Origin of the sequence: Sphingomonas sp. HITSZ_GF, assembly GCF_029543155.1 — a bacterium.
GTDB lineage: Bacteria > Pseudomonadota > Alphaproteobacteria > Sphingomonadales > Sphingomonadaceae > Sphingomonas.
On the sequence record NZ_JARQXA010000007.1, the window covers coordinates 57480 to 112681 of the forward strand.

At 66.8% G+C, this 55202-nt stretch carries 55 protein-coding genes (2 of these 55 cut by a window edge); 26 read left to right on the plus strand and 29 right to left on the minus strand.

Going from position 1 to position 55202, the window contains the following annotated elements; genetic code table 11:
- Both P6144_RS18040 and P6144_RS18045 read right to left on the minus strand, forming a co-directional pair.
- Window positions 1-2876, minus strand: partial view of a multidrug efflux RND transporter permease subunit gene (locus P6144_RS18040; protein WP_277769203.1) — the 5' portion only. 370 nt of this gene lie to the left of the window's left edge; only the first 2876 of its 3246 coding nucleotides appear in the window; its start codon is at window positions 2874-2876; the stop codon falls past the left edge of the window.
- Between the two features lie 11 nt (window positions 2877-2887).
- The gene (locus tag P6144_RS18045) at window positions 2888-4072 is read right to left on the minus strand and encodes an efflux RND transporter periplasmic adaptor subunit (protein WP_277769204.1); all 1185 of its coding nucleotides are present in this window, start codon (window positions 4070-4072) and stop codon (window positions 2888-2890) included.
- A gap of 172 nt (window positions 4073-4244) precedes the next feature.
- On the opposite strand from P6144_RS18045, the gene P6144_RS18050 reads away from it, so the two are divergent.
- Together P6144_RS18050 and dinB are read left to right on the plus strand one after the other, a co-directional pair.
- Entirely contained in the window at window positions 4245-4841 is a 597-nt protein-coding gene (locus tag P6144_RS18050) for a TetR/AcrR family transcriptional regulator (RefSeq protein ID WP_277769205.1), read from the plus strand.
- A gap of 1 nt (window position 4842) precedes the next feature.
- Complete coding sequence (gene dinB / locus P6144_RS18055; RefSeq protein WP_277769206.1) at window positions 4843-5910, plus strand: DNA polymerase IV; 1068 nt, start codon at window positions 4843-4845, stop codon at window positions 5908-5910.
- Window positions 5911-5933: 23 nt separating this feature from the next.
- Here dinB and P6144_RS18060 read toward each other — a convergent pair whose 3' ends face one another.
- The 15 genes from P6144_RS18060 to P6144_RS18130 form a co-directional block, all read right to left on the minus strand.
- Window positions 5934-6176, minus strand: coding sequence for a hypothetical protein (locus P6144_RS18060; protein WP_277769207.1), 243 nt, complete (start codon window positions 6174-6176; stop codon window positions 5934-5936).
- Entirely contained in the window at window positions 6173-6517 is a 345-nt protein-coding gene (locus tag P6144_RS18065) for a hypothetical protein (protein ID WP_277769208.1), read from the minus strand. Before P6144_RS18065 ends, P6144_RS18060 begins: the two co-directional genes overlap by 4 nt.
- A 78-nt stretch (window positions 6518-6595) precedes the next feature.
- A complete protein-coding gene (locus tag P6144_RS18070) occupies window positions 6596-8776 on the minus strand; it encodes a penicillin acylase family protein (protein WP_277769209.1) in 2181 nt (726 codons plus the stop codon).
- Between the two features lie 24 nt (window positions 8777-8800).
- Complete coding sequence (locus P6144_RS18075; RefSeq protein ID WP_277769210.1) at window positions 8801-9268, minus strand: GreA/GreB family elongation factor; 468 nt, start codon at window positions 9266-9268, stop codon at window positions 8801-8803.
- Window positions 9265-10326 (minus strand): L-glyceraldehyde 3-phosphate reductase, encoded by a 1062-nt coding sequence (gene mgrA / locus P6144_RS18080; protein ID WP_277769211.1) that lies wholly within the window; start codon window positions 10324-10326, stop codon window positions 9265-9267. The genes P6144_RS18075 and mgrA overlap by 4 nt, the downstream gene beginning before the upstream one ends.
- Window positions 10327-10460: 134 nt before the next feature.
- Window positions 10461-10817, minus strand: coding sequence for an iron-sulfur cluster assembly accessory protein (locus tag P6144_RS18085; protein WP_277769212.1), 357 nt, complete (start codon window positions 10815-10817; stop codon window positions 10461-10463).
- 125 nt (window positions 10818-10942) lie between these two features.
- Window positions 10943-11419 carry an SUF system Fe-S cluster assembly protein gene (locus P6144_RS18090; RefSeq protein WP_277769213.1) on the minus strand — a complete coding sequence of 159 codons (477 nt, stop codon included), beginning with the start codon at window positions 11417-11419 and terminating at the stop codon, window positions 10943-10945.
- Window positions 11416-12627 (minus strand): cysteine desulfurase, encoded by a 1212-nt coding sequence (locus tag P6144_RS18095; RefSeq protein WP_277769214.1) that lies wholly within the window; start codon window positions 12625-12627, stop codon window positions 11416-11418. The genes P6144_RS18090 and P6144_RS18095 overlap by 4 nt, the downstream gene beginning before the upstream one ends.
- 109 nt (window positions 12628-12736) lie before the next feature.
- Window positions 12737-13822 (minus strand): SufD family Fe-S cluster assembly protein, encoded by a 1086-nt coding sequence (locus P6144_RS18100; protein WP_347275826.1) that lies wholly within the window; start codon window positions 13820-13822, stop codon window positions 12737-12739.
- Entirely contained in the window at window positions 13819-14562 is a 744-nt protein-coding gene (gene sufC / locus P6144_RS18105; RefSeq protein ID WP_277769215.1) for a Fe-S cluster assembly ATPase SufC, read from the minus strand. Before sufC ends, P6144_RS18100 begins: the two co-directional genes overlap by 4 nt.
- A 25-nt stretch (window positions 14563-14587) precedes the next feature.
- Window positions 14588-15151, minus strand: a complete 564-nt coding sequence (locus P6144_RS18110) for a hypothetical protein (protein WP_277769216.1) — start codon at window positions 15149-15151, stop codon at window positions 14588-14590.
- Window positions 15148-15540, minus strand: a complete 393-nt coding sequence (locus tag P6144_RS18115) for a hypothetical protein (RefSeq protein ID WP_277769217.1) — start codon at window positions 15538-15540, stop codon at window positions 15148-15150. The genes P6144_RS18110 and P6144_RS18115 overlap by 4 nt, the downstream gene beginning before the upstream one ends.
- Window positions 15537-17000 (minus strand): Fe-S cluster assembly protein SufB, encoded by a 1464-nt coding sequence (gene sufB, locus P6144_RS18120; protein WP_277769218.1) that lies wholly within the window; start codon window positions 16998-17000, stop codon window positions 15537-15539. Before sufB ends, P6144_RS18115 begins: the two co-directional genes overlap by 4 nt.
- A gap of 2 nt (window positions 17001-17002) precedes the next feature.
- Window positions 17003-17479: an SUF system Fe-S cluster assembly regulator gene (locus P6144_RS18125; protein ID WP_277769219.1), complete on the minus strand. Its 477-nt coding sequence runs from the start codon at window positions 17477-17479 to the stop codon at window positions 17003-17005.
- 42 nt (window positions 17480-17521) lie between these two features.
- Window positions 17522-18433 carry a DUF6597 domain-containing transcriptional factor gene (locus P6144_RS18130; RefSeq protein ID WP_277769220.1) on the minus strand — a complete coding sequence of 304 codons (912 nt, stop codon included), beginning with the start codon at window positions 18431-18433 and terminating at the stop codon, window positions 17522-17524.
- A 271-nt stretch (window positions 18434-18704) separates the two neighbouring features.
- Here P6144_RS18130 and P6144_RS18135 point away from each other — a divergent pair, with 271 nt between their 5' ends.
- The 3 genes from P6144_RS18135 (at window position 18705) to P6144_RS18145 (ending at window position 23502) form a co-directional block, all read left to right on the plus strand.
- Window positions 18705-19679: a quinone-dependent dihydroorotate dehydrogenase gene (locus tag P6144_RS18135; RefSeq protein ID WP_277769221.1), complete on the plus strand. Its 975-nt coding sequence runs from the start codon at window positions 18705-18707 to the stop codon at window positions 19677-19679.
- 247 nt (window positions 19680-19926) lie between these two features.
- The gene (ggt, locus tag P6144_RS18140; protein ID WP_277769222.1) at window positions 19927-21645 is read left to right on the plus strand and encodes a gamma-glutamyltransferase; all 1719 of its coding nucleotides are present in this window, start codon (window positions 19927-19929) and stop codon (window positions 21643-21645) included.
- A 39-nt stretch (window positions 21646-21684) separates the two neighbouring features.
- Window positions 21685-23502, plus strand: coding sequence for an AMP-dependent synthetase/ligase (locus P6144_RS18145; RefSeq protein WP_277769223.1), 1818 nt, complete (start codon window positions 21685-21687; stop codon window positions 23500-23502).
- Between the two features lie 95 nt (window positions 23503-23597).
- Here the strand turns inward: P6144_RS18145 and P6144_RS18150 are convergent, their stop codons facing one another.
- Window positions 23598-26486, minus strand: a complete 2889-nt coding sequence (locus tag P6144_RS18150) for a M16 family metallopeptidase (protein WP_277769224.1) — start codon at window positions 26484-26486, stop codon at window positions 23598-23600.
- Window positions 26487-26759: 273 nt separating this feature from the next.
- Between P6144_RS18150 and P6144_RS18155 the strand changes: the two genes are divergently transcribed.
- The 10 genes from P6144_RS18155 (at window position 26760) to miaB (ending at window position 33833) form a co-directional block, all read left to right on the plus strand.
- Window positions 26760-27542, plus strand: coding sequence for an aspartyl/asparaginyl beta-hydroxylase domain-containing protein (locus P6144_RS18155; protein ID WP_277769225.1), 783 nt, complete (start codon window positions 26760-26762; stop codon window positions 27540-27542).
- Window positions 27543-27592: 50 nt separating this feature from the next.
- Window positions 27593-27859, plus strand: coding sequence for a hypothetical protein (locus P6144_RS18160; RefSeq protein ID WP_277769226.1), 267 nt, complete (start codon window positions 27593-27595; stop codon window positions 27857-27859).
- Window positions 27860-28105: 246 nt separating this feature from the next.
- Complete coding sequence (locus P6144_RS18165) at window positions 28106-28678, plus strand: NifU family protein (protein ID WP_277769227.1); 573 nt, start codon at window positions 28106-28108, stop codon at window positions 28676-28678.
- A gap of 30 nt (window positions 28679-28708) precedes the next feature.
- A complete protein-coding gene (locus tag P6144_RS18170) occupies window positions 28709-29302 on the plus strand; it encodes a malonic semialdehyde reductase (protein ID WP_277769228.1) in 594 nt (197 codons plus the stop codon).
- Window positions 29303-29312: 10 nt separating this feature from the next.
- Window positions 29313-29942 (plus strand): tRNA (adenosine(37)-N6)-threonylcarbamoyltransferase complex dimerization subunit type 1 TsaB, encoded by a 630-nt coding sequence (tsaB, locus tag P6144_RS18175; protein ID WP_277769367.1) that lies wholly within the window; start codon window positions 29313-29315, stop codon window positions 29940-29942.
- The gene (locus P6144_RS18180) at window positions 29939-30415 is read left to right on the plus strand and encodes a GNAT family N-acetyltransferase (protein ID WP_277769229.1); all 477 of its coding nucleotides are present in this window, start codon (window positions 29939-29941) and stop codon (window positions 30413-30415) included. The genes tsaB and P6144_RS18180 overlap by 4 nt, the downstream gene beginning before the upstream one ends.
- Window positions 30416-30524: 109 nt before the next feature.
- On the plus strand, window positions 30525-30938 hold the full coding sequence (locus P6144_RS18185; RefSeq protein ID WP_277769230.1) for a MucR family transcriptional regulator: 414 nt from the start codon (window positions 30525-30527) through the stop codon (window positions 30936-30938).
- 138 nt (window positions 30939-31076) lie between these two features.
- Window positions 31077-31499, plus strand: a complete 423-nt coding sequence (locus P6144_RS18190) for a Fur family transcriptional regulator (RefSeq protein WP_277769231.1) — start codon at window positions 31077-31079, stop codon at window positions 31497-31499.
- A 1-nt stretch (window position 31500) separates the two neighbouring features.
- A complete protein-coding gene (locus P6144_RS18195) occupies window positions 31501-32382 on the plus strand; it encodes a lysophospholipid acyltransferase family protein (RefSeq protein WP_277769232.1) in 882 nt (293 codons plus the stop codon).
- Between the two features lie 104 nt (window positions 32383-32486).
- A complete protein-coding gene (gene miaB, locus P6144_RS18200; protein ID WP_277769233.1) occupies window positions 32487-33833 on the plus strand; it encodes a tRNA (N6-isopentenyl adenosine(37)-C2)-methylthiotransferase MiaB in 1347 nt (448 codons plus the stop codon).
- Between the two features lie 140 nt (window positions 33834-33973).
- Here the strand turns inward: miaB and P6144_RS18205 are convergent, their stop codons facing one another.
- Both P6144_RS18205 and P6144_RS18210 read right to left on the minus strand, forming a co-directional pair.
- Window positions 33974-34717: an SDR family NAD(P)-dependent oxidoreductase gene (locus P6144_RS18205; protein ID WP_277769234.1), complete on the minus strand. Its 744-nt coding sequence runs from the start codon at window positions 34715-34717 to the stop codon at window positions 33974-33976.
- A gap of 101 nt (window positions 34718-34818) precedes the next feature.
- Window positions 34819-35748, minus strand: a complete 930-nt coding sequence (locus P6144_RS18210) for a phosphatase PAP2 family protein (RefSeq protein WP_277769235.1) — start codon at window positions 35746-35748, stop codon at window positions 34819-34821.
- Between the two features lie 133 nt (window positions 35749-35881).
- On the opposite strand from P6144_RS18210, the gene P6144_RS18215 reads away from it, so the two are divergent.
- The 7 genes from P6144_RS18215 (at window position 35882) to P6144_RS18245 (ending at window position 44286) form a co-directional block, all read left to right on the plus strand.
- Window positions 35882-36442: a hypothetical protein gene (locus P6144_RS18215; protein ID WP_277769236.1), complete on the plus strand. Its 561-nt coding sequence runs from the start codon at window positions 35882-35884 to the stop codon at window positions 36440-36442.
- A 163-nt stretch (window positions 36443-36605) separates the two neighbouring features.
- Window positions 36606-37469, plus strand: a complete 864-nt coding sequence (locus P6144_RS18220) for a GGDEF domain-containing protein (protein WP_277769237.1) — start codon at window positions 36606-36608, stop codon at window positions 37467-37469.
- A gap of 231 nt (window positions 37470-37700) precedes the next feature.
- The gene (locus tag P6144_RS18225) at window positions 37701-38702 is read left to right on the plus strand and encodes a PhoH family protein (RefSeq protein WP_277769238.1); all 1002 of its coding nucleotides are present in this window, start codon (window positions 37701-37703) and stop codon (window positions 38700-38702) included.
- Window positions 38695-39204 (plus strand): rRNA maturation RNase YbeY, encoded by a 510-nt coding sequence (gene ybeY, locus P6144_RS18230; RefSeq protein WP_277769239.1) that lies wholly within the window; start codon window positions 38695-38697, stop codon window positions 39202-39204. Before P6144_RS18225 ends, ybeY begins: the two co-directional genes overlap by 8 nt.
- A 9-nt stretch (window positions 39205-39213) precedes the next feature.
- Window positions 39214-40128: a hemolysin family protein gene (locus P6144_RS18235; protein ID WP_277769240.1), complete on the plus strand. Its 915-nt coding sequence runs from the start codon at window positions 39214-39216 to the stop codon at window positions 40126-40128.
- Window positions 40129-40468: 340 nt separating this feature from the next.
- Window positions 40469-42667 carry a catalase/peroxidase HPI gene (katG, locus tag P6144_RS18240; protein ID WP_277769241.1) on the plus strand — a complete coding sequence of 733 codons (2199 nt, stop codon included), beginning with the start codon at window positions 40469-40471 and terminating at the stop codon, window positions 42665-42667.
- Between the two features lie 188 nt (window positions 42668-42855).
- Window positions 42856-44286, plus strand: coding sequence for a sorbosone dehydrogenase family protein (locus P6144_RS18245; RefSeq protein WP_277769242.1), 1431 nt, complete (start codon window positions 42856-42858; stop codon window positions 44284-44286).
- Between the two features lie 30 nt (window positions 44287-44316).
- On the opposite strand, the gene P6144_RS18250 is transcribed toward P6144_RS18245, so the two are convergent.
- Both P6144_RS18250 and P6144_RS18255 read right to left on the minus strand, forming a co-directional pair.
- Window positions 44317-45297: an agmatine deiminase family protein gene (locus tag P6144_RS18250; RefSeq protein WP_277769243.1), complete on the minus strand. Its 981-nt coding sequence runs from the start codon at window positions 45295-45297 to the stop codon at window positions 44317-44319.
- Window positions 45298-45316: 19 nt separating this feature from the next.
- On the minus strand, window positions 45317-46936 hold the full coding sequence (locus tag P6144_RS18255; protein ID WP_277769244.1) for a M28 family metallopeptidase: 1620 nt from the start codon (window positions 46934-46936) through the stop codon (window positions 45317-45319).
- A 100-nt stretch (window positions 46937-47036) separates the two neighbouring features.
- Between P6144_RS18255 and P6144_RS18260 the strand changes: the two genes are divergently transcribed.
- Genes P6144_RS18260 through P6144_RS18270 form a run of 3 tightly spaced genes read left to right on the plus strand, consistent with a single transcriptional unit; the run spans window position 47037 to window position 49205 of the window.
- Window positions 47037-48359, plus strand: coding sequence for a hypothetical protein (locus P6144_RS18260; protein WP_277769245.1), 1323 nt, complete (start codon window positions 47037-47039; stop codon window positions 48357-48359).
- Window positions 48360-48402: 43 nt separating this feature from the next.
- Window positions 48403-48840 (plus strand): type II toxin-antitoxin system VapB family antitoxin, encoded by a 438-nt coding sequence (locus tag P6144_RS18265; protein ID WP_277769246.1) that lies wholly within the window; start codon window positions 48403-48405, stop codon window positions 48838-48840.
- On the plus strand, window positions 48837-49205 hold the full coding sequence (locus P6144_RS18270; protein ID WP_277769247.1) for a type II toxin-antitoxin system VapC family toxin: 369 nt from the start codon (window positions 48837-48839) through the stop codon (window positions 49203-49205). The genes P6144_RS18265 and P6144_RS18270 overlap by 4 nt, the downstream gene beginning before the upstream one ends.
- A 108-nt stretch (window positions 49206-49313) precedes the next feature.
- Here P6144_RS18270 and P6144_RS18275 read toward each other — a convergent pair whose 3' ends face one another.
- Window positions 49314-50030, minus strand: a complete 717-nt coding sequence (locus P6144_RS18275) for a hypothetical protein (RefSeq protein WP_277769248.1) — start codon at window positions 50028-50030, stop codon at window positions 49314-49316.
- A gap of 594 nt (window positions 50031-50624) precedes the next feature.
- Window positions 50625-51239, minus strand: a complete 615-nt coding sequence (rpsD, locus tag P6144_RS18280) for a 30S ribosomal protein S4 (protein ID WP_277769249.1) — start codon at window positions 51237-51239, stop codon at window positions 50625-50627.
- Between the two features lie 192 nt (window positions 51240-51431).
- Between rpsD and P6144_RS18285 the strand changes: the two genes are divergently transcribed.
- Window positions 51432-51734 carry a chorismate mutase gene (locus P6144_RS18285; protein WP_277769250.1) on the plus strand — a complete coding sequence of 101 codons (303 nt, stop codon included), beginning with the start codon at window positions 51432-51434 and terminating at the stop codon, window positions 51732-51734.
- A gap of 79 nt (window positions 51735-51813) precedes the next feature.
- On the opposite strand, the gene P6144_RS18290 is transcribed toward P6144_RS18285, so the two are convergent.
- The 5 genes from P6144_RS18290 to rpiB all read right to left on the minus strand — a co-directional run.
- Window positions 51814-52077: a hypothetical protein gene (locus tag P6144_RS18290; protein ID WP_277769251.1), complete on the minus strand. Its 264-nt coding sequence runs from the start codon at window positions 52075-52077 to the stop codon at window positions 51814-51816.
- A 237-nt stretch (window positions 52078-52314) separates the two neighbouring features.
- Window positions 52315-52968, minus strand: a complete 654-nt coding sequence (locus P6144_RS18295; protein ID WP_277769368.1) for an RNA methyltransferase — start codon at window positions 52966-52968, stop codon at window positions 52315-52317.
- Between the two features lie 68 nt (window positions 52969-53036).
- The gene (gene nrdR, locus P6144_RS18300) at window positions 53037-53513 is read right to left on the minus strand and encodes a transcriptional regulator NrdR (protein ID WP_277769252.1); all 477 of its coding nucleotides are present in this window, start codon (window positions 53511-53513) and stop codon (window positions 53037-53039) included.
- A gap of 4 nt (window positions 53514-53517) precedes the next feature.
- Window positions 53518-54828, minus strand: coding sequence for a serine hydroxymethyltransferase (glyA, locus tag P6144_RS18305; protein WP_277769253.1), 1311 nt, complete (start codon window positions 54826-54828; stop codon window positions 53518-53520).
- Window positions 54825-55202, minus strand: the 3' portion of a protein-coding gene (rpiB, locus tag P6144_RS18310) for a ribose 5-phosphate isomerase B (RefSeq protein ID WP_277769254.1). The gene runs 75 nt beyond the window's last position; 378 of the gene's 453 nt are visible here — the last part of the coding sequence; the start codon falls outside the window, past its right edge; it ends in the stop codon at window positions 54825-54827. Before rpiB ends, glyA begins: the two co-directional genes overlap by 4 nt.

The following is a 55202-nucleotide window of genomic DNA, read 5'->3' on the forward strand; positions in this document are numbered from 1 at the left end:
ACGACAAGGCCGACCTGGGTGAGGATGTTGTTGTCCATCCCCCGCAGGTTCACGCCGAGCAGCGCCGCAAGGATGCACATCGGCACGATCAGGATCACCGCGAGCGGCAGGGTGAGCGCTTCGTACTGGGCCGCCAGCACGAGGAACACGAACACCACGGCGAGGACGAAGATCAGCGCCGAGGAACTGCCCGCCGCCTTTTGCTGGTAGGCGAGGCCGGTCCATTCATAGCCATAGCCCGGCGGCAGCACCTTGCCCGCCATCGCCTCCATCGCCGCGAGCGCATCGCCCGTGGACACGCCCGGCGCCGCGCCGCCCTGCAGCTCGACCGCGGGCAGCAGGTTGTAGCGCACCACGCGCGACGAGCCCGAATCGCGGTTGAACGTCGCCACTGCCGAGAGCGGCACCATCGCCCCGCTCTTCGAGCGCACCTGCAGGCGGCCGATATCGCTGATGTCGTCGCGCGAGGCCGGCTCCGCCTGCGCGGTCACGCGGAAGGTGCGGCCGAGCAGGTTGAAGTCGTTGACATAGGTCGAGCCGATATAGGTGCTGATCGCGTCGAACACCTGGCTGGGCTCCACGCCCATGATCTGCGCCTTGTCGCGATCGACATCGGCGCGGATCTTCGGGTTGGCAGTGTTGAACAGCGAGAAGACCTGGGTGACCTTCTTCTCCTGCATCGCCGCGCCCATCATCGCGCCGGTCGCGCCTTCCAGGCCACGCCAGCCGCCATTGGCCGACTTGTCCTCGATCATCATCACGAAGCCGGAGCCGTTGCCCAGGCCCTGCACCGCGGGCGGCGCGATCATGAAGATGTTGGCGCCGCTGATCTGCCCGGCGATCGCGCCGGTGAGCTGGCCGGCCAGCGCCTCGGCACTCTGCTTCTTGCCGCGCTCGGACCAGTCCTTGAGCTTGATGAAGAACACGCCCGCGTTCGACGCCTGGCTGAAGCTCGCGCCGTCGAGGCCGGCAAACGCCGCGCCGTCGGTCACGCCATCGGTCTTGGCGGCGATCGCATAGGCCTTGTCGACGACTTCGCTGGTGCGCTCGAGCGACGAGCCCGGCGGCAGCTGGACGACGCCGATCAGGAAGCCCTGGTCCTGCTCGGGGATGAAGCCCGTCGGCGTGGCGGTGAGGCGCCAGCCGGTCAGTGCGAGCAGGCCCGCATAGACGATCATCATGATCAGGCCCATGCGGATCAGCCGGCCCGTGACACGGCCATAGCGATCCGACAGCCAGTCAAAGCCCTGGTTGAACTTCTCGGCACCGACCTTGATCGGGCGCATCCAGCGCGGGCCGCTATCGGCATCGATATCCTGGTGCGGCTTGAGCAGCAGCGCGGCGAGCGCCGGCGACAGCGTGAGCGAGACGAGCAGCGAAATCGCCGAGGCGGCCGCGATCGTCACCGCGAACTGGCGGTAGAAGATGCCGGGGATGCCGCCGACCATCGCGGTCGGGATGAACACCGAGATCAGCACCAGGCCGATCGCGACCAGTGCGCCCGACACTTCCTTCATCGTGAGATGCGCAGCCTCGCGCGGCGAGAGCCCGGCGCGGATATGCTTCTCCACCGCCTCGACCACGACGATCGCGTCGTCGACCACGATGCCCACGGCGAGCACGAGTGCGAACAGCGAGAGCGAGTTGATCGAGAAGCCGAGCGCGAGCTGCACCGCGAAGGTGCCGACCAGCGCGATCGGGATGGCGACGATCGGGATCACCGCCGCGCGCCAGGTCTGGAGGAAGATGATCACGACCACGACGACGAGGACGACCGCTTCGAGCAGCGTGTGCTGCACGGCTTCGACCGAGGCCGAGACATATTCGGTCGGGTTGTAGGGGATGCTGTACTGAAGGCCCTGCGGGAAGTCCTTCTTGAGCGTGTCCATCTCCTTCAGCACCAGATCGGCCGCGGAGAGCGAGTTGGCGCCCGGCTGCTGGACGATCGCGAGCGCGATGCCGCGCTTGCCGCCGAACGAGCCGCGGATCGAATAGTCCTGGCTGCCCAGCTCGATGCGCGCGACATCGCTCAGCTTGGTGAGCGCCGCGCCCGAGGGATCGGACTTGATCGTGATGTTGCCGAACTGCTCGACGCTCTGCAGGCGGCCCTGCACGTCGACCGGCACTTCGAACGAGGGATTATCCTTGCCCGTCGGCGCCGAGCCGAGCGCGCCGCCCGCGGTCTGGACGTTCTGCGCCTGGAGCGCGGCGATGATCTCGGCCGAGGTCAGGTTGCGCGCCGCCGCCTTGTCCGGATCGATCCAGACGCGCATCGCATAATTGCCGCCGCCGAAGATCTGCACCGTGCCGACGCCTTCGAGGCGCAGCAGCCGGTCGCGGATCACCGTGTTGGCGTAATTGCCCATATAGTCGACGTCGAGGCTGTCGTCCGGAGACGTCAGCGCCACGATCATCAGGAAGCCCGATTCCTGCTTGTTCACCGTCACGCCGATCTGGCGGACCTGTGCGGGCAGGCGCGGCAGCGCGAGGTTGACGCGGTTCTGCACCAGCACCTGCGCGGCATCGAGATCGGTGCCAGGCTTGAAGGTGACGGTGACCTGGCCCGCACCCTGGGTCGACGAGGAGCTCATGTAGAGCATGCCCTCGACGCCGTTGATCTCCTGCTCGAGCGGCGCCGACACCGTCTCGGCGATGATCTCGGGCGAGGCGCCGGCATAGGCGGCCTGGACCGAGATCGTCGGCGGGGCGATCTCCGGATATTGCGACAGCGCGAGCAGCGGATAGCAGAAGGCGCCGATCAGGGTGATGAACACCGAGATCACCGCCGCGAAGATCGGCCGCTCGATGAAGAAGCTGGAGAAGCCGCGGCGCTCCGGCTTTTCCGGGGCCGGCAGGGCCTGGTGGGTATCGCTCATTGCGCCGTTCCTCAGCGGTTGCCGGCGGGCTGGGCAGTGGAAGCGGGCGCGTCGGCCGGCGGCGCGGAGGCGGCGGGCGTCTCGGTGATCTTGCCCGGCATCGGCGTGACCTTCACGCCCGGGCGGGCGCGCTGGGTGCCGTCGATGATCACCCGGTCTTCCTTGGTCAGGCCCGAGCGGATCACGCGCAGATTGCCGCGCAGCGGCCCGGTCTGCACCGGGCGCGCGGTCACCGTGTTGCTCTTGTCGACGACGAACACCACCTGGCGCGCGGCATCGGCCATCACCGCGGTGTCCGGCACCAGCAGCGCCGGATAGGGCTTCGATGCCTCGAGGCGGGCCGAGCCGAACATGCCGGGCTTCAGGAAGCCACCCGGATTGGCGATCACCGCGCGGGCGCGGATCGTGCCGGCGCCGGCATCGAGTGCATTGTCGACGAAGTCGAGCGAGCCGTTATGCGTATAGTCGCTCTCGTCCGAGAGCTTGACCTTCACCGGGGTTCCGGCCTGAGTGCCCGTGCCCTGGCGCTGATATTTGAGCAGCAGCGCTTCCGATCCCTGGAAGACGAAGTGGAGCGGATCGACCGAGACGATCGTGGTCAGCACGGTCTGGTCGGCGGCGACCGAATTGCCGATATCGACCTTGCGCTCCGAGATGCGGCCGCTCAGCGGCGCGGTGACGCGGGTGAAGCCGAGATCGAGCTGGCGTGCGCGCAGGTTCGCCTCCGCCGCCGCGACCTGGGCACTGGCCGAACGCAGCGCGGCGCGGCGCTGCTCGAGCTCTTCCTGGCTGGCCGCGCGCTGGGCGACCAGCGCTTCGGAGCGGGCATATTCGGTCTGGGCGTTGGCAAGCGTCGCCTTGGCCTGGGCGACCTGCGCGGCGGCCTGGGCGACGGCGGCTTGGGCCGGGCGCGAATCGATCGTGAAGAGCAGCTGGCCCTTGCGGACGAACTGGCCGTCCTTGAACCACACGCCCTGCAGATAGCCCGAGGCGCGCGGACGCACCTCGACATTCTGGATCGCCTCGAAGCGGCCGACGAACTCGTCCCAGTCGACCACGTCCTGCACCAGCGGCGCGGACACGGTGACGGGCGGCGCGCCCTGCTGGGGCGGCTGCGCCCCACCACCGCCGCAACCGGCGAGAGCGAGCGCGGCTGCGAGCGCCGGAATGAGCAGCTTGCGGTTCTTCGAATGCATGTTCGATCCCTAAATCCGTGCCCCTGGACGGACATCCTCCGCGGCGTCGTTTCTTCAAACGAACGACTTCCGATTTCGCCCCCGCTAGGCCCGAACCCAAAGCTTGTCAACGACCGTGGACATATGTCCACAACGGTTGACTATCCTCACCGCCATGTTAGGGAAATCGGCCATGATCCCACCGGTTCCGTCGCGGCATCGCAATGCCATCGCGACGCGCCAGGCAATCCTCGCCTCGGCCCGGCGGCACTTCGCGCGCGAGAATTACGAGAATGTCGGCCTGCGCGAGATCGCGGGCCATGCCGGCGTCGACCCCGCGCTGGTCAGCCGCTATTTCGGCAGCAAGGAAGCGCTGTTCCTCGAAGCCGTGCGCGGCGAGGACAAGGACATCATGGACGGCGCCACTCCCGGCGCGGTGGCCGAGCATTTCGCCCAGCTCTTCCTCGACAAGGGCGACAAGCCGGCGGAGGAACGCGAGACGCATCTCCAGCGCTTCCTGATCCTGCTCCATTCGGCCGCCTCGCCCAAGGCCGGCCAGATCATCCGCGAGACGATCGACACCGACATCCTGCGGCCGGTGGCGCAGGAGCTGGGCGGGGAGGATTCGGACATGCGGGCGGCGATGGCCTTTGCCGTGCTGATGGGCATGGGCATCATGCAGAACATGCTCGCCGTTGACCCGCTCGAATGCAGCGAAGCCGACAATGCCCGCTTCGAGAAGCGCCTGGTCCACATCTTCCAGGCCGCGCTGGAGCCGCTGGACGACTGACATGGCCGCGCCGCCGGTCCGCAAGATCATCCATGTCGACATGGACGCCTTTTACGCATCGGTGGAGCAGCGCGACGATCCGGCGCTCAGGGGCAGGCCGGTCGCCGTGGGCTATGCCGCCGCGCGCGGCGTGGTGGCGGCGGCAAGCTACGAGGCGCGCAAGTTCGGTGTGCGCAGCGCCCTGCCCTCGGTCACCGCGCTGCGGCGCTGCCCCGAGCTGGTGTTCGTCAAGCCGCGCTTCGAGGTCTATCGCGCGGTCTCGAAGCAGATCCATGCGATCTTCGCCGACTATACCCCGATCATCCAGCCGCTCTCGCTCGACGAAGCCTATCTCGACGTCACCGCCAACCTGCGCGGGATCGAGACCGCCTGGGCCACCGCCAAGGAGATCCGCGCGCGCATCCTGGAGGAAACCGGGCTCACCGCCTCGGCGGGCATCTCGTACAACAAGTTCCTCGCCAAGCTCGCCTCGGACCAGCGCAAGCCCAATGGCCAGTTCGCGGTGACGCCCGAGATGGGCGCGGCCTGGGTGGAGACGCTTCCGGTCAAGCGCTTCCACGGCGTCGGGCCGGTGACCGCCAGGAAGATGCAGGGCCTGGGGATCGAGACCGGCGCGGACCTGCGCGGCAAGTCGATCGAGTTCCTGCGCGCGCATTTCGGCAGCTCGGCGGACTGGTATTACGCGATCGCCCGCGGCGAGGACGACCGCCCGGTCGACGCCGAGCGCATCCGCAAGTCCTCGGGCTCGGAAACCACCTTCGACCGCGACCTTGTCGAGCCGGCGGAGATCGAGGCGGGCGTGCTGGAGATGGCCGAGGACGTCTGGGCCTGGTGCGAGAAGGCGCAGGAATTCGGCCGCACGGTGACGGTGAAGGTGAAGTACGCCGACTTCCAGATCATCACCCGCAGCCGCAGCCTCTCCGCCGGGCTGGTCGACCGCCGCGAGGCGCTGCGCGAGATGAGCCTGTCGCTGATCCGCTCGGTGCTGCCGACGCCCAAGGGGATCAGGCTGGTGGGGGTGACGGTTTCGAACTTCGAGGAACGGCTGGGGGAGGAGTTGCCGTTCTGAGCGCCCGCGATCACCAGAAACTTTTATTCGCTCTCCGCGATATCGAAGTCATCAAAGGGGCTCGGAACCCTTTCTTCATCTCGCATCTCTTTCTCGGCCGAGATGAATTCCGGTGAGGACGTATTGATTATTGTCTCGTCCCAAGGAGTCTTCAACTTCAGCAAGGGAGGCTCCCAAGCCTCAACCGTGAAGGAGCTGTAACCACGCTGCTCACCTAAGCCGGTGGTAACACGGTAACGCCTGCCAATCTCGAACATGTCGCTCATGATCCAACCTCCCAAGCCTCCCTACCGAGGTGAGGATAGCTTTCTCTCGCCTCAATCGGGAGCGTCCAGTCGTGCATCTCTTCAGCAAGAAGGAAACGAATTTCCTCAAAACTCATCGCATTAACATCGCGCGGCAACCAACCATGCTTATTTATGAGATAAAAGCGAACAGCTTCAAGCCCATCGTGCGCTTTGTATCCTTCTCGCTTGGCAATATGGTCACCAAACATCTCTAAACTGAAATGCAGCGCCCCAGATGTGAAATGCAATTGCGCCCTAATATCGGCCATTCGCCTCTCACCACTTCCCCCGCGAGCATTGATAGTTTTACCCTCAGGCATACCCACACTCCTCGTCGAACCATCAAATCACTAGTTGAACCACGACGATCATCCAAGCGCCACCATTCTAATCAATACCTAGCGCCCCGGCCGGTACACCCGCTCGACATGCCCCTTGAGGTCGTCGGGGTAGAAATAGACCGGGCGCAGGTCGCCTGCTGCATAGCGTCCGGCCTGGTCGGCGAAGTGCTTCGAGGCCGGGTCGCCGCTTTCGCCGCCGGCGCTCACTGCCCAGGCCTTCACCTTCGGCCCGAACTCCACCGTCGCGACGAAGCTGTTGCCACGGGTGCCGTAATAGCGCTTCGTCCCCGGGTAGCGGGCGGCGCCGAACGAGGCGAGCGAGCCCCATTGCGCCGAGGCGAAGGGCACCGGGATGCTCGGCCTGGCATCGTCGAACTTCTGGACGACCGCGCCGTCGTTGCGCTGGAAGCGGTTGATCTCGCCCCAGGGCACCTGCCAGTTGCCGAAATCCTGCGCCAGCCGGTCGACCGCGGCGGCAAGCGCGTCGATCCGCTGCGCGTCGCTGGCGCGCTCGGCCATCCAGTCCCACACCGATAGCCCGGCCGCCTTAGCCGGCGCCGCGCCGGGTGCCCAGAGCGCCTCGCCCCAGAACACCGCGAGCGACGTCGCGGTCGAGGTGGCGGACCAGCGGCGGTCCCAACCCTTGAGCAGCGCCACCGGCTCGGCAAGCTTCGCCTTGCGCGCATCGCCGTCGGGCAGCTTCTCCCAGGCCGCAACCAGCCCGGGCAACAGGCGATCGAAGGCGGGCAGGAAGCTGTCATAGGCCGCCTGGCGCAGCGTTTCGGGCGTGAAGTCGCGGCGCGCGTTCAGCACCTGGAGCGCATGCGCGCCGCGCGGGTTCTCGCCGGCCTGGTCGAAATAGCGCGGATAGTCCGCCGCCCTGGGACTGTCGGCGCCCGCCGCGGTCCAGGGCCAGTTGTTGACGTTATAGGCCCAGCCATTCTTGGGGTTCACCACCTGCGGCAGGCTGGCGAGGCTGTGCAGCCCCTTCCAGTCGGTCGCCGGATCGCTGCCGTCCACGGGCTTGCGATAATCGAAGCGATCGTCGCGCACCGGCATGAACTGCGGCATCAGGAACGCGATCTCGCCCTTCGAATCCGCGAACAGCGTGTTGTTCGAGCTGTTCGCCTTGAGCTCGGCGACCTTGAGGAAGCTCGCATAGTCGCTGGTCTTGGTGCGCAGGAAGCTCTGCTGCAGCGCTTCGACCGGCTTGTTCATCAGCGCGAAGGCGATCCATTTGCCGTCCGCCTCGCGGACGATCGGGCCGTGATGCGTGGCCCAGGTCGTGAAGCTGCGCTGCGCCTGGCTGCCGTCCGCCGCGCGGTACGACAGGGTGATCCGCTTGACCGCAAGCGGACGCGTCTCACTGCCATAGCGATAGAAGCGATCGCCGGGCACGTTGCTGACGATCGTCTCGGCGAACTCATCGACATTGTCGACGCCGCTCGAGGTGTGCATCCAGCCGGCCTTGGCGTTGAAGCCCTGGTAGATGAAGAACTGCCCCCAGGTGGCGGCGCCATAAGCGTTCAGCCCCTCGCCGCTCGTCACCTGCTGCTCGGCACGGAAGAAGAAGCTGGTGTGCGGGTTGATCAGCAGCAGCGCATGGCCGTCGCGCGTATGGCCGGGCGCGATCGCGGCGCCGTTCGAGCCCTGGGGTTCCTTGAACACCAGCCCCTTCTCGGCATCGGTCATCGCGACGCGCTGCTTGCCGTAGAACGCCTCGAGCTGGCTGAGCGGCACGCGCTCGATGTCGCCGCCGATGCTGCCTTCGGAGAAGCTCAGCGCCATCCAGGGCTCGAAATGCGTGAGCACCCGCGGCTTCACCTGCGGATGGGTGGCGAGATAATAGTTCAGCCCGTCGGCCCAGGCCTGCATCAGCGTGCGCAGCCAGGCGGGGCTCTTCGCGTAATCGGCCTTGAGCACCTCTGGATCGACGAACAGCCGCTGGCGCAGATCCTGCCAGATCGCGCCCTCGCCCTCCGCCTCGGCAAGCCGGCCGAGGCTGACCAGATAATTGGTCTCGATCCGGTTGAAGTCGTCCTCGGCCTGGGCATAGATCATCCCGAACACCGCATCGGCATCGGTCTTGCCGTTGATGTGCGCCACGCCCCAATCGTCGCGCGTGATCGTCACCCGCGCCGCCTGCGCCTGCCAGCGCGCGGCATCGGCCTGGGCATGGGCGCCGGCAACGGGCGCGGTGGAAGCGAGGAGGGCGGCGACGAGGAGCAGGCGAGTCATGCCTGCACCCTAGACACAGTTTGCTCAGTCCGGAATCACTTCGATCCCGACGATCTCGATTGCCCCGGGCCTGCCGGCGAAATCGAGCTTCTCGCCTTCCTCTGCGCCGATCAGCGCCTTGGCGAGCGGGGCCTGGAAGGAAAGCCGGTCGGCCGCGGGATCGGCCTCGTCATGGCCGACCAGATCGATCACACGCTCCTTGCCCGCCATGCGGATGCGCACGCGCGAGCCGATGCCGACGACGCCGATCTCGGGCACCGGGGCGATCTGCGCGGTGGTGCGGCGGGTGTTCCAATAGCGCAGCTCGCGCTTCAGCGCCTCGCGCGGCTCCTCCGCGCCTTCGGCCGCCACCGCGGCTTCCAGCTCGGCGACCTTCGCCTCGATCAGCGCGAGCCCGCGCGCGGTGACCAGGTTCGGCCCCGGCGGCAGCGGCAGCTCGAACTTGGGTTCCTTATGTTCCTCGTCGCTCTCGCGACGGAAGGCGACGCTCATGCCTGGGGGAGTTCCTCGATGCTCGACGACACCTTCCAAAGGTTGAGATTGCCATCGGTTGCATGGGCATCGATCGCGGCGAGCTCGTCCGCGTCGAAGGCGAGATTGTTGACCGCGTCGAGCGAGTTGTCGAGCTGCTCGACGGTGCGCGCGCCGATCAGCGCCGAGGTGACGCGCGGATCGCGCAGCACCCAGGCGATCGCCATCTGCGCCAGCGTCTGCCCGCGCTTCTGCGCAATGGCGTCGAGCGCGCGGATGCTGGCGATGTTCTCGTCCGACAGCAGCCGCTGGTTCAGCGAGCCGCCCTTCGACGCACGCGCGCCTTCGGGCACGCCGCCCAGATACTTGCTGCTCAGCATGCCCTGCGCCAGCGGCGAGAAGGCAATGCAGCCGGTACCGAGATCCTCGAGCGTGCCGAGCAGCTCGTCCTCGATCCAGCGGTTGAGCATCGAATAGCTGGGCTGGTGGATCAGCAGCGGCACCTTGTACTCGGCCAGGATCGCCGCGGCCTTTCGCGTCAGCTCGGGCGAATAGCTCGAGATGCCGACATAGAGCGCCTTGCCCTGGCGGTGGATCTGGGCGAGCGCGCCCATCGTCTCCTCGAGCGGCGTCTTCGGGTCGACACGGTGCGAATAGAAGATGTCGACATAATCGAGCCCCATTCGCTTGAGGCTCTGGTCGCACGAAGCGATGAGGTATTTCTTCGAGCCGCCGACATCGCCATAGGGTCCGGGCCACATGTCCCAGCCCGCCTTGGTCGAGACGATCAGCTCGTCGCGGTGGCCGGCGAAGTCGCTCGCCAGGACGCGGCCGAAATTCTCCTCGGCCGAGCCATAGGGCGGGCCGTAATTGTTCGCGAGATCGAAATGGGTGACGCCGCGATCGAACGCGCGGCGCAGCATCGCGCGGCCGGTCTCGAACACATCGGTGCCGCCGAAATTCTGCCAGAGCCCCAGCGAGATCGCCGGCAGATCGAGCCCCGAGCGGCCGCAGCGGCGATAGGGCATCCGCCCGTCATAGCGCGCCGGATCGGCGACATAGGGCTGGGGATAGGGCATCGGGTCTCTCCTGCTGGCAAGCGAACCAACCCGTTCGCCCTGAGCTTGTCGAAGGGCCGCTCTTCTACTGCGCCGGACAGAGAAGAAAAGGACGGTGCTTCGACAAGCTCAGCACGAACGGTGGAGGATGTGCCTCAGACCGTAAAGCTCTCGCCGCAGCCGCAGCTGCCCTTGGCATTGGGGTTCTGGAAGACGAAGCCGGCAGTGAAGTCGTCTTCCTGCCAGTCCATCGTCGAGCCGATCAGATAGAGGATCGAGCTGCCGTCGACATAGAAGGTCCCGCCGGGAGTCTCGATCTTCTCGTCGAACGGCTTGGCTTCGGTGACATAGTCGACCGAATAGGCCAGCCCCGAGCAGCCGCGCCGCGGGGTCGACAGCTTGACGCCCACCGCGCCTTCGGGCGCCTTGGCCATCAGGTCGGCGATGCGCTGCTCCGCCGAGGGAGTCAGGATCAGCGCGGCGGGGCGCTGGCGGGTCGTGGCTTCGGTCATCTTCTTCTTCCTTAAGCCCCTCCCCCTCGGGGAGGGGGTTGGGGGTGGGGCCTATCCGCGGGCGAGAGTCTCGATGAGACTTCCCCCACCCCAACCCCTCCCCTGAAGGGGAGGGGCTTGTGTGCTTACAGCATCCCCAGTTCGAGCTTGGCTTCGTCGCTCATCTTCTGCGGATCCCAAGGTGGATCCCAGACGAGATTGACTTCGGCATGGCCGATCCCCGCGACCGAGCCGACGCGCAGCTCGACTTCGCCGGGCATCGATTCCGCCACCGGGCAATGCGGCGTGGTCAGCGTCATCGTCACTGCGGCATGGCCGTCCTGGGTGATGTCGACGCCGTAGATCAGGCCGAGATCATAGATGTTCACCGGGATCTCGGGATCGTAGATCTCCTTGAGCGCATCGATCACCGCTTCGTACAGCGCGCCGCCCGGCTCGGTGCCCGTCAGCGCCTGCGGCTTTTGCGAGAGGAAGCCCGAGAGATAGTCGCGCTTGCGCTCGAACGTCTCCGTGGCAGTTTCGACCGCGTCGTCGACGCGCGCCTTGGGCGGCGAGGCGACCGCCTCCACTTCCTCGACTTCGATTTTACGCTCTTCGTTCATCCGAAGATCCTTGTGACCCGTTCAATTCCAGCGACCAGCGCGGCGATGTCGTCCGCGCCGTTATAGACCCCGAAGCTCGCGCGCGCCGTGGCCGGCACGCCCAGGCTGTCCATCAGCGGCTGGGCGCAGTGATGCCCGGCGCGGATCGCGACATTGGTTTCGTCCAATATGGTGGCGACGTCGTGCGGGTGCACCCCCTCGACCGCGAAGCTGACGATGCCGGCGCTGTCTTCGGGGCCGAACAGCTTGACCGAATTGAGCTGCGACAGTGCCTCGCGCGCCTGGCGGACCAGCGCGGTCTCATGCGCGTGGATGCGCTCCAGCCCGATGCCGTCGACATAATCGATCGCCGCATGCAGCCCGACCACGCCGACGATGTGCGGCGTCCCCGCCTCGAACCGGCCCGGCGGCGGGGCATAGGTGGTCTTCGCGAAGGTCACCCGGTCGATCATCGAGCCGCCGCCCTGATAGGGCGGCATCGCGTCGAGCAGTTCGTAACGGCCCCAGAGCGCGCCGATGCCGGTGGGGCCGTAAAGCTTGTGGCCCGACATCACATAGAAGTCGCAGCCGATCTCGGCGACGTCGACGGGCATGCGCGGCACAGCCTGGCAGCCGTCGAGCAGGATCTTCGCGCCGACCCTGTGCGCCAGCTCGGTCGCGCGCTTCGCATCGAGCACCGAGCCGAGCACGTTCGACACATGTGCGAGCGCGACCAGCTTGTGGCGATCGGTCAGCATCGCGGCCATCGCGTCGAGGTCGATGCGCTGGTCGGCGGTGAGCGGCACCACGTCGATCTCGGCGCCGACGCGCTCGGCGACCATCTGCCAGGGCACGATGTTCGAATGATGCTCGAGCGTGGAGAGCAGGATGCGGTCGCCCGCCTTGAGCTGGGTGCCGGCCCAGCACTGGGCGACGAGATTGATCCCCTCGGTCGCGCCGCGGACGAAGACGACTTCCTCTTCGCGCCCGCCGAGGAACTTCGCCACCCGCTTGCGCGCCGCTTCATAGGCGAGCGTCATGTCCGCCGAGCGCTGGTACACGCCGCGATGCACGGTGGCATAGGTCTCGCCGTACGCGCGATTGATCGCGTCGAGCACCGGCTGCGGCTTTTGCGAGGTCGCGGCGGTGTCGAGATAGTGCCAGCCCGCCGGGATCGCCGGGAAATCGGCGAGGACGTCCAGGGGGCGGGTGTCGATTGCCATGCTCATTTCCAGTCACCCTGAACTTGTTTCAGGGTCCAACCCTCCGCGGGCGATACCATCGCCAGTTGCACGTTGGATGCTGAAACAAGTTCAGCATGACGAAGATAAACTACCGTCATAGCGCCGTATCCAGCCAGCGCTCCGCGTCCGCCGCGAACGCTTCGCGCACCGCATCCTCGCCGATCCGGGCGAGCGCATCCGCTACAAAGGCGCGGGTGAGCAGCGCCTTGGCGCGGCCCTCGTCGATGCCGCGGCTCTGAAGGTAGAACAGCGCCATCTTGTCGAGCTCGCCGACGGTGGCGCCGTGCGCGCACTTCACGTCGTCGGCGAATATCTCGAGCTCGGGCTTGAGGTTCACCGTCGCGCTGCGCTGGAGCAGCAGGCCGCGCAGCGACTGCTCGCCATCGGTCTGCTGCGCCCCGCGCGCCACTTCGACGCGGGCGGCAAGGCTGGCGGTCGACTTGTCCGCCGCAACCGCGCGCCACAGCTGGCGCGACGTGCCTTCGAGCGCGTCATGGCGCACCGCGACCGCGGCTTCCTGGCGCTGCGACCCCGAGGTCAGCAACGCGCCGCCCATCTCGGCGAACCCGCCCTTGCCGTTGACCAACAGCGACCCGTCGATCCGGCTGCCCATGCCGCCGGCGCCGAGGAACACCGAGACGAGGCTCGCCGCTTCGCCGACTTCGGCTTCCTCGCGGAGCGAAACGAAGCCCTCGGACTGAAGCAACCGCACCGAGCGCATCAGCCGCGCCCCGCGCTCAAGGCACAAGGTGGTCAGCCGGTTGGCCCAGCCGCTGCCGGCATAGGTCTCGACCACGCTCGCCACTGCATCCTCGGCCAGCATCAGCCGCGCGGGCACATGGCTCTCGCCACCAGTGCCGATATGGACGATCTGGATCGCGATCGCGGCATGTTCCTTGCCAAGGTGCAGCGACCAGCCCTCGCCATCGGTGAGGCTGCCGAGCGGGTGATCAGTGGTGGCGAGCTGCTGCGTCACCTGCACCGGGCCGGGCCTTGAATGCGCGGGCTCGAAGCGGCCGTCGACGAACAGCAGGCGCGGGCCTTCGATATCGAGGAACAGGCCGGCCGGATCGATCGTGGCGGTCGCGCGCGGGCTATCCGCCGCCGCCTTGAGCGCACCCATGTCGGCCCAGCGCCATTCCTCCTGGCGCGGCGTGGGAAGTTCGAGCAGCGTGTTCACGCCGCCACCGCGCCATAGCCTTCGCGCTCGAGCTCGAGCGCCAGCTCGGGCCCGCCCGAGCGGACGATGCGGCCGTCGGCGAGGACATGGACGAAGTCCGGCTGCACATAGTCGAGCAGCCGCTGATAGTGGGTGATCAGCAGCACGGCCTTGTCGGGCGCGCGCATGATCCGGTTGATCCCCTCGCCCACGGCCTTGAGCGCATCGATGTCGAGGCCCGAATCGGTCTCGTCGAGGATCGCCAGCTTGGGGCCGATGATGCCCATCTGCACCATCTCGTTCCGCTTCTTCTCGCCGCCCGAGAAGCCGACATTGACCGGCCGCTTGAGCATCTCGACGTCCATGCCCAGCGCCTCAGCCTGGGCACGCGCCAGCTTGAGGAACTCGCCACCCGAGAGCGGCGCCTCGCCGCGCGCGCGGCGCTGGCTGTTGAGCGCCTCGCGGACGAACTGCAGGTTGGAGATGCCCGGGATCTCGACCGGATATTGGAAACCCAGGAACAGGCCGGCGGCGGCGCGCTCGTGCGGCGCCAGCTCGAGCAGTTCCTGACCGTCGAATTCGACGCTGCCGCCGGTCGGCTCATAGCCGGGGCGCCCGCCCAGCGTGTAGCCGAGCGTCGACTTGCCCGCGCCGTTCGGCCCCATGATCGCATGGACTTCGCCCGCGTTCACGGTGAGGCTGAGCCCCTTGAGGATTTCCTTGCCGTCGATTTCGGCGCGGAGGTCGGTGATCTTCAACATCTGGTCGTGCATTCCTCGGGGCGGCTCATGGCCGCTTTTCTGACTTGTCGGTATCGTCGTGCTGCTGCTGCGTGTTTCCGGTGGTGAAGCGCACCACCGGGCCGTCCGAAGCCGGGTTGGCCGGCGGCGTGATCTTGGTCACCCGCTGCTGCTGCTCGGCTTCGCGGCGCTCCTCGCTCCGGTCGACCGGCCCCATGGCGCTGGCGGAGAACACCGGCTTGGGCTGCACCAGCTTGGGCAGCTCGAAGAGGTTTGGCTTGGCCACTCCCGGGGCAGCCGGCGAAGGCCCGCCGATAGTCGCGGCCTGATCGAACACGGTCATCTCCGTGCAGTCGGTCACTTCGTCGGCGGTCTTGGCGTAGCAGATCGGCGTCGCCTGGCAGGCAGTCGTGTCGCGCCGCTGGCTGCCGCTCGAAATCATCACCCGGCAATTGTGCAGCTTGCCGTCCGCGCCCTTGTCGAACAGCATCGTGGTCCGCCCGAAAGTCGCGCGCACGACGATCTGCGCTTCGTCCTCCACGGGCGCGCCGACCGCCTGGGTGGCGGGCACATCCTGGGCGAAGAGAAGGAGGGCGGCGGTGAGGATCACGACCTTGCCGCCCCTTCCCCCGGAACGCTCCAGCACGCAGGAAGATCAGGAAAATGCCCCCACGAAACCCACTCTTCGCCAGCGCCGGCGCGAGACGCGAGCCCCCAGCGCGGCGGATCGGGAAAGCCGAACCAGACATTGTCCCAGAGGATCAACTCCTCGCCGTCCTGGACGGCGTAGAAGTCCACCTCACGCGACCGGAACCAGTCGCGATCGTGGCCGAGCACCCCTTCAGCCGGGAAATCGAGCACCGGCACGCGCGTCCACTCGATTTCCTTGGTCGCGCGCGCATGGAAGCCGCGCTCCTGCGCGTCGGCTGCCTTTCCGCGCATATCCCAAGGTATCGGCTCCCATTCGGGTAACACATGGTCGCGGCGATAGATGCTCACCCGACCGAGCCCTCCAGCGAGATCCCCAGCAGCTTCTGCGCTTCCACTGCGAACTCCATCGGCAGCTGCTGCAGCACTTCCTTGGCGAAGCCGTTGACGATCAGCGCCACCGCGGCCTCCTGATCGAGCCCGCGCTGCATCGCGTAGAACATCTGGTCCTCGCTGATCTTCGAGGTGGTCGCCTCATGCTCGATCTGCGCGGTCGGGTTCTTCACTTCGATATACGGCACGGTGTGCGCGCCGCACTGGTCGCCGAGCAGCAGACTGTCGCACTGGGTGAAGTTGCGGACATTCTCGGCACCGGCATTGACCAGCACCTTGCCGCGATAGGTGTTGTCCGAGCGGCCGGCGCTGATGCCCTTCGACACGATCGTCGAGCGGGTGTTCTTGCCGATGTGCAGCATCTTGGTGCCGGTATCGGCCTGCTGGCGGCCATTGGTGACCGCGACCGAATAGAATTCGCCGACCGAGCCGTCGCCCTTCAATACGCAGCTCGGATATTTCCAGGTGATCGCGCTGCCGGTCTCGACCTGGGTCCAGCTCACCTTCGAGTTCTTGCCCTCGCACAGCGCGCGCTTGGTGACGAAGTTGAAGATGCCGCCGACGCCATTCTCGTCGCCCGGATACCAGTTCTGCACGGTGCTGTACTTGATCTCGGCATCGTCGAGCGCGACCAGCTCGACCACGGCGGCATGGAGCTGGTTCTCGTCGCGCATCGGGGCGGTGCAGCCCTCGAGATAGGAGACGTACGCGCCCTTGTCGGCGACGATCAGCGTGCGCTCGAACTGGCCGGTATTCTCGGCATTGATGCGGAAATAGGTGCTCAGCTCCATCGGGCAGCGCACGCCCTCGGGCACATAGACGAAGGTGCCGTCGGAGAAGACCGCAGCGTTCAGCGCCGAGAAGAAATTGTCGCGGACGGGCACGACCTTGCCGAGCCACTTCTTCACCAGCTCGGGATATTCGCGGATCGCCTCGCTGATCGAGCGGAAGATGACGCCGGCTTCCTCCAGCTCTTTGCGGAAGGTGGTGGCGACCGAGACGCTGTCGAACACCGCGTCGACCGCGATCTTGCGCGCGCCCTCGACCCCGGCGAGCACCTTCTGCTCCTCGATCGGGATGCCGAGCTTCTCATAGGTGCGCCGGATCTCGGGATCGAGATCGTCGAGGCTCTCGATCGTCTTCTTCTGCTTTGGCTCGGCGTAGTAGTACGCGTCCTGATAGTCGATCTCGGGGATCGACAGCTTCGCCCATTCGGGAAGCGTCATTTCCTGCCAGATGCGGAACGCCTTCAGCCGCCAGTCGAGCATCCATTCGGGCTCGTTCTTCTTGGCCGAGATATAGCGGACGGTGTCCTCGCTCAGCCCCTTGGGCGCGAACTCCTGTTCGACGTCCGAGGCGAAGCCCCACTCGTACTTCTTGTTGGCGGCCGCCAGTGCTTCCGCGTTCTTCGTAGCCATGCTTACACCTGCTCCCCGGCCAGCGCCGGGGTCCGGATCGAGTCTGCCGGAGAGTGCGCCACGGCCTCGGCCGGAGCGCTGGAAAGTTGGGCGAGGGAAATGCCCGCGAGCGCGCCCTTTACAGCACCGTTCACGACATTCCAGTGCGGCTTGACCTTGCAGCTGTCCTGCACGCAGCAATCCTGCTTGCCGGCATCGACGCAGGAGGTCAGCGCGATCGGGCCTTCGACTGCCTCGACGATGTCGGCCAGCGTGATCGCCGCGGGCGGCCGCGCCAGGCGGAAGCCGCCGCCGGTGCCGCGCGCGCTCTCGATCAGCCCGGCGCCCGAGAGTTTGCTGACCAGCTTCTGCACGGTGGGCAGCGGCAGCCCGGTCTCCTCGGCGAGCAGAGTCGCGTTGAGCCGGCACGTCGCGCCGCAATGGCGCGCCGCGGCGGACATCATCACGACCGCATAATCGGCGAGGCTCGAAAGACGCATCTATTCCAATCGGACAAAAGTGTTCCGATTGGCCAAATGGGCTCAGCGGCGGCGAAGGTCAACCGATTCGGGGATCACGTCCGGCAGGAAATGAAAGGTCTCGTTGTCGAGCGTCACCGCCAGCACCGGATCGATGCCGGCGCGCAGCGACGTCGGCGTGTGGCCGGTGAAGTGGCGCACCTCGTTGATCATGTGCGACTGATCGGAGAAGGGCTCGACCACTTCGTCCACCGACGCGCCCTGATAGATGCGCATCGCCGCGCCGATCGCACGGAACTTGCGCTTCAGATGCGCGGGGCTGCCGGCAAAATAGTCCTTGCACAGCCGCTGCACCTGGCGCTCGCCGATGTTCGAGCTCTGGCGGATGCGCGCATAGAGATCGTCGATCGTCGGATCGTTGGTCGCCGCCCATTCGCGCACGGCCCGCAGGAAGACCAGATGCCCCGGCGGCACCGGCTTCACTTCATACTGGCGCAGCTTGAGCAGGGGCTCGATCGCCTCGATCATCTCGTCGAGCGTCTCCATCTTGTGGAGGCGCTGCCACAGCATCGGCGCCTGCTCGCAGAACAGCTTCTCGCCGTCGATGATGTGATCGGTGACCTTGTAGGCGGGGATGCCGATCAGCGCCTTCCAGCCGATCGCGCGCAGCGACACGCCGAAGCAGTGGAACGGCCCGCGGATACGATACTGGGCCGCGGCGGTGCCGGGGCCGTTGATCATCACCTTCTTGGTCGCTTCGGTGCGGCCGTCGGGGAAGGTCACTTCGCCCTCGCCCCGGATCACGAAGCGGAGCTGGCCGAGGTCGACTCGCTCCACCCCTTCGATATCGTCCGCGTCGTGCCGGTAGAGATAATAGGACTCGACGTGCGGCATCAGCGCGCCTTCCGCCTTGCGGAATTCGATCTGCGGCCGTGGATAGTGGTCGTTGCCTGCGGCCGGTTGGGCCGTCGTCATGTTGAGTGCGCCCCGCATATTTGCCCTGTTTGATCCGAGTTTTTCCCCTCCTCGGATTCTCTTTTCTCGGCACAAATATACCGCGCAGTCGCCAAATAGAAAAGTGGCCCGGCCAGCCGAAGCTGGACCGGGCCTAAAGGAAAGGGTTCCCCCATTGAGCGGAAACCCCTCGGGTCGCAGCTCCTGACTAGCCGGGGGCCCTGCAAGCGTATTGGAAGGAATCGACATACGCAGCTTTACGGAGGCAAAAAGCGATGCGAAGGCCATGCACATGGATTATACCCTGCGCTCCGCCCTCTTCGCCCTCGACGCCGAAAAGGCGCACCGTGCCGCGATCCGCGCGCTGGCGCTCTGGGGATCGCTCGGCAGCGTTTTTAGCTCCGAAATGGTGGAATCGCCCATCCAATTGGGAGGATTGACCTTTCCCAACCGAATCGGGCTGGCGGCCGGGCTCGACAAGGATGCCGAGGCGATCCCCGGCCTGTTCGCCCTGGGTTTCGGGGCGGTCGAGGTCGGCACGCTGACGCCGCGCCCGCAGCCGGGCAATCCCAAGCCGCGACTGTTCCGCCTGGTCGAGGACGAGGCGGTGATCAACCGTATGGGCTTCAACAATGGCGGGATCGACGCCGCGCTCGCCCGCATCGCCAGGCTGGGGCGGCGCAAGGGCATGCTCGGCATCAATGTCGGCGCCAACAAGGACAGCACCGATCGGGTGGCGGACTATGCGCTGGGCGTCGGCAAGGCCGCGCCGCATGCGGACTACATCACGATCAACGTCAGCTCGCCCAATACGCCGGGCCTTCGTGACCTCCAGTCCCGCCCCGCACTCGACGAGCTGCTCGCCGCCAGCCATGCCGCGCGCGGCAAGACGCCGATCTTCCTGAAGGTCGCCCCCGATCTCGACCGCGCCGGGCTGGAAGGCGCGATCCGCGCCGCGCTCGACAACCATATCGACGCGCTGATCGTCTCGAACACCACCATCTCGCGCCCGCCGCTCGCCTCCGCGCATGCCGGCGAGGCCGGCGGCCTGTCGGGCAAGCCGCTCACCCAGTTGGCGCGGAACAAACTGATCGAAGCGGCAGAGATCGCCGGCGGCGCGCTGCCGCTGATCTCGGCGGGCGGGATCGACGGGCCGGACGAGGCGAAGCGCCGTATCGACGCGGGCGCCACGCTCGTCCAGGTCTATTCGGCACTGGTGTACAAGGGGCCGGGGCTACCGCGCGCGATCGCGAAGGCGCTGGCTTAGGATTCTTCTCCCCCGGCCTTCTTGTCACCCCGGCCTTGTGCCGGGGTCCACCGGGCGGCAAGTCTTGGACAAGAGGCTCGAAGCTCAGACGGCGCGGCACAGTGGACCCCGGCACAAGGCCGGGGTGACGATGTGACTTGGAGAGGCGGTCTCTTCTCCGGAAGACGCTATCCATGCCCCCGCCGAATGGCCCGGGCAAAACCGCCGCGCTTGTTGACCGGCGCAGCTGCCGCTACGGCTTGTGGCCATGAAGAAGCTGTTCCTGCTGTTCGCGTTCCTGGTCACGCCGATCGCGGCATTCGCACAGGGAGTGGTGAGCGCCGCGGACCCGCGCGCCGCCGCCGCGGGCACCGAGATGCTGCGCGAAGGGGGCAGCGCCACCGACGCCGCGATCGCGACGATGCTCGCGCTCAACGTGGTCGAGCCGCAGAGCGCCGGGATCGGCGGCGGCGCCTTCATCCTCCAATATGACGTGAAGACCGGCAAGATCCGCACCGTCGACGGGCGCGAGGCGGCGCCGATGGCCGCGACCGATCACTGGTTCTACGGCCCCGACGGCCAGCCGCTCAGCCACCGCGACGCGGTGCCCGGCGGACGCAGCGTCGGCGTGCCGGGCACGCTGCGCGCGATGGCGCTGGCGCATCAGCGCGGCGGCAAGCTGCCCTGGGCCAGGCTGTTCCAGCCGGCGATCCGCCTGGCACGCGAAGGCTTCGACGTCTCGCCGCGGCTCAACAATTCGCTGCGCAGCTATGCCCCGCATGTCGATGCCGGCGTCCGTGCGATCTATTACGGCGCCGACGGCAAGCCGGCCGCGGTGGGCACGCACGTCACCAACCCCGAACAGGCCGCGCTGCTCGAGCGCGTGGCGACGCTCGGCCCCGACAGCTTCTATGTCGGTCCCCAGGCCGAAAAGCTGGTCGCCACCGTCAACAATGCCGCGCGCAACCCGTCGAAGATGACGACCGGCGACCTGGCTTCCTATGAAGCCAAGGACCGGCCGGTGCTGTGCGGCAAGTATCGCGGCTACAAGATCTGCTCGATGGGCCCGTCCTCTTCGGGCGGCGTCACCGTGCTGATGATCCTGGCGCAGCTCGAGCGCTTCGACATGGCGAAGCTCGGCAAGGACAATCCGGTCGCCTGGCACCTGTTCGCCGAAAGCTCGCGCCTCGCCTATGCCGATCGCGACCTCTATGTCGGCGATCCCGATTATGTGCAGGTGCCGCTCGCCGGGCTGCTCGACCGCAAGTACCTCGCCGGCCGCTCGGCGCTGATCCATGCCGACAGCACCATGGCCACGGTCGAGGCCGGCCTGCCCGCCGGCGCACCCAAGCGGGTCAAGTCGCAGAGCCAGGAAGTGCACGGCACCACCTCGCTCTCGGTCGTCGACCAGGCGGGCAACGTCACCCAGGTGACCTTCACGATCGAGAGCCCGTTCGGTTCGGGCCTGTCGATGGACGGCACGATGCTCAACAACGAGCTGACCGATTTCGACATCGTGCCCGAGAAGGACGGCTGGCTCGCCGCCAACCGCGTCGAGGGCGGCAAGCGCCCGCGCAGCTCGATGGCGCCGACGATCGTCTATGGCCCGGACGGCAAGGTGCGCCTTGCGATCGGCGCCGCCGGCGGCTCGACGATCATCGCCCAGGTCGCCAAGGGCATCGTCGGCGTGATCGACTGGAAGCTCTCCGCACAGGATGCGATCGGCCTCGGCCTGCTCTATGCGCCCGGCCCGGTCGCCACCGCCGAGAAGGGCACGCAGCTCGACGCGATGATCCCGGCGCTCGAGGCGCTGGGCGAGAAGGTGCAGTCCGCGCCGCTCGGGCTCAAGGCGAACGCGGTCGAGCGGGTGAAGGGCCGCTGGACCGGCGGCGCCGATCCGCGCAGCGAAGGCGTGGTGATGGACCAACAGGGCAAGATGACCGTTATTCGGCGCGTGGGCGCGCAGCCGAACCGGCCATCGGAATAAGCGGGACGCTCCAAAGGAGCGCCCGGACTAGGAGTGGGAATGCGCAAGCTCGAACGTTTCGACAATCTCGTGCAGATGTTCTTTGCACGCGCCCGGGAGAAGGGGGACGCCCCCTTCCTGTGGCACAAGGCCAATGGCAAATGGCAGCCGACCAGCTGGGCCGAAGCGGCGCGCCAGGTGGCGAGCCTGTCCGCCGCGCTCACCGCGCTGGGGCTGAAGCGCGGCGACCGGGTGATGCTCGTCTCCGAGAACCGCCCCGAATTCTGCATCAGCGACCTGGCGATCATGGCGGCCGGCTGCGTGACCGTGCCGACCTACACGACCAATACCGAACGCGATCACCAGCACATCATCGAGAATTCGGGCGCCTGCGCGGTGATCGTCTCGAACACCAAGCTGGCCAAGACGCTGCTTCCCGCGGCCATCCGCGCCTCCTCGGCCCGGATGATCATCGGCATCGAGGAACTGCGCGTCGGCCAGCAGGGCAGCCTGGAATTCCATGACTGGCGGGCGCTGATCGCCAAGCACGACACCGATCCGCGCGGCGTCTCCGCCACCTGGCGGCGCGACGACCTGGCCTGCATCATCTACACCAGCGGCACCGGAGGGTCTCCGCGCGGCGTGATGCAGCATCACGGCGCGATCCTGTGCAACGTTGAAGGCTGCGTCTCGCTGATCGCCGAGGATTTCGGCTGGGACGACGAGATCTTCCTGTCGTTCCTGCCGCTCAGCCATGCCTATGAGCATACCGGCGGCCAGCATTTCCCGATCGGGCTCGGCGCGCAGGTCTATTATTCCGAAGGGCTGGAGAAGCTCGCCTCGAACATCGAGGAAGTGAAGCCGACGATCATGGTCGTCGTCCCGCGCCTGTTCGAGGTGCTGCGCACCCGCATCGTCAAGCAGGTGGAGAAGCAGGGCAAGTTCGCCAACTTCCTGCTCGATCGCGCGGTGGCGATCGGCGGGCGCAAGGCGGCCGGCGGATCGGGCATTGCCGACCTGCCGATGAACCTGTTCCTCGGCGCAACGCTGCGCCCCAAGCTGGCCAAGCGCTTCGGCGGGCGGATCAAGGCGATGGTCTCGGGCGGCGCGCCGCTCAATCCGGAAGTGGGCATCTTCTTCCAGAGCCTCGGCCTCACCTTCCTCCAAGGCTATGGCCAGACCGAGGCGGCACCGGTGATCTCGTGCAACCGCCCCAAGGCAGGGCTCAAGATGGACACGGTCGGCCCGCCGCTGGAGGGCGTCGAGGTCCGCATCGCCGAGGATGGAGAAATCCTGGTGCGCGGCGAACTCGTCATGCACGGCTATTGGCGCAACGAGGAGGAGACCAAGCGCGTCCTCAAGGACGGCTGGCTCTACACCGGCGACATCGGCCATATCGACGAGAAGGGCCGGATCAAGATCACCGATCGCAAGAAGGACATCATTGTCAACGACAAGGGCGACAATGTCGCGCCGCAGAAGGTCGAGGGCATGCTCACGCTCCAGCCCGAGATCGTCCAGGCGATGATCGCCGGCGACAGGAAGCCCTATATGTCCGCGGTGATCGTTCCCGATCCCGAATGGACCGCCGAATGGTGCGCCAAGACCGCCACCAAGTGCGACTTCAAGGAACTGGCGCACGATCCCGATTACAAGGCGGCGCTCGGCCATGCCGTTGAGCGCGTGAACAAGGACCTTTCGGTGATCGAGCGGGTGCGCAAGTTCCTGGTCGCCGACGGGCCCTTCACCATCGAGAACGAACAGCTCACCCCCAGCCTCAAGATCCGCCGGCACATATTGAAGGCAGTCTATGGCGAGCGGCTGGACGGGCTCTACCGGACCAACACGCCGCCCATGGAGGATCCGAAGAAGGATTGAACGCCCGGTGTCGTCCAGCGCCCGGGCGCGATCCCGGCCTTCGCCGGGACGACGGAAAAGAGAAAGGCCGGGGGATCACCCCGGCCTTTTCACTTTCACTTCTTCTCCGGCACCACCTGGAGCGCCCAGTCCTTGTCGGGGCGCAGATACTTCATCGCCAGACCCTGCAGGTCCTGCGGAGTCACCCGCGAATAGTCCGCCGCCAGCGTCTCGACGCTGTCGATGCGGGCCTGATCATAGGTGCCGCCTTCCACCAGCCGCATCCAGAACATGTTGCCCGACGACATGCGCAGGATCTGCTGCTTGAGCGGCGTCAGCGCGCGGTTGAGCTCGTCCGCCTCGACCGGCTTGGCGACCAGGTCGGCGGCGATACCGCGCACCAGCGTGAAGAAGAAGTCGACCTTGTCGGGCGGCACCATGCCGAGCGCGAGGATCTTGCCCCCGGCCGGCAGGCCCACCGGCCACTGGCTCGCCACCTGGGGTGAATAGCTCGCGCCCGCCTGGCTGCGCAGCTGGTCGAGCAGCCGGTCGCGGAACACCGCCGCCAGCACCTCGAGCTTGCGGCTCTCCGCGATCCCGCCATTGGCGGTGCCGCCGCCGGTCGGCCAGGCAACCACCGCCGCGGCCTGGTTGGGCTGGCCCTTGTGGGTGAGCGTCACCGGCTTGTCGACATGTGCGGGGAAGGCGACCGGCGCGAGCGGCGCCTTGCTCGCCACGCGCGGCTTGAGCGCGCCGAAGGTGGCGGCCACGGCCTTCACGGTCGCCTCGGCATCCATGTCGCCGAACACTTCGACTTCGATCGGCCCGCTCGCCAGCAGCGGCTCCCAGAACTTGCGGAAGCTGGCCGGCGTGGTCGCCTGGATCGTCGCCTGGCTCGGGATGCCCCAGCGCGGATCGCCATTGTGGAGCAGCCGCTCGAGATCGCGGTTGAGCACCGCGTCGGGCGAGGCCGAGAGCCCGGCATAGCCCGAAAGCGTCGCCACCTTGGCGCGCGTCACCGGATTGGGATCCCAGCCCGGCGCGGCGAGCTTGGTGGCGAGCAGCTTGAGCTGGTCGGCCAGATCGTCCTTGGTGGTCTGCGCCTTCAGCGTGAAGGCATCGTCGTCCACGTCGAAATCGGCGCCGATCTGGCGGCGGCCGGTGAGCGCGTCGAGCTCCTCCTGGCCATATTTGCCGACGCCGCTCGCCACCAGCGCGCCTTCGCCGGCCCAGGCCGGGGTGAGCGCCTTGTTCGACATGCCGGCCAGGCCGTTGCCGAAGCGGACATTGACATAGACCTTGCCGGTTTCCGACGGGTCCTGGCGCATCAGCAGCGTGACACCATTGGCGAACACCAGCTTCTCGATGCCGGTGCCGGGCAGGATGCCCTCGCGCGTCGCCACCTTGCCGGGCAGGCCGAGCTTGGGCAGCGCATCGAAGCTGACATTGCCGACCAGCCGGCGCTTGGCATTCGCCGCGACATTGGCTTCCAGCGCCGAGGCGACCTTGGTGGTGATCGCCGGATCGGGGGTGTGGAGATTGACCATCGCGCGGGTGGCGGTGCCTTCGAACACCTTCTTCGACGATGCCAGCACCGTCGCCGGCGTGAACATCTTGCCGTCCACCGCGCCCTTGAAGATCGCATAGGAGAATTCGGGCGTCGTAACCGTCTCGTTGATGTCGACCGCCTCGGCCAGGTCGTCGGCGAGCTTGGCGCCCGCTTCCACCGGCGCGGTGTTGATCCGCTGCTTCATCGCGGACTCGATCTCGGCGACTTCGCGGTCGATCTCGGCCTGGGTCGGCGGCGTCGCCTGCGCATCGGCGATGACGGCGCGCACGTCGCGCAGCGCGGCTTCCCAATCGTCGCCGACCGGCAGCACCTGCACCGTGGTGATGTTGGCCGAGCGCGCGATGTCGCTCAGGTCCGCGCCGGCGGCAATGAAGGTGCCGCCCGAGCGTGCGCGCGTTTCCAGCCGGCGGTTGATGATGCGGATCGCGACCAGGTCGATCATCCGCTTTTGGTTGAAGATCACCGTGTCGCCATCGACCGTCCAGGGACGGACGATCGCCATCGTCGTCAGCACCGGCAGCGCAGGCTCGACGATGCTGGCGGCGACCGGCTTGCCTTCCACCGGCTTGCCGAAATCGGGGCTCGGCACGGCGGCGCCGGTGCCCTTCCAGTCGGAGAAATGCTTGACGATCATCTGCTCGAGCAGCGCCGGATCGACATCGCCGATCGCGATGATCGTGGCGCGCTCCGGGCGATACCAGCGATCGTGGAACGCCTGCACAGTCGCCGGGGTGGCGGCAGTGAGCGTCTCGACCGTGCCGATCGGCTCGCGCTGGGCGACGAGCTGGCCGGCGAACATCAGGTCGAGCATCGCGTCCTGCAGCCGCACCTGCGGCCCCGGCTGCTCGCGCTGCTCGGCGAGCACCACCGGCCGCTCGGAATCGAGGATCTTCTGGGTGATCTCGGGGCCGGACATCATGCCGGCGAGGATCTTGAAGCTCTCGTCCAGCCCGGCGGGCGTCGCCATCGGCAGGTCGAGCTTGTAGGTGGTCGAGGTGAAGGTGGTCGCGGCGTTCGAGTCGGAGCCGAAGGTCACGCCCAGCCGCTGCCAGATCCGCTTCGATTCGCCGTCGGGCACGTGCACCGATCCGCGGAACGAGAGATGCTCGAGAAGGTGGGCGAAGCCGCGCTCGCTGTCGGTCTCCATCAGCGAGCCGACATCCATGCGGACCCGCACCGACACCTGGCCCGGCGGCACGCCGTTCTTGCGCACCGCATAGCGCACGCCATTGGAAAGCCGCCCGAACTTCCACGCATCGTCGTGGACGAGGTCGCTCTTCTCGTAGAGCCAGGGGTCCTTGGCGGTCTGCACCGGCCGCCCCACCGTCGTCGTATCGGAGACGTTCGGCGGGTTGGTGTTCTGCTGGGCCTGCGCCGTCGGCACGAGCAGGGAGAGGGCAACAAGGGCGAGCGGAGCGCGCAGGAAGAAGTGCATAGGTCGTCCATCTAGGGGCGAAGCCCTCCGCATGCCAGCGCGAACCTTTCGCCCGGATGTACGAAGTCCAGACATGAAGCGGCCCTTGTGCGCCGCAGCAGGGCCATGTTTTCGACCCATCCCCCGGCTAGAAAAAGGAGGTGCGGGCAGAGACTCGCCGTCGAACAGGTGGTGCAACAAGCAAGGTCTGGTGCAGTGAAGGTCGAGCCGAGCGCTGGGGGCAGCGCAATGTGGCGGGACTCTGGCGAAGTCGAACCCACGCAAGCCCGGGAAATGATTCCCGATTTGACGGTGATGTCGGGCGCGACCCTGCCCGATGCGCCGCTTCGTGCCGAGCGCGACCGCCCCTTCCTGATCAAGCATGGCAAGCACCTGCGCGGGCTCTTCGACCGGTTCATCGCGCGCTTCTCGCTGGTCTCGACCGATCCGGTGCTCGACGTGCGCGACTTCGCCTGGACCCAGGCGCTCCGTGCCAACTGGCAGGCGATCCGGGCCGAGGCGATCGCCGCCGCGTTCGACCAGCATCCCGCCCCTTCGCTGTCGATGGTCTCGCCCGATCACCGCGCGATCGCGCCGATGCACAAGTGGCGCAGCTTCTTCCTCTATGGCTATGGCTATTTCGTCCGCGAGAATCTTGATCGCTGCCCGGTGACCACCCGGCTGGTCGAGGCGATCCCCGGGCTCAACAGCGCCTTTTTCTCGATCCTCGCGCCGGGCACGCACATCCCGGCGCATCGCGGCGTCACCAAGGGGCTGATCACCTGCCATCTCGGCCTGATCGTGCCGCGCGACGGCGATGCCCGCATGCGGATCGACGACCGCATCGTCCGCTGGGCGGAGGGCGAGACTTTGGTGTTCGACGACACCTATGACCATGAAGTGTGGAACGACACGAGCGGCACCCGGGTGGTGCTGCTCATCCAGTTCCGCCGGCCGCTGCGCCAGCCTGGCCGCTGGTTCGTCGACAGGTTCCTCGCCTGGATCCGCGGGTCGGCCTTCGTCCAGGATGCGCGCACCAATGTGCTGCGCTGGAACAAGGCGCTCGCCACCGATTGATTTGCCGCCCGGCCGGGCCCACATGCGACTTGGCAAAAGGAGCTGCCGACATGGCTGGTGAACGCGCAAGGGCCTGGGCCGAATTCCGCCGGATGATCCTGTGGATCGCGCTGGCCGGCGTGCTGATGGTCGCGGGCTCGCTCTGGTATCTCTCGCTCTACGACGCGCTTTACCCTTCGGCGATCGCGGCAACGGTGGGCGGCGTATTCCTCTCCACCCTGCTCGGCTGCGGCCTGTTCGCCGCCGCCTTCTTCAGCGACAAGAGCGGCCATGACCGCAGCGTGAGCGATGCCACCACGCATGAGGAAGAGCGATAGACTCGAAACTATCGGAATAGTCATAACTCCGCGCCGTGCCGGGTTGCACACCTCCAGCTTCGTCATGCTGAACTTGTTTCAGCATCCAACGCGCCACCAACGCTGTCGCCCGTTGCGCGTTGGACCCTGAAACAAGTTCAGGGTGACGCTGGAAATTTGGTAACGAAGGTCGTCCTACCCGACAGGAAACCTTTCGTTTCCCCCTCGCCGCTTGATCCCGCCCGCCGAAGCGCCCAAATGGCGGCCATGCTGATCGAGACCGAAGCCACGCCGAACCCGGCAACGCTCAAGTTCCTTCCCGGGCGCACCGTGATGGACGCGGGCACCCGCGACTTCGCTTCGCCGGAGGAGGCCGAGGCCTCGCCGCTGGCGACGGCGCTGTTCACGCTCGGCGACGTCACCGGCGTGTTTTTCGGCCGCGACTTCATCTCCGTCACGATCGCGCCCGGCGCCGAATGGCGCGACGTGAAGCCCGACGTGCTCGGCATCCTGCTCGATCATTTCTCGGCGAACATGCCGCTGTTCCTCGTCGCATCGGCGGGTTTCAGCGTCCCCGCCGAGGATCAGGACTTCGGCGACAGTCCCGAAGACGCGGAGATCGTCGCGCAGATCAAGGAACTGATCGAGACGCGCGTGCGCCCCGCCGTCGCCAATGACGGCGGCGACATCGTCTATCGCGGCTTCGATGCCGGCAAGGTCTATCTCCAGATGCAGGGCGCCTGCTCGGGCTGCCCCAGCTCGACCGCGACGCTCAAGAACGGCATCGAGCAGCTGCTCAAATATTACGTTCCCGAAGTCACCGAAGTCCGGGCCGTCTGAGCCCAATCGCCTACGAAAGGACTATTTCCCATGGCCACACCGCTCGATGACGCGGCGCTGGATCGGATCTTCCGTACCGCGCGCTCCTACAATGGCTATACCGACGCGCCGGTGACCGCGGCGGACATCCGCGCCATCTACGACCTGCTCAAGATGGGGCCCACCTCGGCCAACAACCAGGCCGCCCGCTTCGTCTGGCTGACCACGCCGGAAGCCAAGGAGAAGCTCGCCCAGCTGGCCAGCAGCACCAATGCCGACAAGATCCGCAAGGCGCCCGCCACGGTGATCATCGGCATGGACCTCGCCTTCAACGAGCAGCTGCCCTGGCTCTTCCCGCACGCGCCGACCGCCAAGGACTGGTTCCCGACCGAAGAGATCCGCTACACCCACGCCTTCCGCAACTCGTCGCTCCAGGGCGCGTACCTGCTGCTCGCCGCCCGCGCGCTCGGCTTCGATACCGGCCCGATGTCGGGTTTCGACAACGCCAAGGTTGACGAAGCCTTTTTTGCGGACCAGCCCAATGTGAAGTCCAACTTCATCGCAACGCTGGGACATGGCGACCCCTCCACCATCTTCGACCGGCTCCCCCGCCCCGAATTCGAGCAGTTCAATCGCGTCCTCTGACCCCTCCGGCCTGACCCTCGTCATCGAGACCGCGACCGCCGCCTGTTCGGTCGCGCTGCTCGACGGAACGACCGTGCTGGCCGCGGCCCATGATGTGGTGGGCCGCGGCCATGCCGAGCGGCTCGTCCCGATGATCGCGTCGCTGCCCGGCGAAGGGCGCGCCGCGCGCATCCTCGTCGATGTCGGCCCGGGCAGCTTCACCGGCGTGCGCGTCGGGCTTGCCGCCGCGCTCGGCCTGTCGATCGGCTGGGGCGCCACCGTCCAAGGCTATTCCTCGCTCGCGCTGCTCGCCGCATCGGGCTTTGCCGTCGATCCGGGTAGCCCCCAGCTTGCCGTGGTGCTCGAAGGCGGGCACGGTGAGGTGTTCATGCAGGCGTTCCAATCCCAGCCCTTCGCGGAAGACGGGCCGTTCCGCTCGCTCGCACCCGCCGCCGCGCTCGATGCGCTGGCCGGCCGGCCGGCGCTGGGCAGCGGCGTGCGCCACCTCGCCGCGCTGGCCGAAGGGCTCGACCTGCGCGAGGCGTTGCCCGCCGCCGCCGATGCCCGGCTGCTGCCGGCCGGCTTCACCGCCCTGCCCGCGCGCCCGATCTATGGCCGCGCGCCCGATGCCAAGACGCTCGCCGAGCGAGGGCTGGCATGAGCAGCACGCTGAACATGGTCGAGCTGCGCGAAGGCGGTTCGCAGGACCTGACCAGCGTCAACACGATCATGCAGGAAGCCTTCGACCCGCGTTATGGCGAGGCCTGGACCAGTGCCCAGTGCCTGGGGATGCTGTCGCTGCCCGGGGTGTGGCTGGTGATGGCCAGTATCGACGGGCGCGACGCCGGCTTCGCGCTGTCGCGCATCATCGCCGGCGAGGCGGAGCTGCTGCTGCTCGCCACCCACCCCGTCGCCCGGCGGCGCGGCGTTGCCGGCGCGCTGCTCCGCGCGGTGATCGACGAAGCCCGCGGCAACAAGGCCGATCGCGTACATCTCGAGGTACGCTCAGGAAACGATGCTGTCAGGCTCTATCGTCGCGAAGGCTTCGAAAAGGTCGGCGAGCGGCGCGAATATTATCGGGGCCGAAACGGGCATTTGTTCGATGCCCATACCTATGCGCGGGATCTCGACTGAGACTTGCAGCTATTCGCAAGATTGACCTTGCGTTTGATCCGAAATGGTCCGATAGGTTCTTTGAAGAGGGCGATTTATAGTCACCAATAATCGGGTCGAAAGGAAAAAAATGGAAACGCGCACTGAAATTGATGAAACGCTTGTTACATTGACAGCGGATATTGTTGCTGCACATGTCAGCAACAATAGCGTGTCGGTTTCCGACCTTCCGACTCTCATCCAGAATGTGCACGGCGCCCTTTCGGGTCTTGGCCGCGCCGTCGCCGAACCTGAAGTCAAGCAGGAGCCGGCGGTTTCCATTCGTGCCTCGGTGAAGCCCGACTACATCGTGTGCCTGGAAGACGGCAAGAAGCTCAAGATGCTGAAGCGCCACCTGATGACGCACTATCAGATGACCCCCGAGCAGTATCGCGCCAAGTGGAACCTGCCGGCCGACTATCCGATGGTCGCCCCCAATTATGCCGAGCAGCGCCGCAGCCTGGCGAAGAAGATCGGCCTGGGCACCAAGCGCCGCAAGCGCTGAGCCACAGCCATCTAAACCGAAAGGCCGGCCCGGAGCGATCCGGGCCGGCCTTTTCGTTTCGCGCCCTTTCGTTTCGCAAACGCGCCTTTTCGCCGCCAAAGCCTTCCAACTTGGCCGCGTTGACGTTACATCCGGGGCATGGGCCGTAAGATCGATCTCGAAGCGCTTTGCCACGAAAAGGGGCTGCGCATTACCGAACAGCGCAAGGTGATTGCGCGCGTCCTTTCCGATGCGGAGGATCATCCCGACGTCGAGAAAGTCTATGAGCGCGCCTCGGCGATCGATCCGGGCATCTCGATCGCCACCGTCTATCGCACCGTCCGCCTGTTTGAAGAGGCCGGTATCCTCGATCGCCATGATTTCGGCGACGGCCGCGCCCGCTACGAACCGGCACCCGAGGCGCATCACGATCACCTGATCAACGTCGAGACCGGCGAAGTGATCGAGTTCGTCGATCCCGAGCTCGAGCTGCTGCAGAAGCAGATTGCCGAGCGGCTGGGCTTTCGTCTGGTCGATCACCGGATGGAGCTCTACGGGGTCACGCTCGACCGCAAGGGCTGAGGTGGCGCCTGCCGGAGAGAGCCGGGCCGAGCGCGCCGCGCGCCGCCGCGAAGAGGCGATCCAGGGTCTCGATACGCCGCTGAGCCTGGGCGACCAGTGCCGGCTCTGGTCGCGCGTGGCGATGCTGGTGCTGGCGCTGCTGCTGTTCGTGCCGCTCCATTATCTCTTCCGGCTGTTCCGCCTGCCCTCGCCCTGGCCGCGCTATTTCCTGGGCAGCGCCGCGTGGATCTGCGGCGCGCGGGTCAACCGCATCGGCACGCACCTGAAGCGCGACGTCTTCTACATCTCGAACCATCTCAGCTGGATCGACATCCTAGCGCTGGGCGGCGCCAGCGGCACCGCCTTCATCGCCAAGGCCGAGATCCAGAGCTCGCCGGTGGTCGGCTGGCTCGCCGGGCTCAACCGCACCGTCTATGTGAAGCGCGAGAACCGGCTGGGCGTCGCCGAGCAGATCAACGAGCTGCGCGACGCCCTGGCCGAGACCTGGGCGATCACCGTCTTCCCCGAAGGCACCACCACCGACGGCAGATCGCTGCTGCCGTTCAAGACGCCGATGCTGCGCGTGCTCGAGCCACCGCCGCCCGGGGTGATGGTCCAGCCGGTGATGCTCCATTACGGCGCCGCGGCGGACGACATCGCCTGGATCGGCCAGGAGACCGGGCTCAACAACGCGAAGCGCATCCTCAGCCGCAAGGGCAGCTTCCGCCTCGACGTCCATTTCCTCGAGCCCTTCCACCCGCGCGACTTCCCCGGCCGCAAGGTGATCGCGGCGGAGAGCCGGCGGCGCATCGAGGAGGCGCTGGTCAAGGTGCTGCACGCGCCGCTTCGCCCGTTCCGGTTCGCGGAAGAGGCGATCGGCTACAAGCCGAAGCCTGCCCCATAACCGTCATCCCGGCGAAAGCCGGGATCTCAGACGATGGCGGGAAGAGCGCCGTCCGAGACCCCGGCTTTCGCCGGGGTGACGGCTAGTGTAAGGGGCCGCCGATCATGACCACGCCCCAGAATCCCAAGGCCACTCCCAAGACCTTCCACGTCAAGTCGTTCGGCTGCCAGATGAACGTCTATGACGGCGAGCGCATGGCCGAGCTGATGGCCGCGCAGGGCATGACCGCCGCGGCCGAGGGCGAGGCCGCCGATCTCGTCGTGCTCAACACCTGCCACATCCGCGAAAAGGCCACCGAGAAGGTCTATTCGGACATCGGCCGCCTGCGGAAGGGCGCGCGCGAACTGGGCCGCGCCGAGCCGATGATCGCCGTCGCCGGCTGCGTCGCGCAGGCCGAGGGCGAGGAGATCGTCCGCCGCGCCAAGGTCGATGTCGTGGTCGGCCCGCAGGCCTATCACAACCTGCCCGATCTCGTGGCCAAGGCCGCCAGCGGCCAGTCGAGCCTCGACACCGACATGCCGGCGCTCAGCAAGTTCGGCGCGCTGCCCAAGCGCCGCAAGGTGAGCCCCACCGCCTTCCTCACCGTGCAGGAAGGCTGCGACAAGTTCTGCACCTATTGCGTGGTGCCCTATACCCGCGGCGCCGAGATCAGCCGGCCCTTCGCCGAGCTGGTCGACGAGGCCAGGGCGCTGGTCGACGCCGGCGCGCGCGAGATCACCCTGCTCGGGCAGAACGTCAACGCCTGGGACGACGAGGCGGGCACCGGGCTGCACGGGCTGATCCACGCGCTCGACCGGATCGAGGGGCTGCACCGCATCCGCTACACCACCAGTCATCCCAACGACATGCGCGAAGGCCTGATTCGCGCGCATGCCGAGGTCGAGAAGTTGATGCCCTTCCTCCACCTCCCCGTGCAGGCGGGCAGCGACCGCATCCTCAAGGCGATGAACCGCAGCCATACGCGGGACAGCTATCTCAAGATCCTCGATCGCGTCCGCGCCGCCCGGCCCGACATCGCGCTGTCGGGCGACTTCATCGTCGGCTTCCCCGGCGAGAGCGATGCCGAGTTCGAGGAGACTTTGAGCCTGGTCGACGCGGTCGGCTACGCGCAGTGCTTCAGCTTCAAGTACAGCCCGCGCCCCGGCACCCCGGCGGCGGAGATGCCCGACCAGTTCGTGCCGATGGCGGTGATGGACGAGCGCCTCCAGCGCCTCCAGGCCGCGCTCAACCGCGACCAGCTTGCCTTCAACCAGGCGACCGTCGGCAGGACCTGCACGGTGCTGATCGAGCGCCAGGGCAAGCTGCCCGGCCAGATGCTCGGCAAGTCGCCCTGGCTCCAGTCGGTCTATCTGACCACCGATGCGCAGATCGGCGACATGGTCGAGGTCGAGATCACCAGCGGCTTCGGCAATTCGCTGACCGGCGTGGAGAAGGTGCGCGCGGCAGCCTGAGGCGGCCACTCGGAACTCCCTACCCAACAGAAACCTCGTCACCCCGGGGCGGCGAGTACAGGATTTGAAGTTAGGGTTCAGCGCGTGCGGCACCGTGGACCCCGGCACAAGGCCGGGGTGACGGCTGTTAGCCCCTTCGTCTACCGCGCCAGATAGCCGCCATCGACCGGATAATAGGTCCCGGTCATGAAGCTCGCCTTGTCGGAAAGCAGGAAGCTCGTCAGCGCCGCGACTTCCTCGGGCGTGCCGAGCCGGTTCAACAGATGCTTGCTCGCCAGCCCCGCAATCGCTTCCTCGGTCATGTTCGCGGCGATCGCCGGGGTGTGGATGAAGCCGGGGCCAACCGCATTCACCCGCACGCCCTTGTCGGCATAGTCGATCGCGGCATTCTTGGTCAGGCCGATCAGTGCGTGCTTGGCGGTGACATAGGTCGCCGAGCCGCCCCAGCCGACCGCGCCGAGGATCGATGCCATGTTGACGATCGATCCGCCGCCCGCCGCGATGATCGCCGGGATCTGGTATTTCAGGCAGTAGAAGACGCTGTTGAGATCGACGTCGATCACCCGGTGCCAGTCCTCCAGCGTGATGTCGGCCACCGGCGCCGAGGGGCCGCCGATCCCGGCATTGTTGACGGCAAGGTGCAGCGCGCCGAACTCGGCCACCGCGAAATCGACCATCGCGCGCACCGCCTCGGGATCGGCGACGTCGAGCTGGAACGACCGCGCCTGCGTGCCCAGGCTCTCGGCGAAGGCCTTGGCGTGCGCGCCGTCGAAATCGGCAACGACGACCTTCGCGCCGCGCGTCGCAAGCTCCTGCGCCACCGCTGCACCGATGCCCGATGCCGCGCCGGTCACGATCGCGACCTTGCCTTCAAAATCCTGCATTATCTTCATCCTTGGTTTGCTCCCCTGCGCGTTCGAAAACGCACGAGCGACCGGCAAAGCCCAGGATCAACCGGGAAACACAGGGTTTCCGATGGGGACGTTCAATCGAAGGCCGGGCGGGGCAGCGGCGCGATTGAAAGCCTGCCCGCCCACAGGCGCGGCAGCCGTAGATGGAGCAGGCCGATGACCGTCAGCGCCAGGGCGATGCCGCCGATCACGTCGATCAGATAATGCGTGCCCTGCACCGGCGTCACCGCCAGCATCGCCAGGTTGAGCGCCAGGCACGGCCAGCGCAGCCAGCGCAGCGGCCAGGCCGCCCAGATGAACAATATCGCCGCGACGGCATGGAAACTGGGAAAGGTGATCAGGCCCGAGAGCAGGGCCAGGTCGATCACCTGCAGCGTCCCCGCGCGCAGCTGCGCGATCGCCGCGATATGGCTGATGCCGTTGGCCGGCAGATAGGGATAGCCGTTGCCGAGATGATAGGTGAGCGCCGCCCGCGCCGGCCAGAAATAGAAGATCGTGACCGAGACCGCGAGCGCGAGCCCGAAGGCGGCGATGAAGCCCCGCGCCCGATCGGCGCGTCCGCTCAGCGTCAGCCCGGCGAGCACCGCCACCGGAGTCACGAAGATGCTCAGATAGATATATTCGCTGGTCCGGGCGAGCAGCGGCCGCGCCGCGAAGAAACGATAGGCCGCCACCCAGTCGAAGCCGATCGCATGATCCATCGCCGCCAGCGCGGCATCGGTCTCGCCGGTGGTGAAACGGGCGACCCCGTAGCTGGCGAGCGCGCCCATCGTGCTGATCAGAGTGAGCAGGCCCCAGCATTCCGCAAGCTCGGCGAGCCGGGCCTCGCGCACGCTGCGCGCACGCGGCCGGGCAAGCGCCCCCGCCACGCCGAGCAGCACCAGCGCCATTGGCCGGATCGCATGCGACATGTCGATGCTGAGCCCGGCGACCGCGAGCAGCACCGCAAGCGCGATCGCCGCAGCACCCACCCCGGCCCAGATTGCCCCCCGCGAAACCCCCACGACGTCCCCTCAAACTCGCGTGGCCAGTAACTTGCACTGAAATCTTAATAAAATGCCGCCGGCGGGGCGCCGCTTCCCCCTTGCCGGGGGCAGCAAGGAAACGATATAGTCTCCTTGTATCAGGAGGGATGCCATGTCGAAGCCGGTCTGGATGTTTACCGCCACTGCGCTGCTGCTGTCGGGCTGCGGCGGCGCTCCGGCGGGCGGCGGCAATGCCGCGGCACCCGAAGCGACCCCTGCGGCAAGCACCGCTGCCGCCGCCTCGGACTTCGACGCGACCAATGCCTGCGCCATCCTCCCCGCCGACAAGGTCACCGCGGTCACCGGGCTGAAGGTCGACAGCGCGAACCTGGGCACCGTCGTCGAGCCCGGCGAAGGCACTGCCGGCTTCTCCACCTGCAACTACAGCTTCGCCGGCGGTGGCACGCTCGCTTTCTTCGCGCGCCAGTCGCCCGTCGACGACAACACGCCCGAGGCGATCGCGCGCACCAGGAAGGAGCTCACCGACAATATGGGCGCGACGATCGTCGACGTGCCCGGCCTGGGCACAGCCGCCTTCTCGGCCGAGCAGATGCACCAGCTTCACGTCTTCTTCGCGGGCAATCGCTACATCTATTTCATGTCTCCCGCCCCGCCCGCCGGCAAGCCGATCGGCGAGGCCGAGCTGGCGCTGGCCAAGGCGGTCATCGGCTGAGCATCGACGCCAAGGCGACTCCCCGGTCGCCGTTCACGGCCATCGTTCCATCCTGTTAACGATCCCCGGCAAGTCGCGGGTAAGTTTCGGAAACCTAGCCCTCTTGTTCCAGCACCCGGCCGTCCGGCCCGGGGGACAATGAGAACAAGGGGTCCGCGCCCATATGCGTTTCTATCTAGCGACACGCTTCCTATTCCCGCGCCATTTCCACCTGCGCATCTTCGCCATCTGCTTCGCCGCCGTGCACCTTCCGCTGATCAGCTTCGTCGCCAGCCAGGCGGCGATGGGCGAATGGCAATGGCAGGTGTTCGTGCCGCTGCTGCTCGCCACCCTGACCGGGACCGGCGGCGCGATCGTCGCGCTTGGCGCCTTGCTCGCGCCGATCCGCCAAGCTTCGGAAATGCTGCGCCAGGTGCAGCACGGCAAGGCAATCACGGAAATCCCGGCCGGCGGCCGCGACCTTGCCGGCGAGCTGCTCGACAGCGTTGGCCTTGCCGCGCTCGCCACCAACACCCGGATCAGCCAGCTGCGCGACGCCGCCGAGCGCGACGTGCTGACCGGCCTGCGCAACCGGCGCGGCTTTCTCGACGCCGCTGCGCATCTGCGTTCCGGCACCCGTGCCACGCTCGCGCTGGTCGACATCGATTTCTTCAAGCGGATCAATGACATCTTCGGCCATGATGAAGGCGATCTCGTGCTCCAGGAATTCAGCCACCGCCTCACCGAAACAATGCGCCGCTCGGATCTGATCGCGCGCTGGGGCGGCGAGGAGTTCGCCATCCTGATCCCCGGCATGGGCCCGCGCGAGGCGCAGGCGATGATGGAGCGGCTGCGCACTGCGCTCCACGCCGATCCGATCGGCCCCAATCCCGAGGAGCCGGTCACTTTCTCCTGCGGCCTCGCCTTCCTGCGCGGCCCCGATCAGATCGCGGTGGCGATGCAGCGCGCGGACAAGGCGCTCTATGCCGCCAAGCATGGCGGACGCGACCGGATCGCGCTCGACGCGGAGCTGGCGCAGATGGCCTGAACCGGCTGCCAGCGTTGCATGTGCGACACGGCGGGGCGTCGATGCGCCCCGCCGCCGCTTTTCCCCTGTCAATGTTGGAAATCCTCTGCCAATCTCCCCATATCGCATGCGTCAGGGAACCGCCCGCACAGCCTTCGGTTTCGCCTTTTCAGGCCGGCGGCGCAGCGTCATCAAAAGTGAAAGAATTTGGGCCAAGTGCCTTCACTTAAGCCTCTCGCGCAAAGGAGCAGCATGAGCCGCAAGCCTGTCCCCGCCCAGTCCGGTGAACGCAGCCGCGCCGAGGTGAATTTCGACAAGCCCCAGCTCCTGCCCCAGCTTTTCGGCGAGTTCGACAGCAACATATTGGCGCTGGAGGAGCGGCTGGGCGTCTATATCCATGCCCGCGGCCAGCGCGTGCAGATCGAAGGGTCGGCCGAAGCCGTCGCCCATGCGCGCGAAGTGCTGCAGGAACTCCACGCCCGCGTCATCCGCGGCGAGGAAGTCGATACCGGGCTGATCGACGCAGTGATCGCGATGTCGAGCGAGCCGATGCTCACCGGCATCGTCAAGGCGGACAACGGCAATGCCCCGCCCCAGATCATGATCCGCACGCGCAAGAAGACGATCGTGCCGCGCTCGGTCGCGCAGACCCAATATATGCGCGCGCTCGTCTCGAACGACATGATCTTCGCGCTCGGGCCGGCGGGCACCGGCAAGACCTATCTCGCGGTCGCCCAGGCAGTGGCGCAGCTGATCACCGGCAGCGTCCAGCGACTGATCCTGTCGCGCCCCGCGGTCGAGGCCGGCGAGCGGCTCGGCTTCCTGCCCGGCGACATGAAGGAGAAGGTCGATCCCTATCTCCGCCCGATCTACGACGCGCTCTACGACTGCCTGCCCGCCGAGCAGGTCGAGCGCCGTATCGCCTCGGGCGAGATCGAGATCGCGCCGATCGCCTTCATGCGCGGGCGCACGCTCGCCGATGCCTTCGTCATCCTCGACGAGGCGCAGAACACCACGCCGGCGCAGATGAAGATGTTCCTCACCCGCTTCGGGCAGAACAGCCGGATGGTGATCTGCGGCGACCCCAACCAGGTCGATCTGCCCGGCGGCCCGCCCGCCTCGGGCCTCAACGACGCGACTCGGCGGCTCGAGGGTGTCGAAGGCATCGCCTTCTCGCGCTTCTCGACCGCGGACGTGGTCCGCCACCCGATCGTCGGCCGCATCGTCGAAGCCTATGAGGGGCCGAATGCTTGACGTAGCCGCGCTCGTCGAGAGCCCCTGGCCCGAGAACGACTGGGAAGCCCTCGCCAATCGCGCCGCCGAGATTGCGCTAAAGCAGACGCCCTTCCTCGAATGGCTCGATCACGCCGCGACGATCGAAGTCGCGGTGCGCTTCACCTCCGACGACGAGGTCCATGTCCTCAACCGCCAGTACCGTGACAAGGACAAGCCGACCAACGTGCTCTCCTTCCCGATGATCCAGCCCGATCTGATGGAAGCGGTGACCGAGAACAGCGACGATGGCGAGGTGCTGCTCGGCGACATCGTGCTGGCGCACGGCGTCTGCGCGGCCGAGGCGGTCGAGCGCCAGGTCTCGGTCGAGGATCATGCCACGCACCTGATTGTCCACGGCCTGCTGCATTTGCTAGGCTATGATCATATCGACGATGCCGAAGCCGAGGCGATGGAGGAGATGGAACGCTCCGCCCTTGCCAGCCTCGGCCTGCATGACCCCTATCTGATACGCGAGGATTGAACACCGAACATGCCCGAGGGCCAAAGTAGCACCACCAGCGGCGACAACCACGAAGGTGGCGGGATATGGCGCGGCATCCGCACCCTCCTGTTCGGTGACGAACACGAAGAAACACTGCGCGACCGCATCGAGGATGCGATCGACGCGCATGAGGACGAGGGCCGCGGCAAGGCACTCGCCGGCGACCTCGCCCCGATCGAGCGGCAGATGCTGCGCAATCTCCTCCATTTCGGCGAACGCGATGCCGGCGATGTCGGCGTGCCGCGCGCAGACATCATCGCAGTGGAAGAGCAGACCAGCTTCGCCGATCTGGTGAAGCTGTTCGAGGAGGCCGGCCATAGCCGCCTGCCGGTGTATCGCGAGGAGCTCGATACGATCATCGGCATGGTCCACATCAAGGACGTGTTCAACATCCTGGCCAGCGGCGCGCCGCACCCGGAAAGCTTGTCCGGCCTGATCCGCCAGCCGCTCTACGTTCCCCAGTCGATGGGTGCGCTCGACCTGCTCGCCCAGATGCGCGGGCGTCGCACCCATCTCGCCATCGTGCTCGACGAATATTCGGGTACCGAGGGGCTGATCACGATCGAGGACCTGATCGAGGAGATCGTCGGCGAGATCGAGGACGAGCATGACGAAGCGCCCACAGCGCTGCTCGTGCCGATCGAGGGCGGCGGCTGGGATGCCGATGCGCGCGCCGATCTCGAGGACGTCGCCGAGACGGTCGATCCCCGCCTCGCCGAGGTCGATGGCGACGTCGATACGCTGGGCGGCCTTGCCTTCGTTCTTGCCGGCCATGTGCCCGAGGCTGGCGAGTGCCTTGAGCATGACAGCGGCTGGAAGCTCGAGATCGTCGAAGCCGACCCCAAGCGCGTGACCAGGCTGCGCCTCCATCCGCCCGCCGAGAAGGCACTGGCGGAGGAGTAGGGCCAAGTCCACTCCATCCACCCCAAACGTCATCCCGGCGAAAGCCGGGATTTCGTGCGAAGGCCCTACCCAACCCGCCTCCGTCATGCTGAACTTGTTTCAGCATCCAAGGCGCCGCGAGCGATATCGCCGGAGGCACGTTGGACCCTGAAACAAGTTCAGGGTGACGGGCGGTTGTTTCTGCCCGCCCCCGGGTGCCCAGCAGGCCGGTCTATCCATGCATGACAACGCCGTGTCGTAAAAATCACCCGATCGATCACTGACGGCGATCTAATCCATTTCTTCGATGGTTCCCGGAGTGGCATCCCTTGGGATGCAAATCCAGGAAGGAGCTTGGGAGATGGACGCGAAGACAGGATCGATCGACGGCGGCGGTTGCCCGATGCACGGTGCGGGTGGTGCGCGCGCGCTGCTCGGGCGCACCAACAAGGACTGGTGGCCCGAGATGCTCGCCACCGAAATCCTCAACCCCAATGGCGCGTCCAACCCGATGGGCGCCGATTTCGACTATGCCGAAGCCTTCAAGCAGCTCGACTATGCAGCGCTCAAGGCCGATCTCACCGCGCTGATGACCGACAGCCAGCCCTGGTGGCCGGCTGATTACGGGCATTACGGCCCCTTCTTCATCCGCATGGCCTGGCACGCGGCGGGCACCTATCGCACCGCCGACGGCCGCGGCGGCGCCAACAGCGGGCAACAGCGCTTCGCCCCGCTCGACTCGTGGCCCGACAACGGCAATCTCGACAAGGCGCGCCGCCTGCTTTGGCCGATCAAACAGAAATACGGCAAGCACATCAGCTGGGCCGACCTGTTCATCCTCACCGGCAACGTCGCGATCGAGAGCATGGGCGGGCCGGTGTTCGGCTTCGGCGGCGGCCGTGCCGACGTGTTCGAGCCCGAGCGCGACATCTATTGGGGCTCGGAAGACAAATGGGTGAACCAGGGCGTCCAGACCCGCATCGCCCCCGAGCATGGCATGCACGAGATCGAAGGCCCGCTCGCCGCGATCCAGATGGGCCTGATCTACGTCAATCCCGAAGGCCCGCAGGGCAATCCGCATGACGACGCCGGCATGGCGCGCGACATGAAGGAGACCTTCGCGCGCATGGCGATGAATGCCGAGGAGACGGTCGCGCTCACTGCCGGCGGCCACACCTTCGGCAAGGCGCATGGCAATGGCGACGCCTCGCTGCTCGGCGCGGCACCCGCGGGCGGCGATCTCGTCGCGCAGGGCTTCGGCTGGGTCAGCGGCCATGAGAGCGGCGGCATCGGCGAGCATACCGTCACCAGCGGCATCGAGGGCGCCTGGACCAACACGCCGCGCGAATGGACCGAGAATTATTTCCGCCTGCTGTTCGACTATGACTATGAGCTGGTGCAGTCCCCCGCGGGCGCCAACCAGTGGCAGCCGATCGACCAGAAGGAGGAGGACATGGCCCCGGCGGCCTGGGACCCCAGCATCAAGGTCCCGACCATGATGACCACCGCCGACATGGCGCTGAAGCGCGACCCCGAGTTCCGGGCCATCTCCGAGAAGTTCCGCGCCGACCATGAAGCGTTCAAGGACGCCTTCGCCCGCGCCTGGTTCAAGCTGACCCACCGCGACATGGGGCCCAAGGTCCGCTACCTCGGCCCGGAAGTCCCTGCGGAAGACCTGATCTGGCAGGATCCGATCCCCGCCGGCACCAAGCCCTCGGACACGCTGGTCTCACTGGTGAAGACGCGGATCGTAGATAGCGGCCTCACCGTCAGCCAGCTGATCAAGACCGCCTGGGCTTCGGCCAGCACCTTCCGCAAGTCGGATTTCCGCGGCGGCGCCAATGGCGCGCGCGTGGCGCTGGCGCCGCAGAAGGATTGGGAGGTCAACGAGCCCGCGATGCTCACCAAGGTGATCGCGACGCTCGATGGGCTGCGCGATACGCTGTCGCTGGCCGATGTCATCGTGCTCGGCGGCGTGGTCGGCCTCGAAAAGGCGATCAAGGATGCCGGCTTCAGCGTGGCGGTGCCCTTCACCGGCGGGCGCGGCGACGCGACGGCGGAGCAGACCGACGCCGACAGCTTCGCGGTGATGGAGCCCGAGGCGGACGCCTTCCGCAACTATGTCGGCAAGAAGAAGCTCGCGGTTAAGGTCGAGGAGATGATGCTCGACCGCGCCTCGCTGCTCGGCCTCTCGGTGCCCGAGATGACCGTGCTGATCGGCGGCCTGCGCGTGCTCGGTGCCAATCATGGCGAGCGCGGCCATGGCCATTTCACCAAGCGGTCGGGCCAGCTGACCAACGACTTCTTCGTCAATCTCTACGACATGACCAATGTCTGGGCGGTGGCCGGCGAAGGCGACGACGAATATGTCGCCACCGACCGCGCCGGCGGTCATGAGAAGTGGCGCGCGACCCGTGCGGACCTGATCTTCGGCTCGAACGCCGAGCTGCGCGCGGTCGGCGAGGTCTATGCCGAGACCGGCCATGAGGAGAAGTTCGTCAAGGACTTCGTCGCGGCCTGGACCAAGGTGATGAACGCCGATCGTTTCGACTTGAAGTAAGTCGAACTCCTCCCCGGAACGGGGAGGGGGACCATCGCGCAGCGATGGTGGAGGGGGCCCGCTCTCCCCGAACGATAAAGCGGGTGGAGGGCGGCCCCCTCCACCACGCCCTCGCGGGCGCGGCCCCCCTCCCCGTTCCGGGGAGGAATTAGTTGGCTTCCCCCTCCCCACCCCCTATTCCTGCCCCCATGCTCAAGCGCATCCTCATCGCCCTCGCGATCCTCGTCGTCGCGGCCGCCGCCTTCCTGTTCTGGGCGACCCGCCCGGACGTCGCGAAGCTTCCCGAACAGGCCGTCACCGGCGTGGTGCCGCAGCTGGGCGAGGCGCGATACCAGGACATTCCCACGGTCCGCATCGCCAAGCCGACCGGCTGGGCCAACGGCGCCAAGCCCGTTGTCGCAGCCGGGCTGCAGGTGGCGCCCTTTGCCGACAAGCTCGATCATCCGCGCTGGCTCTATCGCCTGCCCAATGGCGACGTGCTGGTCGCCGAGAGCAACTCGCCCCCGCGCGAAGGCGGCGGGATCACCGGCTGGATCATGGGCATGATGCTCAATCGCGCGGGTGCCGGCGTGCCCTCGGCCAACCGGATTACCCTGCTGCGCGACACCAATGGCGACGGCGTGGCGGACCAGCGCTCGGCGCTGATCGAGGGGCTGAACTCGCCGAGCGGCATGGCACTGATCGGCGACTGGCTCTACGTCGCCAACACCGATGCCGTGGTCCGCTTCCCCTACAAGGCGGGTGACACGCATATCACCGCCAAGCCCGAGAAGGTGATCGACCTGGCCGGCGGCGGCAATCACTGGGCGCGCAACCTGCTCGCCTCGCCCGACGGCAAGAGCCTCTATGTCGCGATCGGCTCCTCCTCGAACATCGCCGAGAACGGGCTCGACAAGGAAGGCGACATCTACACCGCCGAGACTCCGTTCGAAGTCGCCAGGAACCTCAATGCCGCCAAGCGCACCCGCGCCGCGATCCTCGAGGTCATCCCGGCGACCAAGTCGTCGCGCGTCTTTGCCTGGGGCCTGCGCAACCCCAACGGCATGGCCTTCGAGCCGCACAGCGGCGCGCTGTGGACCGTAGTCAACGAGCGCGATATGCTCGGATCGGACATGCCGCCCGACTATCTCACCCAGGTGGACCTGGGCACCTTCTATGGCTGGCCGTGGAATTACTGGGGCGGCTATGTCGACAAGCGCGTGGCCCCGGAACGGCCGGACCTGCGCGAATATACCAAGCGCCCGGACTTCGCGCTCGGCGCGCACACCGCGCCGCTGGGCCTCGCCTTCGCCGCCGATGCCAAACTGGGCGGCAAGTTCGCCAATGGCGCGTTCGTGGCGTTGCATGGCTCGTGGAACCGCGAGCCGCCCTCGGGCTACAAGCTGGTCTTCGTGCCGTTTGGCGACAACGGCTTCCCGCTCAAGGGCGCCAAGCCGGTCGATCTGCTCACCGGCTTCCTCGGCAAGGACGGCAAGACGGTGAACGGCCGCCCGGTCGGCCTGATCACCGACGCCACCGGCAGCCTGCTGGTCGCCGACGATGTCGGCAACATGATCTGGCGGGTGAGCGGGACGGGCGCTGCGGCCGTTCCCGTCCCCGCTGCTGCGGCAAAGAAGTAAGGAGCCCCGGCCGCGGCCGGGGCGTCCCGATTACGCCGACGGGATCTGCTGGCTGATGCAGTGGAAGCTGCCGCCGCCGGTGAGGATATGGTCGGCGCGCTGGCCGACGATCTCGCGGCCGGGGAAGAGCTTCGCCAGCGCGTCGATCGCCGCCTGGTCGTTTTCCTGGCCGTAGAGCGGCACCACCACGGCGGCATTGCCGATGTAGAAGTTCATGTAGCTCGCCGGGATGATCTCCTCATCCTCGTTGAGCACCCGGCCCGGCGACGGGAAGCGGACCAGCTCGACGCCGAACGCCTCGGCGCGGCGGGCGGCATCCTGATAGATCCGCCAATTGGGGTCGTTCTCGGCCCCTTCGGGGATCAGCAGCCGGTTCTCGCCGACGAAGCGCGCGAGATTGTCGACATGGCCGTCGGTATGGTCGTTGAGCAGGCCGTCGCCCAGCCACAGCACCTGGCTGTAGCCCAGATCGCGGCGGAGCAGCTCCTCGACATCGGCCTTGCCGAGCTGGGGGTTGCGGTTGCGGTTGAGCAGGCACTGCTCGGTGGTGACCACCAGCCCGGTGCCGTCGCCGTCGATCGCGCCGCCTTCGAGGATCCAGCCATGTTCCTCGGTCCGGAACTTCGCCCGCTCCGCCAGGCGCGCGCCGACATCGTCGTCGCCCGGCAGGTCGTACTTGCCGCCCCAGCCGTTGAAGCCGAAATCATGGGCGACACGGTCGCCGCCGATGATCGCGGCGGTGTCGCGCAGCCAGATGTCGCCGAAACGCTCGACGACGATCCTCGCGGCATTGCCGACCAGCAGCTTGGCGGCCGCGGCGGATTCGTCATTGGCGGCGACGAGAATGACCTTCTCGCCGCGGCCATCGGCATGGACGGCCTTGGCGAAGGCGGCGACTTCGATACGCGCGGAGGCGAGGTCTTCGAGCCAGAGTTCCGGATGGCTGGGGAAACCGATCCAGACGGCATCATGGTGCGCCCATTCGGGCTTGGGGGGCGGAATCATGGTCATCCCGCCCCCATAATCCCGTTCACTGCCCGGCGCGAGACTTGTCGCGGATCGCCCGGAATTCGGCGCTGGGATACCAGTTGGGCCAGGCCGCGCCCTCGGCGAGCTGGCGGCCGAGGCCGTAATAGATGGCGAGATCGGACGCCGCGCCGCTCCAGTCCCAGGCCGGATTATATTCGTCCTGCGGCTTGTGATAGCGGCTCTGGGTATAGTCCTTGGCGGCCTTCTCGCCCGCTTCCTTGCCGCCCACGACCAGATCGTCGCCGCTCTCGCCATAGAGCATCGGCACGCCGAGCTTGGCGAAGCTGAAATGGTCCGAGCGGTAATAGCCGCCCGCCTCGGGCCGCGCCTCGGGGACGATCACCCGCCCCTCGGCCGCGACAAAGGGCTTCACCAGATCCTCAAGCTCCGATTTGCCGGCGCCGGCGATCACGAAATCCTTCGCCTTTCCAATGACGTTGAGCGTGTCCATGTTCACCCCGCCGACCGTCTTGGCGAGCGGATAGACCGGGTTCTCGGCGTAGAACTTGCTGCCCAGCAGCCCCGATTCCTCGGCGGTGACCGCGAGGAAGACCAGGCTGCGCTTGGCGGGGCCGGCCTTGGCATGCGCCTCGGCCAGCGCGACCAGGCCACCCATGCCGGAGGCATTGTCGACCGCGCCGTTGCAGATGTCATCGCCATTCACCGCGTCGCAGCGGCCGAGATGGTCCCAATGCGCCGAATAGAGCACGACCTCGTCAGGCTTGGCCGTGCCCGGCAGGATGCCGACGACGTTCTTCGAGGCCTGGCGCCGGATCGTGTTTTCCCAGCTGACCGAGGCCTTTACCCCGAGCGGGACCGCCTTGAAGCCCTTCTGCGCCGCGGCCACCGACAGGGCGTCGAAGTCCTGGCCGGCGGCGGCGAACAGCGCCTTGGCCTTGTCGAGCTGCATCCAGCCGATCGCCTGGCTCTGGTCCATGTGATCGCCCGGCGTGTCCTGCTCGAGCTGGGCGCCGGTCCAGGAGGACTGGACCACGCCCCAGGGATAGGAGGCCGGATAGGCATCGTGGACGATGATCGCCGCCGCCGCGCCCTGCCGCGCCGCCTCCTCGAACTTGTAGGTCCAGCGGCCATAGTAAGTCATTGCCCGGCCATCGAATAACCCCTTGGCCTCGGGCGCCTTATAGTCGGGGTCGTTGACCAGGATGACGACCGTCTTCCCCTTCACGTCGAGGCCGGCATAGTCGTTCCAGCCGCGCTCGGGAGCGTTGATGCCATAGCCGACGAAGACGACGTCGCTGTCCTTGATCGCGACCTTGGGGACCACGCGGTAGGTGGCGATCACCATGTCGCTGCGATAGTCGAGCGAGACCGGCGCCTTGCCGCCGGTGAAGACCAGCGGCGCGACATGGTTCGCCGTGATCTCGACCAGCGGCACGTCCTGCGTCCACTTGCCCTTGTTGCCCGGCTTGAGCCCCGCCTTTTCAAAGCGTTGGACGATATAGGCGATCGTCTTGTCCTCGGCCGGCGTGGTCGGGCCGCGGCCTTCATAGGCGTCGGAGGACAGGACCTGCGTCACTTCCTTGGCCGTCTCGATCGGGATGGTCTGGGCATTGGCGGCGGTGCCCGCGAGGAGCAGGGCGACGGTGAGCAGATGGCGCATGGATACCCCCTAACGGAACAGTCTGGCCGCGATGTTGGCAAGGGTTGCGCGGGTACGCAATGCGAGGCAGCCTGATTGCAACGGCATAGGAGGGGAAAGCATGCGCTTGTGGACGCTTCTGGCGCCGATATTGGCGCTGACCCTGCCCGCGTCCGCACTGCAGCAGGACCATGAAGCCGCCAATGCCGACCGCCAGGCGATGCTCGACAGGCTGGGAATCAAGGAAATCCGCCCCGGTGCCGACGGCTTCGATCCCAAGGCCGCCAACGCCGCGAACTATGACGAGGCCAAAGCGGGCACCCCCGAACTTCCGCCTCTGATGCGGATGGACGACGGCCGCATCGTCCGGAACAGCAAGGACTGGGACCGGCGGCGCAAGCAGATCGTCGAACTGTTCGACCGCGAGATCTATGGCCGCGTGCCGCTAACCGCCCCAAAAATAACGTGGAATCGCGTGCGCCGGGAAAAGGCCGTCGAAGCCGGGATCCCGGTGACCAAGACCTGGCTCGAAGGCCGAGCGGACAATTCGGCCTGGCCGCAAGCCTCGGCGACCATAATGTTCCGCTACACGCTGCCCGACAGCGAACGCCGCGTGCCGGTGATGCTCAGCTTCGGCTTCCCCGAGGGCTTCAAATTCCCCGGGCCGCCCCGCCCCGCCGATCCCGGCCCGCCCTATACCGAGCAGCTGCTGAAACGCGGCTGGGGCTATGCCGTGGTGGTGGCGAATTCGATCCAGGCGGACGATGGCGGCGCGCTGGCCACCGGGGTGATCGGCATCGCACTGCAGGGCCGTCGGCGCATGCCCGAGGACTGGGGCGTGCTGCGCGCCTGGGCCTGGGGTGCGAGCCGGGCGCGCGAAGCGCTTGCTGCGGACACCGAAGTTGACGCCCGCCGAATCGGCATCGAGGGCCTGTCGCGCTACGGCAAGGCGGCGCTGGTCGCCATGGCCTATGACCCGCGCTTCGCGATCGGGTTCGTCGGCTCGTCGGGCGCCGGCGGCGCCGCGCTCTATCGCCGCAATTTCGGCGAGCGGATGGGCAATCTGGCGGCGGGCGGCGAGTATCACTGGTTCGCCGGCAATTTCCTGCGCTATGCGGGGCCGAAGAGCGAGTTCGACCTGCCGGTGGACGCGCACATGCTGATCGCGCTTTCGGCACCGCGCCCGCTGTTCCTCGGCGCGGGCACGGTCGATACCGGCGACGGCTGGGTGGACCCCAAGGGCAGCTTCCTGGCAGCGGTGGCGGCATCGCCGGCCTGGACGATCACCGGCCACAAGGGGCTGAGCGCCACAGCCTTCCCGCCGGTACTGACTCCGGCGACCGAGGGCGACCTGGCCTTTCGCCAGCATCGCGGCGGCCACAGCAACCGCGACAACTGGCCGAGCTTCATCGACTTCGCGGCGCGCGAGCTCCGCCTTGACTAATAGTATATTATAGTACATCATTTTGACATGGAGGATATGTACTATGGGAAAATATGAGCCGCTTGCCGACTTCCTGCATAAGCAGACTCGCGATCATTGGTCAGCGAGCTTCGAAGAAGTCGAGGCGGTGCTTGGTTTCTATCTTCCCAATAGCGCCCGCAAGCATGCAGCTTGGTGGGCCAACCAGCATGGTGAAGGACACAGTCAGACCAGCTGGCTGGATGCCGGCTGGAACACCAGCAATGTCGACCTGAAAAAGCGCCGGGTCGACTTCGTGCGCGTTCGTTCTGCAACGCCATCGAAGGGAGAACATGCGCTCCTCGAGCAGGCCCGCGCGCTGACCGGCATTCCCGAACAGGAAGAAGTGATCCGCGAGGCCTTGCGCGCACTGATCGAGCGTGAGAACGCCCGACGGCTGATCGCGCTAGGCGGCACAATGCCCTACTTTGCAGCCCCGGCGCGCCGCAGATCCGCTGCATGATCTTGGTCGACACCTCAATCTGGGCAGACCATTTCCGAGCGGCAGATTCATCGCTCTCGGCCCTTTTGGAACGCGGGATGGTGTTGCTTCATCCGTTTGTTCTGGGGGAACTCGCGCTCGGCAATCTTGCTGATTGGGATGGAACGGTCGGCGCGCTCGGCCGATTGCCGCGGCCGGTGCTCGCAGGCAGTGAAGACGTGCTGAGCCTTATCAAGCGTGAAAGCCTTATGGGAACGGGTCTGGGCTGGGTCGATGCGACCCTGCTGGCTTCAGCGCGACTGACACCGGATTCGCGCCTGTGGACCCGTGATGTCCGGCTGGCAGCGGCTGCCCAACGGCTCGGGATTGGCCTGCCAGAACACTAACCGAGAACTAAAGTCATCCCCGCACGGGCGGGAGCCGGGGCCGAGAGCGGGGCCGCCGAGGCGCCGGGTCGCCGGCGCGGGGATGACCAGGCGCGATGGATGGAGGGATCAGCCGCCCACCGCGCGAAGGATTTCGGCCGCCCGCTCCGCGATGCGGGCACTGTTCTCGACCCGATCGAGCAGGGCATGCTGCATCTCGGTGAGCGCCGGGATCAGCGCGTCGCGCCGCGATTCCGCCGTGCGGATCATCGGCACGAAGCGGCGCTCGAGCTTCTTCAGGCGCACCATGTCGGTCGCCGATTCGACATGGACGATCAGATCGCTGTCCCCGTCGAAACAGGTGGCCGAGGGAATCTCCCGCTCGGCATCGCGGTAGCGCTCGCGCAGCGCATGCACCTCCGCCTCGGCGGCGATGAAGCGATCGAGCGCACCCGTCTGCACCAGCGGCTCGAACACCTGGGGCATGGCCGGCGGCCAATCGAGCGGATAATCCTGCACCGGATCGACGGCGAAGGCCGTGCTGCCGACGCCCCAGCCGGTGACCGGATGCGGCGAGATGTCGGAGAGCTGGCCCGAAGACGCTTCCCATATGGCATGATGCCAGGCGAACAGCGCGACGCCGGGGATTTCGACGAGCATCCAGCCGAACACGCATTTGCCGCCCTGGGCACGCACCTGATCGCGCACGTTCCAATAGCAGCGCCCCTGGCGGCTGCCAGCGAGCGGGTAGCGCGGCACGGCGACGGCGCGGACCGGCGCGAGCCGGGCGAGCAGCAGCGGCATCGCGGGATGATCGAGCGCGGCGTCCCGATGAAGCAGTCCCAATGTTCAGTCCCCCCGGACTTTCAAGCGAAGCAAGGTACGCGAACACGGACTCTTCGGGCCGGCGACGGGTGCCCATTTCGCCCGGAAACCCCGGGCGGTAACGAAGATGAACCGGTGCGACCCGAGGGGTTTTGTTTGCAGGACTGGTACGAGCGCAGGCCGGCAAAGCCAAATGCGCGGGCGCCAATATGGGTCGGATACGGCGCAAAATGCACGGTTTTCCGCCAATTCGGGTAGATTTGCGCCGCTTCGGAGGCATCTGCGCGTCCGCACCGGGATAGCTCCGAAGCACCCAGATGCTCGACAAGATCGACCGCTTCCTGCGGGCGAACATGCAGCTGCCGGCGAAGCCGTAGGGGGCGTGGGGCCGCCCTTTCCTGCGGGGAAGGGGCCCGAGGTCCGGCGCGGACTCTCAAAGCCGTCATCCCGGCGAAAGCCGGGATCTCAGGCGAAGGCGGGGAAGGAGCCGCACGAGATCCCGGCGTTCGCCGGGATGACGGTTTGGAGTGGGATGACGGTTGGGGCGGGATGACGGACAAGAAAAAGGGCGGCCCCGAAGGACCGCCCTCTTTTCTCGTTCCCGAGGGAGCGAACTTAGCGCGAATAGAATTCGACGACCAGGTTCGGCTCCATCTTCACCGGGTACGGCACCTCGTCGAGGGTCGGCACGCGGGTGAAGGTGATCTTCGAGGCACCGTCCGGCGACACATAGTCGGGGATGTCGCGCTCGGCGAGGCTCTGCGCTTCCATGACCAGCGCCATTTCCTGCGCCTTCTGGCGGAGCGAAACGGTCTGGCCCGGCTTGATGCGGCGCGAACCGATGTTGCACTTCTCGCCGTCGACCAGGACGTGGCCGTGGTTGACCAGCTGGCGGGCCGCGAAGATCGTCGGCGCGAACTTGGCGCGATAGACGATCATGTCGAGGCGCTGCTCGAGCAGGCCGATCAGGTTCTGCGAGGTGTCACCCTTCATCTTCGAAGCGTCCTCATAGGCGCGCTTGAACTGCTTCTCGGTGACGTCGCCGTAATAGCCCTTGAGCTTCTGCTTGGCGCGCAGCTGGATGCCGAAGTCCGACATCTTGCCCTTGCGGCGCTGGCCGTGCTGGCCCGGGCCGTATTCGCGCTTGTTCACCGGGGACTTGGGACGGCCCCAGATGTTCTCGCCCATGCGGCGGTCAAGCTTGTACTTTGCGCTGGAACGCTTCGACATTTGTAATCCTTGCAATCGCTAACAACGGTTTTCCCGGTATCCGCCTGCTGGTCTCGCTGAGGAGGGCAGGGCCGCCGCTTCACCGGGGTGCGGGGCCATTGCGAAGGCGCGCGGTTAGCGGCGCGGGGCCGCCGAGTCAAGTTTGACGTGCCCGGCTGGACAGCGCGCCCGCACCCCGCCAAGAGCGGAGCCATGCAAGACGTGATCGATCCCGAAGCCTGCACGACGATGACCGAGGTCCGCGCCGGCGTGGATGCGCTGGACGCGGCGCTGGTGGCGCTGCTCAAGCGGCGCTTCGGCTATATGGACGCGGCGGCGCGGATCAAGCCCGAGCGCGGCCATGTGCGCGACGAGGCGCGCAAGGCGCAGGTGATCGCCAATGCCCGCGCACATGCGGCGGCGGCGGGAATTCCCGAAGACGCGATCGGCGACATCTGGGAACGACTGGTCGAAGCCTCGATCGCCTACGAACTCGCGGCGTTCGACCGGCGCTGAGCCGGGACCGAACGGGCGCCGGGCGCAAGCAGCATCACGATCTTCATCGCGATGCCCCTTCGCGGCCGGCGCCGGTCGATCAGTTGCCGCTCATGCCGCCATTGCCGCCCATGCGGGCGCGGTTGTCGAGCGCGCGGCCGGCGCGATCGGCATTGGCGTCGGCGATCTGGCGCCACTCTTCCTTGGTATGGCACTCGCGCTTGCCCATGATCGAGCCGGTCGATTCGACCATGCGGCAGATCTTCTTCTCGGGCTTGGCGTCAGCAGCCGGGGTCGGCGTCGCCTGCTGGGCGATGGCGGGAACGGCGAAGGCAACACACGCGAACAGAACAGCGAACTTCATACTATCTCCACTGCGGTTTGGGAGGCGGCCCTGCCCCGGCCTGCCCCGGGCCGGAAGACGAGACCGCGAGAGGCCCGAAAATGCGCCGATGCCGGTTCCGATCGCCTGCCCTCCAGGCGACCGAAGCCGATATGAATTCGGCACAAACGTATCGGAACCCCCTCCCGCTACGAAAGATTCGTGCACTGTAACTTGTTTTCGCACCTGCGAAAAGCGGAAGTGTATTGCGATTATATGTCAGGTCGTGCGGTGGCGCTTCTTGCCTTCGAGCGCGGAGAGCACGCCGCGCAGCGTGCGCAGTTCCTGGCTCGACCAGCGCGGCTTGGTAAGCAGCGTGCGCAGCGTCCTTTTCGTCGAGGGAACGCGGTCGGGCGGGAAGTAATAGCCCGATTCATCGAGCATCGCGTCGAGCTGGTCGATCATCCCGTCCAGCTCCTGCTGCGGCGCGGGAGGATCGAGCTCCTCGACCGTGGGCTGGGCCAGGCTCTCGCCCTTCGACCATTCATAGGCGACGAGGATCACCGCCTGGGCAAGGTTGAGCGAGCCGAACTCGGGATTGATCGGCACGGTGACGATGGTGCGTGCGACGGCGACGTCGTCGGTCTCCAGCCCCGAGCGCTCGGGGCCGAACAGGATCGCCGAGCGCCCTTCCTCGCGGTGGATCTCGCGCGAGGCTTCCTCGGGCGTCATCACCGGCTTGGAGACGCCGCGCTTGCGCACCGTGGTGGCATAGACGTGCGCGCAATCGGCGACGGCATCGGCGACGGTCTCATAGACCTGCGCCTTTTCGAGCACGATGTCCGCGCCGCTCGCGGCGGGGCCGGCGCTGGGATTGGGCCAGCCGTCGCGCGGGGCGACGAGGCGCATCTCGACCAGCCCGAAATTGAGCATCGCGCGTGCGGCCTTGCCGATATTCTCGCCGAGCTGCGGGCGGACCAGGACGATGACGGGCGGCTGGCTCACTGCCCCCTCCCGCCTTCCTGGGCCACTTCGGACACGTTGCCGGCGAATTCCTCGAAATCCTTGGCCTCGCGGAAGTCCTTATAGACCGAGGCGAAGCGGATATAGGCGACCGAATCGAGGCCCTTGAGCCCCTGCATCACCAGCTCGCCGATCTTCTGCGAGGGGATTTCGGTGTCGCCCAGCGTCTCCAATTGACGCTGAATCCCCGAGACGAGCTTCTCGATCTGCACGCCGTTGACCGGGCGCTTGCGCGTGGCGACCGAGATCGAGCGGACCAGCTTGTCGCGGTCGAACGGCTCGCGCTTGTCCTCGGACTTGAGCACGGTGAGCTCGCGCAGCTGGATGCGCTCGAAGGTGGTGAAGCGCGCGGCGCAGGCCTCGCACTGGCGCCGACGGCGGATCGCCGCCCCGTCTTCGGTGGGGCGGCTGTCCTTTACCTGGCTGTCTTCATGTCCGCAGAAGGGGCAGCGCAATTAATCAAAGCTCCGGATAGATGGGGAAGCGCTCGCACAGCGCGCGGACGCGCTCGCGGACGTTCTGCTCGACCTGGGCGTCGCCCTGCTCGCCATTCTTCTTCAGCCCGTCGAGCACGTCGGCGACCATGTTGCCGATCTCGCGGAACTCGGCCGGGCCGAAGCCGCGGGTGGTGCCCGCCGGCGAGCCGACGCGGATGCCGCTGGTCTTGACCGGCGGCAGCGGATCATTGGGAATGCCGTTCTTGTTGCAGGTGATCGCCGCGCGCTCGAGCGCCTCGTCGGCGTCCTTGCCGGTCACGCCCAGCGGCGTGAGGTCGATCAGCGCGAGGTGGGTGTCGGTGCCGCCCGAGACCACCGCCGCGCCGCGCTCCTTGAGCGTGGCCGCCAGGATCTTGGCGTTCTCGACGATCGCGGCAGCATAGCCCTTGAACTCGGGCTGGAGCGCCTCGCCGAACGCCACCGCCTTGGCGGCGATGACGTGCATCAGCGGGCCGCCCTGGAGGCCGGGGAACACCGCCGAGTTGATCTTCTTGGCGATCGCCTCGTCATTGGTGAACACCGCGCCACCGCGCGGGCCGCGCAGCGTCTTGTGGGTGGTCGTCGTCACGACATGCGCATGGCCGAACGGCGTCGGGTGGACGCCGCCGGCGACCAGGCCGGCGAAGTGCGCCATGTCGACCATGAAGATCGCGCCGACCTCGTCCGCGATCGCGCGGAACTTGGCGAAATCGATATGGCGCGGATAGGCCGAGCCGCCGGTGATGATCAGCTTGGGCTGGGTCTCGCGGGCGAGCTTGGCGACCTGGTCATAGTCGATCAGGTGCGTGTCCGGGGTGACGCCGTACTGGACCGCGTTGAACCACTTGCCCGACATCGCGGCGCGCGCGCCGTGCGTCAAATGGCCGCCCGAATCGAGGCTGAGGCCCATGATCGTGTCGCCGGGCTTGACCATCGCCAGCATCACCGCGCCGTTGGCCTGCGCGCCCGAGTGCGGCTGGACGTTGGCGAAGTCGCAGCCGAACAGCTGCTTGGCGCGATCGATCGCCAGCTGCTCGACTTCGTCGGACGGGTGGCAGCCCTGGTAATAGCGCTTGCCGGGATAGCCCTCGGCGTACTTGTTGGTGAAGACCGAGCCCTGCGCCTCGAGCACTGCCTTGGAAACGATATTCTCCGAGGCGATCAGCTCGATCTGATACTGCTCGCGCTTCAGTTCATGCTGGACGCCGGCGAAGACCGCCGGATCCGCCTCGGCGAGCGAACGGGTGAAATAGCCATCGGGCTGGGCGCCGAGAGTGGCGGGGTTGGTGCTCATGCAGGGGTCCCTTCAGGATGGCTGAGCTTGTCGACCCGACGCTGGTGGCGGTCGCCGAGAAACTCGGTTGCGAGAAAAGTCGTGATGCAGGCCTTGGCCATCTCGATGCCGAGCAGGCGGGCGCCCATGGCGATGACATTGGCATCGTTGTGCTGGCGGGCCAGGCTGGCCGAAAGCGGCTCGGAGACGAGCGCGCAGCGGGCGTGCGGGTTGCGGTTCACTGCGATCGAGATGCCGATGCCCGAACCGCAGAGCGCGACGCCGCGCGCCGCCTTGCCCTCTTCGATCGCCTTGGCGAGGCGATAGCCATAGTCGGGATAGTCGACGCTCTCCGGCCCGTTGGTGCCGAGATCGAGCACTTCATGCCCTTCGTT

What these genes read in the sequence shown, in the direction of transcription:
- P6144_RS18050 (WP_277769205.1), top strand. Translation starts at nt 4,245, where the DNA reads ATGATCCCACCGGTTCCGTCGCGGCATCGCAATGCCATCGCGACGCGC.
- sufC (WP_277769215.1), bottom strand. Translation starts at nt 14,562, where the DNA reads ATGTTGAAGATCACCGACCTCCGCGCCGAAATCGACGGCAAGGAAATC.
- P6144_RS18070 (WP_277769209.1), bottom strand. Translation starts at nt 8,776, where the DNA reads ATGACTCGCCTGCTCCTCGTCGCCGCCCTCCTCGCTTCCACCGCGCCC.
- rpsD (WP_277769249.1), bottom strand. Translation starts at nt 51,239, where the DNA reads ATGTCGAAGCGTTCCAGCGCAAAGTACAAGCTTGACCGCCGCATGGGC.
- P6144_RS18090 (WP_277769213.1), bottom strand. Translation starts at nt 11,419, where the DNA reads ATGAACGAAGAGCGTAAAATCGAAGTCGAGGAAGTGGAGGCGGTCGCC.
- P6144_RS18130 (WP_277769220.1), bottom strand. Translation starts at nt 18,433, where the DNA reads ATGACGACGGCCCAACCGGCCGCAGGCAACGACCACTATCCACGGCCG.
- P6144_RS18060 (WP_277769207.1), bottom strand. Translation starts at nt 6,176, where the DNA reads ATGAGCGACATGTTCGAGATTGGCAGGCGTTACCGTGTTACCACCGGC.
- P6144_RS18085 (WP_277769212.1), bottom strand. Translation starts at nt 10,817, where the DNA reads ATGACCGAAGCCACGACCCGCCAGCGCCCCGCCGCGCTGATCCTGACT.
- P6144_RS18260 (WP_277769245.1), top strand. Translation starts at nt 47,037, where the DNA reads ATGCGCTTGTGGACGCTTCTGGCGCCGATATTGGCGCTGACCCTGCCC.
- P6144_RS18135 (WP_277769221.1), top strand. Translation starts at nt 18,705, where the DNA reads ATGGATTATACCCTGCGCTCCGCCCTCTTCGCCCTCGACGCCGAAAAG.
- P6144_RS18160 (WP_277769226.1), top strand. Translation starts at nt 27,593, where the DNA reads ATGGCTGGTGAACGCGCAAGGGCCTGGGCCGAATTCCGCCGGATGATC.
- P6144_RS18075 (WP_277769210.1), bottom strand. Translation starts at nt 9,268, where the DNA reads ATGAGCGTCGCCTTCCGTCGCGAGAGCGACGAGGAACATAAGGAACCC.
- P6144_RS18270 (WP_277769247.1), top strand. Translation starts at nt 48,837, where the DNA reads ATGATCTTGGTCGACACCTCAATCTGGGCAGACCATTTCCGAGCGGCA.
- P6144_RS18185 (WP_277769230.1), top strand. Translation starts at nt 30,525, where the DNA reads ATGGAAACGCGCACTGAAATTGATGAAACGCTTGTTACATTGACAGCG.
- P6144_RS18065 (WP_277769208.1), bottom strand. Translation starts at nt 6,517, where the DNA reads ATGCCTGAGGGTAAAACTATCAATGCTCGCGGGGGAAGTGGTGAGAGG.
- P6144_RS18235 (WP_277769240.1), top strand. Translation starts at nt 39,214, where the DNA reads ATGCCCGAGGGCCAAAGTAGCACCACCAGCGGCGACAACCACGAAGGT.
- P6144_RS18145 (WP_277769223.1), top strand. Translation starts at nt 21,685, where the DNA reads ATGCGCAAGCTCGAACGTTTCGACAATCTCGTGCAGATGTTCTTTGCA.
- P6144_RS18125 (WP_277769219.1), bottom strand. Translation starts at nt 17,479, where the DNA reads ATGCGTCTTTCGAGCCTCGCCGATTATGCGGTCGTGATGATGTCCGCC.
- ybeY (WP_277769239.1), top strand. Translation starts at nt 38,695, where the DNA reads ATGCTTGACGTAGCCGCGCTCGTCGAGAGCCCCTGGCCCGAGAACGAC.
- P6144_RS18250 (WP_277769243.1), bottom strand. Translation starts at nt 45,297, where the DNA reads ATGACCATGATTCCGCCCCCCAAGCCCGAATGGGCGCACCATGATGCC.
- P6144_RS18165 (WP_277769227.1), top strand. Translation starts at nt 28,106, where the DNA reads ATGCTGATCGAGACCGAAGCCACGCCGAACCCGGCAACGCTCAAGTTC.
- ggt (WP_277769222.1), top strand. Translation starts at nt 19,927, where the DNA reads ATGAAGAAGCTGTTCCTGCTGTTCGCGTTCCTGGTCACGCCGATCGCG.
- P6144_RS18265 (WP_277769246.1), top strand. Translation starts at nt 48,403, where the DNA reads ATGGGAAAATATGAGCCGCTTGCCGACTTCCTGCATAAGCAGACTCGC.
- sufB (WP_277769218.1), bottom strand. Translation starts at nt 17,000, where the DNA reads ATGGCTACGAAGAACGCGGAAGCACTGGCGGCCGCCAACAAGAAGTAC.
- P6144_RS18045 (WP_277769204.1), bottom strand. Translation starts at nt 4,072, where the DNA reads ATGCATTCGAAGAACCGCAAGCTGCTCATTCCGGCGCTCGCAGCCGCG.
- P6144_RS18295 (WP_277769368.1), bottom strand. Translation starts at nt 52,968, where the DNA reads ATGCTCAATTTCGGGCTGGTCGAGATGCGCCTCGTCGCCCCGCGCGAC.
- P6144_RS18150 (WP_277769224.1), bottom strand. Translation starts at nt 26,486, where the DNA reads ATGCACTTCTTCCTGCGCGCTCCGCTCGCCCTTGTTGCCCTCTCCCTG.
- P6144_RS18290 (WP_277769251.1), bottom strand. Translation starts at nt 52,077, where the DNA reads ATGAAGTTCGCTGTTCTGTTCGCGTGTGTTGCCTTCGCCGTTCCCGCC.
- mgrA (WP_277769211.1), bottom strand. Translation starts at nt 10,326, where the DNA reads ATGCCCTATCCCCAGCCCTATGTCGCCGATCCGGCGCGCTATGACGGG.
- P6144_RS18190 (WP_277769231.1), top strand. Translation starts at nt 31,077, where the DNA reads ATGGGCCGTAAGATCGATCTCGAAGCGCTTTGCCACGAAAAGGGGCTG.
- P6144_RS18255 (WP_277769244.1), bottom strand. Translation starts at nt 46,936, where the DNA reads ATGCGCCATCTGCTCACCGTCGCCCTGCTCCTCGCGGGCACCGCCGCC.
- P6144_RS18180 (WP_277769229.1), top strand. Translation starts at nt 29,939, where the DNA reads ATGAGCAGCACGCTGAACATGGTCGAGCTGCGCGAAGGCGGTTCGCAG.
- P6144_RS18205 (WP_277769234.1), bottom strand. Translation starts at nt 34,717, where the DNA reads ATGCAGGATTTTGAAGGCAAGGTCGCGATCGTGACCGGCGCGGCATCG.
- P6144_RS18285 (WP_277769250.1), top strand. Translation starts at nt 51,432, where the DNA reads ATGCAAGACGTGATCGATCCCGAAGCCTGCACGACGATGACCGAGGTC.
- miaB (WP_277769233.1), top strand. Translation starts at nt 32,487, where the DNA reads ATGACCACGCCCCAGAATCCCAAGGCCACTCCCAAGACCTTCCACGTC.
- P6144_RS18170 (WP_277769228.1), top strand. Translation starts at nt 28,709, where the DNA reads ATGGCCACACCGCTCGATGACGCGGCGCTGGATCGGATCTTCCGTACC.
- katG (WP_277769241.1), top strand. Translation starts at nt 40,469, where the DNA reads ATGGACGCGAAGACAGGATCGATCGACGGCGGCGGTTGCCCGATGCAC.
- P6144_RS18215 (WP_277769236.1), top strand. Translation starts at nt 35,882, where the DNA reads ATGTCGAAGCCGGTCTGGATGTTTACCGCCACTGCGCTGCTGCTGTCG.
- P6144_RS18155 (WP_277769225.1), top strand. Translation starts at nt 26,760, where the DNA reads ATGATTCCCGATTTGACGGTGATGTCGGGCGCGACCCTGCCCGATGCG.
- P6144_RS18245 (WP_277769242.1), top strand. Translation starts at nt 42,856, where the DNA reads ATGCTCAAGCGCATCCTCATCGCCCTCGCGATCCTCGTCGTCGCGGCC.
- P6144_RS18095 (WP_277769214.1), bottom strand. Translation starts at nt 12,627, where the DNA reads ATGAGCATGGCAATCGACACCCGCCCCCTGGACGTCCTCGCCGATTTC.
- dinB (WP_277769206.1), top strand. Translation starts at nt 4,843, where the DNA reads ATGGCCGCGCCGCCGGTCCGCAAGATCATCCATGTCGACATGGACGCC.
- P6144_RS18225 (WP_277769238.1), top strand. Translation starts at nt 37,701, where the DNA reads ATGAGCCGCAAGCCTGTCCCCGCCCAGTCCGGTGAACGCAGCCGCGCC.
- P6144_RS18220 (WP_277769237.1), top strand. Translation starts at nt 36,606, where the DNA reads ATGCGTTTCTATCTAGCGACACGCTTCCTATTCCCGCGCCATTTCCAC.
- glyA (WP_277769253.1), bottom strand. Translation starts at nt 54,828, where the DNA reads ATGAGCACCAACCCCGCCACTCTCGGCGCCCAGCCCGATGGCTATTTC.